Origin of the sequence: Demequina sp., from assembly GCF_049841215.1 — a bacterium.
Lineage (GTDB): Bacteria > Actinomycetota > Actinomycetes > Actinomycetales > Demequinaceae > Demequina.
Map to the genome: position 1 here is coordinate 228,481 of NZ_JASGEO010000005.1, position 56,847 is coordinate 285,327.

The 56,847-nt window shown below is 66.8% G+C and carries 57 protein-coding genes and 4 tRNA genes (2 of these 61 cut by a window edge); 18 read left to right on the forward strand and 43 right to left on the reverse strand.

Annotated features, from left to right (window positions below):
• The 13 genes from ruvA to thrS all read right to left on the reverse strand — a co-directional run.
• Nucleotides 1–439 carry the 5' portion of a Holliday junction branch migration protein RuvA gene (ruvA, locus tag QM618_RS01920; protein WP_428094164.1) on the reverse strand. 149 nt of this gene lie to the left of the window's left edge, so the window shows 439 of its 588 coding nt (coding positions 1–439); it begins with the start codon at nt 437–439; its stop codon lies off the left edge, out of view.
• 70 nt (nt 440–509) lie between these two features.
• On the reverse strand, nt 510–1,076 hold the full coding sequence (gene ruvC / locus QM618_RS01925; protein ID WP_428094167.1) for a crossover junction endodeoxyribonuclease RuvC: 567 nt from the start codon (nt 1,074–1,076) through the stop codon (nt 510–512).
• Between the two features lie 5 nt (nt 1,077–1,081).
• Nucleotides 1,082–1,837, reverse strand: coding sequence for a YebC/PmpR family DNA-binding transcriptional regulator (locus QM618_RS01930; protein WP_428094170.1), 756 nt, complete (start codon nt 1,835–1,837; stop codon nt 1,082–1,084).
• A 204-nt stretch (nt 1,838–2,041) separates the two neighbouring features.
• Complete coding sequence (locus QM618_RS01935) at nt 2,042–2,410, reverse strand: hypothetical protein (protein ID WP_428094173.1); 369 nt, start codon at nt 2,408–2,410, stop codon at nt 2,042–2,044.
• 2 nt (nt 2,411–2,412) lie between these two features.
• Entirely contained in the window at nt 2,413–3,018 is a 606-nt protein-coding gene (locus QM618_RS01940; RefSeq protein ID WP_428094177.1) for a hypothetical protein, read from the reverse strand.
• 233 nt (nt 3,019–3,251) lie between these two features.
• The gene (gene pdxT, locus QM618_RS01945; protein ID WP_428094180.1) at nt 3,252–3,860 is read right to left on the reverse strand and encodes a pyridoxal 5'-phosphate synthase glutaminase subunit PdxT; all 609 of its coding nucleotides are present in this window, start codon (nt 3,858–3,860) and stop codon (nt 3,252–3,254) included.
• Nucleotides 3,857–4,411, reverse strand: a complete 555-nt coding sequence (locus tag QM618_RS01950) for an NUDIX hydrolase (RefSeq protein WP_428094185.1) — start codon at nt 4,409–4,411, stop codon at nt 3,857–3,859. Before QM618_RS01950 ends, pdxT begins: the two co-directional genes overlap by 4 nt.
• Nucleotides 4,392–5,300, reverse strand: coding sequence for a pyridoxal 5'-phosphate synthase lyase subunit PdxS (pdxS, locus tag QM618_RS01955; protein WP_428094188.1), 909 nt, complete (start codon nt 5,298–5,300; stop codon nt 4,392–4,394). The genes QM618_RS01950 and pdxS overlap by 20 nt, the downstream gene beginning before the upstream one ends.
• The gene (locus QM618_RS01960; protein WP_428094191.1) at nt 5,297–6,445 is read right to left on the reverse strand and encodes a glycosyltransferase family 4 protein; all 1,149 of its coding nucleotides are present in this window, start codon (nt 6,443–6,445) and stop codon (nt 5,297–5,299) included. The genes pdxS and QM618_RS01960 overlap by 4 nt, the downstream gene beginning before the upstream one ends.
• Nucleotides 6,442–7,350, reverse strand: coding sequence for a phosphatidylinositol mannoside acyltransferase (locus tag QM618_RS01965; protein ID WP_428094194.1), 909 nt, complete (start codon nt 7,348–7,350; stop codon nt 6,442–6,444). Before QM618_RS01965 ends, QM618_RS01960 begins: the two co-directional genes overlap by 4 nt.
• Nucleotides 7,347–7,988 carry a phosphatidylinositol phosphate synthase gene (gene pgsA / locus QM618_RS01970; protein WP_428094492.1) on the reverse strand — a complete coding sequence of 214 codons (642 nt, stop codon included), beginning with the start codon at nt 7,986–7,988 and terminating at the stop codon, nt 7,347–7,349. The genes QM618_RS01965 and pgsA overlap by 4 nt, the downstream gene beginning before the upstream one ends.
• Before the next feature lie 24 nt (nt 7,989–8,012).
• Nucleotides 8,013–8,564 carry an HIT family protein gene (locus QM618_RS01975; protein ID WP_428094197.1) on the reverse strand — a complete coding sequence of 184 codons (552 nt, stop codon included), beginning with the start codon at nt 8,562–8,564 and terminating at the stop codon, nt 8,013–8,015.
• A gap of 3 nt (nt 8,565–8,567) precedes the next feature.
• Nucleotides 8,568–10,559, reverse strand: a complete 1,992-nt coding sequence (gene thrS, locus QM618_RS01980) for a threonine--tRNA ligase (protein WP_428094201.1) — start codon at nt 10,557–10,559, stop codon at nt 8,568–8,570.
• A 108-nt stretch (nt 10,560–10,667) separates the two neighbouring features.
• Between thrS and QM618_RS01985 the strand changes: the two genes are divergently transcribed.
• Together QM618_RS01985 and QM618_RS01990 are read left to right on the forward strand one after the other, a co-directional pair.
• Nucleotides 10,668–12,107, forward strand: coding sequence for a sensor histidine kinase (locus QM618_RS01985; RefSeq protein ID WP_428094205.1), 1,440 nt, complete (start codon nt 10,668–10,670; stop codon nt 12,105–12,107).
• Nucleotides 12,104–12,766, forward strand: a complete 663-nt coding sequence (locus QM618_RS01990; RefSeq protein ID WP_428094208.1) for a response regulator transcription factor — start codon at nt 12,104–12,106, stop codon at nt 12,764–12,766. The genes QM618_RS01985 and QM618_RS01990 overlap by 4 nt, the downstream gene beginning before the upstream one ends.
• Before the next feature lie 69 nt (nt 12,767–12,835).
• Here QM618_RS01990 and QM618_RS01995 read toward each other — a convergent pair whose 3' ends face one another.
• The 7 genes from QM618_RS01995 to QM618_RS02025 all read right to left on the reverse strand — a co-directional run bounded on the left by QM618_RS01995 (nt 12,836) and on the right by QM618_RS02025 (nt 17,823).
• On the reverse strand, nt 12,836–13,252 hold the full coding sequence (locus QM618_RS01995; protein WP_428094211.1) for a hypothetical protein: 417 nt from the start codon (nt 13,250–13,252) through the stop codon (nt 12,836–12,838).
• A 5-nt stretch (nt 13,253–13,257) separates the two neighbouring features.
• Nucleotides 13,258–14,472, reverse strand: a complete 1,215-nt coding sequence (locus tag QM618_RS02000; RefSeq protein WP_428094214.1) for a phosphotransferase — start codon at nt 14,470–14,472, stop codon at nt 13,258–13,260.
• Nucleotides 14,473–14,544: 72 nt separating this feature from the next.
• Entirely contained in the window at nt 14,545–14,709 is a 165-nt protein-coding gene (locus QM618_RS02005; RefSeq protein WP_428094217.1) for a hypothetical protein, read from the reverse strand.
• Nucleotides 14,710–14,775: 66 nt separating this feature from the next.
• On the reverse strand, nt 14,776–15,690 hold the full coding sequence (locus QM618_RS02010) for a pseudouridine synthase (protein ID WP_428094220.1): 915 nt from the start codon (nt 15,688–15,690) through the stop codon (nt 14,776–14,778).
• A 70-nt stretch (nt 15,691–15,760) separates the two neighbouring features.
• A tRNA-Val gene (locus QM618_RS02015) sits at nt 15,761–15,832 on the reverse strand.
• A gap of 48 nt (nt 15,833–15,880) precedes the next feature.
• The gene (locus QM618_RS02020) at nt 15,881–16,753 is read right to left on the reverse strand and encodes an aminotransferase class IV (RefSeq protein ID WP_428094223.1); all 873 of its coding nucleotides are present in this window, start codon (nt 16,751–16,753) and stop codon (nt 15,881–15,883) included.
• Nucleotides 16,750–17,823, reverse strand: coding sequence for a chorismate-binding protein (locus tag QM618_RS02025; RefSeq protein WP_428094226.1), 1,074 nt, complete (start codon nt 17,821–17,823; stop codon nt 16,750–16,752). The genes QM618_RS02020 and QM618_RS02025 overlap by 4 nt, the downstream gene beginning before the upstream one ends.
• Before the next feature lie 102 nt (nt 17,824–17,925).
• On the opposite strand from QM618_RS02025, the gene QM618_RS02030 reads away from it, so the two are divergent.
• The 3 genes from QM618_RS02030 (at nt 17,926) to QM618_RS02040 (ending at nt 18,188) form a co-directional block, all read left to right on the forward strand.
• A tRNA-Gly gene (locus tag QM618_RS02030) sits at nt 17,926–17,998 on the forward strand.
• 35 nt (nt 17,999–18,033) lie between these two features.
• Nucleotides 18,034–18,104, forward strand: a tRNA-Cys gene (locus QM618_RS02035).
• Between the two features lie 9 nt (nt 18,105–18,113).
• Nucleotides 18,114–18,188: transfer RNA gene (locus QM618_RS02040), tRNA-Val, on the forward strand.
• Between the two features lie 82 nt (nt 18,189–18,270).
• Here the strand turns inward: QM618_RS02040 and QM618_RS02045 are convergent.
• Entirely contained in the window at nt 18,271–19,233 is a 963-nt protein-coding gene (locus tag QM618_RS02045) for an endonuclease/exonuclease/phosphatase family protein (RefSeq protein ID WP_428094229.1), read from the reverse strand.
• A gap of 30 nt (nt 19,234–19,263) precedes the next feature.
• On the opposite strand from QM618_RS02045, the gene treY reads away from it, so the two are divergent.
• From treY to QM618_RS02060, 3 genes are read left to right on the forward strand one after another with little or no spacing between them, the layout of a single operon-like run.
• Nucleotides 19,264–21,768, forward strand: coding sequence for a malto-oligosyltrehalose synthase (gene treY / locus QM618_RS02050; RefSeq protein WP_428094232.1), 2,505 nt, complete (start codon nt 19,264–19,266; stop codon nt 21,766–21,768).
• Nucleotides 21,765–23,453: a malto-oligosyltrehalose trehalohydrolase gene (treZ, locus tag QM618_RS02055; protein ID WP_428094236.1), complete on the forward strand. Its 1,689-nt coding sequence runs from the start codon at nt 21,765–21,767 to the stop codon at nt 23,451–23,453. Before treY ends, treZ begins: the two co-directional genes overlap by 4 nt.
• Before the next feature lie 24 nt (nt 23,454–23,477).
• Nucleotides 23,478–24,332: a polyphosphate kinase 2 family protein gene (locus tag QM618_RS02060; protein ID WP_428094240.1), complete on the forward strand. Its 855-nt coding sequence runs from the start codon at nt 23,478–23,480 to the stop codon at nt 24,330–24,332.
• On the opposite strand, the gene zapE is transcribed toward QM618_RS02060, so the two are convergent.
• On the reverse strand, nt 24,333–25,304 hold the full coding sequence (gene zapE / locus QM618_RS02065; RefSeq protein ID WP_428094243.1) for a cell division protein ZapE: 972 nt from the start codon (nt 25,302–25,304) through the stop codon (nt 24,333–24,335).
• A 39-nt stretch (nt 25,305–25,343) separates the two neighbouring features.
• On the opposite strand from zapE, the gene QM618_RS02070 reads away from it, so the two are divergent.
• Nucleotides 25,344–26,057: a dihydrofolate reductase family protein gene (locus tag QM618_RS02070; protein ID WP_428094247.1), complete on the forward strand. Its 714-nt coding sequence runs from the start codon at nt 25,344–25,346 to the stop codon at nt 26,055–26,057.
• Here QM618_RS02070 and QM618_RS02075 read toward each other — a convergent pair.
• A complete protein-coding gene (locus tag QM618_RS02075) occupies nt 26,054–27,778 on the reverse strand; it encodes a collagen-binding domain-containing protein (RefSeq protein ID WP_428094250.1) in 1,725 nt (574 codons plus the stop codon). The two genes, QM618_RS02070 and QM618_RS02075, sit on opposite strands and share 4 nt — an antisense overlap.
• Before the next feature lie 186 nt (nt 27,779–27,964).
• A complete protein-coding gene (gene gndA, locus QM618_RS02080; protein ID WP_428094253.1) occupies nt 27,965–29,398 on the reverse strand; it encodes an NADP-dependent phosphogluconate dehydrogenase in 1,434 nt (477 codons plus the stop codon).
• Nucleotides 29,399–29,500: 102 nt separating this feature from the next.
• On the opposite strand from gndA, the gene QM618_RS02085 reads away from it, so the two are divergent.
• Both QM618_RS02085 and QM618_RS02090 read left to right on the forward strand, forming a co-directional pair.
• Nucleotides 29,501–30,049: a DUF3000 domain-containing protein gene (locus QM618_RS02085; RefSeq protein WP_428094256.1), complete on the forward strand. Its 549-nt coding sequence runs from the start codon at nt 29,501–29,503 to the stop codon at nt 30,047–30,049.
• A complete protein-coding gene (locus QM618_RS02090) occupies nt 30,046–31,302 on the forward strand; it encodes an HRDC domain-containing protein (protein ID WP_428094259.1) in 1,257 nt (418 codons plus the stop codon). The genes QM618_RS02085 and QM618_RS02090 overlap by 4 nt, the downstream gene beginning before the upstream one ends.
• Nucleotides 31,303–31,461: 159 nt before the next feature.
• Here the strand turns inward: QM618_RS02090 and dxs are convergent, their stop codons facing one another.
• From dxs to QM618_RS02110, 4 genes are all read right to left on the reverse strand, one after another.
• A complete protein-coding gene (gene dxs, locus QM618_RS02095) occupies nt 31,462–33,327 on the reverse strand; it encodes a 1-deoxy-D-xylulose-5-phosphate synthase (RefSeq protein WP_428094262.1) in 1,866 nt (621 codons plus the stop codon).
• A 67-nt stretch (nt 33,328–33,394) separates the two neighbouring features.
• Entirely contained in the window at nt 33,395–36,091 is a 2,697-nt protein-coding gene (acnA, locus tag QM618_RS02100; RefSeq protein ID WP_428094265.1) for an aconitate hydratase AcnA, read from the reverse strand.
• A 78-nt stretch (nt 36,092–36,169) separates the two neighbouring features.
• Nucleotides 36,170–37,375, reverse strand: coding sequence for a class I SAM-dependent RNA methyltransferase (locus QM618_RS02105; RefSeq protein WP_428094268.1), 1,206 nt, complete (start codon nt 37,373–37,375; stop codon nt 36,170–36,172).
• Complete coding sequence (locus tag QM618_RS02110) at nt 37,368–39,254, reverse strand: APC family permease (RefSeq protein ID WP_428094271.1); 1,887 nt, start codon at nt 39,252–39,254, stop codon at nt 37,368–37,370. Before QM618_RS02110 ends, QM618_RS02105 begins: the two co-directional genes overlap by 8 nt.
• A 41-nt stretch (nt 39,255–39,295) precedes the next feature.
• Here QM618_RS02110 and QM618_RS02115 point away from each other — a divergent pair, with 41 nt between their 5' ends.
• Both QM618_RS02115 and QM618_RS02120 read left to right on the forward strand, forming a co-directional pair.
• Nucleotides 39,296–39,961, forward strand: a complete 666-nt coding sequence (locus QM618_RS02115) for a potassium channel family protein (protein ID WP_428094274.1) — start codon at nt 39,296–39,298, stop codon at nt 39,959–39,961.
• Nucleotides 39,958–40,617, forward strand: coding sequence for a potassium channel family protein (locus tag QM618_RS02120; RefSeq protein ID WP_428094277.1), 660 nt, complete (start codon nt 39,958–39,960; stop codon nt 40,615–40,617). The genes QM618_RS02115 and QM618_RS02120 overlap by 4 nt, the downstream gene beginning before the upstream one ends.
• Here the strand turns inward: QM618_RS02120 and QM618_RS02125 are convergent.
• From QM618_RS02125 to QM618_RS02150, 6 genes are all read right to left on the reverse strand, one after another.
• Nucleotides 40,565–41,224: a DUF3159 domain-containing protein gene (locus QM618_RS02125; RefSeq protein ID WP_428094281.1), complete on the reverse strand. Its 660-nt coding sequence runs from the start codon at nt 41,222–41,224 to the stop codon at nt 40,565–40,567. The genes QM618_RS02120 and QM618_RS02125 overlap by 53 nt on opposite strands.
• Nucleotides 41,221–41,499, reverse strand: coding sequence for an OB-fold nucleic acid binding domain-containing protein (locus tag QM618_RS02130; protein ID WP_428094284.1), 279 nt, complete (start codon nt 41,497–41,499; stop codon nt 41,221–41,223). The genes QM618_RS02125 and QM618_RS02130 overlap by 4 nt, the downstream gene beginning before the upstream one ends.
• Nucleotides 41,496–42,155 carry a DUF3710 domain-containing protein gene (locus QM618_RS02135; protein ID WP_428094288.1) on the reverse strand — a complete coding sequence of 220 codons (660 nt, stop codon included), beginning with the start codon at nt 42,153–42,155 and terminating at the stop codon, nt 41,496–41,498. The genes QM618_RS02130 and QM618_RS02135 overlap by 4 nt, the downstream gene beginning before the upstream one ends.
• Nucleotides 42,152–42,601: a dUTP diphosphatase gene (gene dut / locus QM618_RS02140; RefSeq protein WP_428094292.1), complete on the reverse strand. Its 450-nt coding sequence runs from the start codon at nt 42,599–42,601 to the stop codon at nt 42,152–42,154. The genes QM618_RS02135 and dut overlap by 4 nt, the downstream gene beginning before the upstream one ends.
• Nucleotides 42,602–42,606: 5 nt before the next feature.
• Nucleotides 42,607–42,906 (reverse strand): DUF4193 domain-containing protein, encoded by a 300-nt coding sequence (locus QM618_RS02145; protein ID WP_428094295.1) that lies wholly within the window; start codon nt 42,904–42,906, stop codon nt 42,607–42,609.
• Between the two features lie 146 nt (nt 42,907–43,052).
• On the reverse strand, nt 43,053–43,877 hold the full coding sequence (locus tag QM618_RS02150) for an inositol monophosphatase family protein (protein WP_428094298.1): 825 nt from the start codon (nt 43,875–43,877) through the stop codon (nt 43,053–43,055).
• Between the two features lie 68 nt (nt 43,878–43,945).
• On the opposite strand from QM618_RS02150, the gene sepH reads away from it, so the two are divergent.
• The gene (sepH, locus tag QM618_RS02155) at nt 43,946–44,974 is read left to right on the forward strand and encodes a septation protein SepH (protein WP_428094301.1); all 1,029 of its coding nucleotides are present in this window, start codon (nt 43,946–43,948) and stop codon (nt 44,972–44,974) included.
• A 2-nt stretch (nt 44,975–44,976) separates the two neighbouring features.
• Here sepH and QM618_RS02160 read toward each other — a convergent pair whose 3' ends face one another.
• Both QM618_RS02160 and QM618_RS02165 read right to left on the reverse strand, forming a co-directional pair.
• Nucleotides 44,977–46,134 (reverse strand): alkaline phosphatase family protein, encoded by a 1,158-nt coding sequence (locus tag QM618_RS02160; RefSeq protein WP_428094304.1) that lies wholly within the window; start codon nt 46,132–46,134, stop codon nt 44,977–44,979.
• Nucleotides 46,131–46,697, reverse strand: coding sequence for a DUF5998 family protein (locus QM618_RS02165; RefSeq protein ID WP_428094308.1), 567 nt, complete (start codon nt 46,695–46,697; stop codon nt 46,131–46,133). Before QM618_RS02165 ends, QM618_RS02160 begins: the two co-directional genes overlap by 4 nt.
• A 125-nt stretch (nt 46,698–46,822) precedes the next feature.
• On the opposite strand from QM618_RS02165, the gene QM618_RS02170 reads away from it, so the two are divergent.
• Both QM618_RS02170 and QM618_RS02175 read left to right on the forward strand, forming a co-directional pair.
• Nucleotides 46,823–49,255: a DNA gyrase/topoisomerase IV subunit A gene (locus QM618_RS02170; protein ID WP_428094312.1), complete on the forward strand. Its 2,433-nt coding sequence runs from the start codon at nt 46,823–46,825 to the stop codon at nt 49,253–49,255.
• A complete protein-coding gene (locus QM618_RS02175; protein ID WP_428094315.1) occupies nt 49,252–49,665 on the forward strand; it encodes a GNAT family N-acetyltransferase in 414 nt (137 codons plus the stop codon). The genes QM618_RS02170 and QM618_RS02175 overlap by 4 nt, the downstream gene beginning before the upstream one ends.
• Before the next feature lies 1 nt (nt 49,666).
• Here the strand turns inward: QM618_RS02175 and QM618_RS02180 are convergent, their stop codons facing one another.
• The 4 genes from QM618_RS02180 to QM618_RS02195 form a co-directional block, all read right to left on the reverse strand.
• Nucleotides 49,667–50,956 (reverse strand): threonine/serine ThrE exporter family protein, encoded by a 1,290-nt coding sequence (locus tag QM618_RS02180; protein WP_428094318.1) that lies wholly within the window; start codon nt 50,954–50,956, stop codon nt 49,667–49,669.
• Nucleotides 50,957–51,010: 54 nt separating this feature from the next.
• Entirely contained in the window at nt 51,011–51,391 is a 381-nt protein-coding gene (locus QM618_RS02185; RefSeq protein WP_428094321.1) for a hypothetical protein, read from the reverse strand.
• A 4-nt stretch (nt 51,392–51,395) separates the two neighbouring features.
• Nucleotides 51,396–51,779: a hypothetical protein gene (locus tag QM618_RS02190; RefSeq protein WP_428094324.1), complete on the reverse strand. Its 384-nt coding sequence runs from the start codon at nt 51,777–51,779 to the stop codon at nt 51,396–51,398.
• 118 nt (nt 51,780–51,897) lie between these two features.
• Nucleotides 51,898–53,994: a DNA gyrase/topoisomerase IV subunit B gene (locus tag QM618_RS02195; RefSeq protein WP_428094327.1), complete on the reverse strand. Its 2,097-nt coding sequence runs from the start codon at nt 53,992–53,994 to the stop codon at nt 51,898–51,900.
• 103 nt (nt 53,995–54,097) lie between these two features.
• Here QM618_RS02195 and QM618_RS02200 point away from each other — a divergent pair, with 103 nt between their 5' ends.
• Entirely contained in the window at nt 54,098–54,856 is a 759-nt protein-coding gene (locus QM618_RS02200; RefSeq protein WP_428094330.1) for a tryptophan-rich sensory protein, read from the forward strand.
• Nucleotides 54,857–54,905: 49 nt separating this feature from the next.
• On the opposite strand, the gene QM618_RS02205 is transcribed toward QM618_RS02200, so the two are convergent.
• Genes QM618_RS02205 through QM618_RS02215 form a run of 3 tightly spaced genes read right to left on the reverse strand, consistent with a single transcriptional unit; the run spans nt 54,906 to nt 56,409 of the window.
• Complete coding sequence (locus QM618_RS02205) at nt 54,906–55,580, reverse strand: hypothetical protein (RefSeq protein ID WP_428094333.1); 675 nt, start codon at nt 55,578–55,580, stop codon at nt 54,906–54,908.
• Between the two features lie 3 nt (nt 55,581–55,583).
• Nucleotides 55,584–56,066, reverse strand: coding sequence for a GNAT family N-acetyltransferase (locus QM618_RS02210; RefSeq protein ID WP_428094336.1), 483 nt, complete (start codon nt 56,064–56,066; stop codon nt 55,584–55,586).
• Nucleotide 56,067: 1 nt separating this feature from the next.
• Entirely contained in the window at nt 56,068–56,409 is a 342-nt protein-coding gene (locus QM618_RS02215) for a hypothetical protein (protein WP_428094340.1), read from the reverse strand.
• A gap of 167 nt (nt 56,410–56,576) precedes the next feature.
• On the opposite strand from QM618_RS02215, the gene QM618_RS02220 reads away from it, so the two are divergent.
• On the forward strand, nt 56,577–56,847 hold the 5' portion of the coding sequence (locus QM618_RS02220) for an EamA family transporter (RefSeq protein WP_428094345.1). The gene runs 692 nt beyond the window's last position; 271 of the gene's 963 nt are visible here — the first part of the coding sequence; its start codon is at nt 56,577–56,579; the stop codon falls past the right edge of the window.

A 56,847-nucleotide genomic window follows, 5' to 3' on the forward strand; every position in this document is an offset into this window, starting at 1 on the left:
GGCCGCGAGCGTCGCCCGCGGACGTGGGGGCCGTCGCGTCGATCACAAGCTTGCCACCAAGCTCCAGCAACAGCCTGGACGCAACCTTCGCGCCAACCCCGGGCACCCGCTCGAGGGCACTCCTGTCCCCCGCCGCCACCGCCGCCGCGAGCTGATCTGGCGCGTGCACCGCGAGCATCGCAAGCGCGAGCTTGGGGCCAACACCCTGCACGGATTGCAGGGTCTCGAAGGCGTCACGCTCGCTCGCCGTGGCGAAGCCGAACAGTGTGAGTGAATCCTCTCGAACAACCAACTGCGTGTGGAGCGTCACTTGTTGGCCGGTGCGGATTCCCGCGAGAGTCGCGGGGGTGCACAGAACGAGCATGCCGACGCCATTGACGTCGATAACGGCGCTCGTGGCGCCAACATGCGCCACGGATCCGGTGAGTTGCGCGATCACGCGATGGTCCCCATTGCCGCCAAGCCTTTCGAACGTATGTACGAATACCGTAGGGGCTTGCGGTGACAGTTCAGCGGCGGCGCGCCGTCTGGCGGCTCGCCGCCTGGCCGTTCGCCGCCTTCTCTGCGGCCGCCCAGCGCTCTTGCGCGGCCGTGGCCGCGCCCTGCGCCTTGCCACGCCAACCATGGGTGATGGCAATCGCGAGGGCGTCCGCAGCGTCGGCCGGCTTGGGGGGATCGGTGAGCCCAAGGATGCGCGCAACCATGAAGCCCACTTGGGGCTTTGCGGCGCGGCCTTCGCCGGTGACCGCCGCCTTGACCTCGCTTGGCGTGTAGAGGCTGAGCGGAAGGCCCGCGCGCTCCGCGGCGAGCATGACCACGCCTGAGGCCTGAGCCGTACCCATCACCGTGCGCACATTGTGTTGGGCGAATACCCGTTCCATGGCAACCGCGTCCGGTGTGAATTCCGCGAGCAGCGCGTCAACGGCGTCCGCAATCGACGCGAGGCGGGCGGGCGTCTCCCAGGTGCTTGGCGTGGCGGCAACGCTCACGCTTACCAAGTTGACCCGTCGGCCCTCAATGTCGACGATTCCCAGGCCGCAGCGTGTGAGGCCGGGGTCAACGCCGAGGACGCGCACGCGGTTTACGCTTCGGCGGCCTCGAGCACCTCGTCGGAGGCGTCGAAGTTGGCCCACACGTTCTGGACGTCGTCGCTGTCCTCGAGCGCGTCGATGAGCCTGAGCACCTTGCGGGCTCCCTCGACGTCCACCTCGATCTTCACCGACGGAAGGAAGGTTGCCTCCGCCTGCTCGTAGTCGATTCCGGCCTCTTGGAGCGCGGTGCGGACGGCGACAAAGTCGGTGGCCTCGGAGATGATCTCGAAGTAGTCGCCGAGGTCGTTGATCTCCTCAGCACCGGCGTCGAGGGCGGCCTCCATGAGGTCGTCCTCGGTGACGCCGCCCGCCTTGTCGACGATGACCTGGCCCTTGCGGCTGAAGAGATAGCTCACGGAGCCGGGGTCCGCGAGTGAGCCGCCGTTGCGCGTAAGGCCAACGCGAACCTCGCCCGCGGCGCGGTTGCGGTTGTCGGTGAGGCACTCGATGAGAACCGCCACGCCGTTGGGGCCATAGCCCTCGTACATGATGGTTTCGTAGTCGGCGCCGCCGCCCTCTGCGCCACTGCCGCGCTTGACCGCGCGGTCAATGTTGTCGTTCGGAACCGAAGACTTCTTGGCCTTCTGCACCGCGTCAAACAGCGTCGGGTTGCCAGCGAGGTCCCCACCGCCCGTGCGCGCAGCAACCTCGATGTTCTTGATCAACTTGGCGAACAACTTGGCGCGCTTGGCGTCAACGACGGCCTTCTTGTGCTTGGTGGTTGCCCATTTGGAATGCCCGGACACGATGCTCCTTGGTTTCTTGACTGGCGACCAGTCTAGACGCGCCACCCAATCACCCCTCCACACACGGCGAATACCTCTCCACACAACGCCGCGATTATCGGGACGATCACACTGATTCTGGGCTGTTCCACCCCACTTTGTGTGGAGGGGTGATCGCGGCGTGTGGAGGGGTGATCGCGGTGTGTGGAGGGGTGATCGGGTGCGTCAGGAGATTGCGAGGATGAGCGCTCGGCCGCCTACTCCGATCGCGGCGGCTACGAGGAAACTCGTGAGAGTGCCGATGATGAAGCGTTCTGCGACTCCGCCGCGCAGGTCATCGTCTGTTTCGCGCAGCTCTGGGTAGCGGCCAAGGCCCTTCACGGCGATCACCACGGCGATGACCTCGGGCATGCCAACCAGGATGCCGCCTGTGATGAGCACCCGCTCAAGAACGCCAATCCACGTGCCACCACGCAACACACCCGGCGTAGGAGCAGGGCTGATGCGCTGGAACACCCATTTCACGAGCGCCCAGCCGACCACCGCGGATAGTGCCAGCGCAGCAAGCGAGATGACGATCACAACAGCCCACATGGTTACCTCCCCGCCGCGTCGATGAGCCTGATCGCAACGGGCCGTGCACGGCGCTCTTCGTCGATCATCGCGGACGCGACGCGCTGGCTCACCGCTTGGTCAGAGACACCGAGCTTGGCCGCCACCTCGCGCTGGGTGACACCGTCCTCGAGGAGGTCCGCGACCTCCCATCCCGCGTCGGAGCGCCTCCGCACGAGCGCTCCCAACAGTTGCGCCACCGCCGTCGCCGCTTCCGAAGCGCCCGCATGTGAGCCCACCACGACGAGTGGCACCGGCTCCGACTTGAGCTTCGCCTGCTCCACCGCCTTGCGCGCGGCCACGAACGCCGCGCCGGAACTTGCGCGCGCGCTCTCACCCAAGGGTTCGTCAACCGCCCCAGCCCCCACGCCTACCGACCAATCCATCGCGCGTAGCAACGTCAGCGAGAGGTCGAGCGCAGCGTCGGCGCTGGTAAGGACCGTTTGCACCTCGTCGCCCACCGTGCGCTCTAGCGGTAGCGCGACGTGCCCAGCCCAGCGCCGGAACCAGGGACGCAAGCGTTCCGCGAGCTCGTCGACGTGTTCACCCGTGCGGGTGCTGGCGCGCTGATCTGCCGTGATCACGAACATGCATCAAGGCTAGAACCTAGATTCAAGCAAATCAAGGAACCTCGCACTGCAAGTTCTCCAACAACTGTTCGGCGTGTCGCCCGGCGTGTCGGGCCCCAGGAGGCTCTCCCACCGGCGCGTCGCGCGTGTCGTTGTTGGAGAGCTTGCAGGTGGGCCGACGCTTGAGCCCGGACGGTGCGCGCGTTGCCCGACGCTGTGGCTGGCTGGGCGGGCAACCCCGGTACGTCCCGCGCCTACGCGCGGGACGCCAGTTCGGCGAGCAGGCGGTGCACCCGGTCGTCTGGCACCGCGCCAGGAGCGTGAATCTCCGGGTGGAAGCTCGTGGCGAGCGCGTTGCCGTGGCGCACCGCGACGGGGTGAGGAGAACCGTCCGGCCCGGTCGCCGTCGCAAGCACCTCTACGGACTCGTCCCACGCCTCAACCCACGGAGCACGGATAAACGTGGCGTGCATGAGCGAGCCGTCCGGCTGCCATGTGAGCTCCACCTCAGCGGAGTCCACTTGCCGCCCAAACGCGTTTCGCCGCACCGTCATGGGGATCGCCGCAAGGCTCTGCTGATCGTGAATGCCGCCAATGATGTCGGTGGCAAGCATGATCATTCCCGCGCACGAGCCCAACACGGGCATGCCGCCGGCAATGCGCTCGCGCAGCGGCGAAAACAGCCCAAAGGCGCGCAGCAACTTGTCGATAGTGGTGGACTCGCCACCAGGGATGATGAGCCCATCCACAGCTTCCAACTCCGCGAGACGCCGCACTCGCGGAGCGTCAACGCCAACCCGCTCCAGCGCAAAGACGTGCTCACGCACGTCGCCCTGCAACGCCAGCACACCTATGGAGGTCATTCGGGTTGCACCCCCAGATTTCGCGGGACGCCATCCCACGAGACGAACCAGTCCCACGGCTCACGCAGCACGTCGGGGAACACCTCGCGCGGCTCGGCGGCAACCTCAGCATGCGAGAGCCACGTCACCTCGTCGAGCGCCTCGTGCTCGTCTGCGGTGAACTCCACTCCGGCACGCGGCCGACGTTCCGCATCAGCAAGCAGGCCAACAAAGATTTGCTCGTGCTGGGTATAGGGGCGGCTCGCAAAGTCGAAGACGGCGGTGCGCAGCCACACCGGCCCTACAAGCTCACCGGGCTCGAGCACGTACCCGGTCTCCTCGGCCAACTCGCGCACCGCGGCCTCGCGCGGGGACTCCCCCGCCTCGATGCCGCCACCTGGCGTGAACCAAAAGGAGCGCTCGGGCTGATGCGGATCGTGCCCACGCACCAAGAGCAGCCGCCCGGAACCGTCGAGCAAGAGCACCCGCGCACCAAGGCGCTCGATGCGGTCGGCAACCTCCGGAGAAGAGGTGCCCACAGCGTCGGGCCTGCTACCAGCCGCGTTCGGCAAGGCGGTGCGGCTCCGGCACATCGTCAACGTTGATGCCAACCATCGCCTCGCCGAGCCCACGAGAGACGTCCGCGATCACCGCGGGGTCGTCGTAGAACGTGGTGGCCTTGACGATCGCGGCGGCACGCTCCGCGGGGTTTCCGGACTTGAAGATGCCGGAGCCAACGAACACGCCCTCGGCGCCAAGCTGCATCATCATCGCCGCATCCGCGGGCGTGGCGATGCCGCCAGCGGTGAACAGCACCACGGGAAGCTTGCCGGTCTCCGCGATCTCCTGCACCAGCTGCAACGGAGCCTGCAGTTCCTTGGCGGCTACGTAAAGCTCGTCCTTGGGCAGCGCCGTCAGCGCGGCAATCTGCTGGCGAATCTGGCGCATGTGCGTGGTGGCGTTGGAGACGTCGCCGGTGCCGGCCTCGCCCTTGGAGCGGATCATCGCCGCGCCCTCGGAGATGCGGCGCAGCGCCTCGCCAAGGTTGGTGGCGCCGCACACGAACGGAACCGTGAACTGCCACTTGTCGATGTGATGGGTGTAGTCGGCGGGTGTGAGCACCTCGGACTCGTCCACGTAGTCCACGCCCAGGCTCTGCAACACCTGCGCCTCAACGAAGTGGCCGATGCGCGCCTTGGCCATCACGGGGATGGAGACGGTGTCGATGATGCCCTGAATGAGGTCGGGGTCGCTCATGCGGGCCACGCCACCCTGGGCGCGAATGTCGGCGGGGACGCGCTCGAGCGCCATAACGGCCACAGCGCCCGCGTCCTCCGCGATGCGCGCCTGCTCTGGCGTCACGACGTCCATGATCACGCCGCCCTTGAGCATCTCGGCCATGCCTCGCTTGACCAGATCGGTGCCGACCTGCGCGGACTGGGGGGTGACGTCGCTGCTCATGACTCTTCCTTGGGTGGGTGGGGATGGAACTCGGCATCCATCCTAATGGCGTCGCGGTACGTGGCCTCTACACGGGGCGCCACGTTGGACCAGTCGAATGCCGCGGCCACCTTGCGGCCACGCACCGAGAGCTCGGCCCTGGCGTCCGGGTGCTCGAGCAGGCCACGTACGGTGCGGGCAAGGTCTGCACTATCGCCGACGGCGTGGAGGGCTACCGCGTATCCCCCGCCTTTCGCCGTGGCCACGTCTTTGAAGGCCGTGAGGTCGCTCGCGACGACGGCCGCCCCGGAGGCCATTGCCTCGACCAGGACGATGCCGAAGGATTCGCCGCCGAGGTTGGGGGCGCAGTACACGTCAACGGAGCTCATGAAGCTGGCCTTCTGCGCCTCGTCGAGCTCGCCGATCACCTCGGCCCCTGCTCGTGCGGCCCGCGCCGCGATGCGATCGCTGAAGCGGCCCGCAACCAAGAAGCGCGCGTTCGGAATCGACTCCCGCACCGCGGGAATCATCGCCAAGAAGTCGTCGAGCCCCTTGCGCGGCTCATCCATGCGGCCCAAGATTCCCACCGTGGGAGCGTCCGCCGTGCCTTGCCACCGCTGGGATGGCACAGCTGACACAAAGGCGCTGGTATCCACCCCATTGGGAATGATGTGCGTGGCCTCGATGCGCAAGTGCTCGCGGATCGTCGCGGCCGCCGAAGGAGACACCGCAATCCGCGCATCGAGTTCCTCGTATCCCGGCTTGATCCACGGCTTGGCAATGCGCATGATCTGCGAGTCGTCGTTCGAGGTGTGGAACGTCGCCACCGTTGGGCCCACGCGGGCCCACATCGCGATGAGGCTCAGCGACGGCGCACCGGGCTCGTGCAGGTGCACCACGTCGAACTCACCCTCACCAAGCCACAACCGCACGCGCGCAGCGGCGACCATGCCAAACGTGAGCCTGGCCGTAGACCCGTTGTAGCGAATCGGCACGGACCGCCCCGCAGAGAACACGTACGGCGGAATGTCCGTGTCCTCACCGGCAGGCGCGAGCACGGACACGTGGTGGCCGCGCGCAATGAGCGCCTCCGCGAGGTCAAGCACGTGCAGCTGAACACCGCCAGGGCGATCCAGCGAGTACGGGCAGACAATCCCGATCCTCACGTCGCCTCCTCGACAGCGTCCATCCACCCAAAGCGCTGCAGCATGTGCCAATCCTGGGGGTGCTCCGCGATCCCCTGTGCCAGCCACGCCGTCCAGGCTTGGGACAACTCAGCCACAGCGTCGGGCCCATCAAAATCACGCGGCTGCAAAACGGGGCCAAAATGCATGACGTATCCCCAGCGCGAGCGCGCGGACCGACGGCGTGCTCCCCTCAGGCGCTCGGAATAGACCATGAGCGGCAACAGCGGGCGGTTGGCGGCCTTGGCGACGGCAGCGGCGCCCGGTGCCACTTTGACGCGCTGCCCCCACATCGTGACCTCGATGCCAGAGCCGCTCAGGTCGCGATCAGAGACGAGAGCGATGATGCGCGGCTGAGATCCCTTGGCCTCGCGGAGCAGTTCTCGGAATGTTGCCGAACCCTCGTGGCCGTAGATCCGGATGCCGATGCGATTGCGGAGCGCGACAAACTCATCGAACACCTCACGCGGCTTAAGCACTTCGGCGACTGAGGTCACGGGCAGGATCGCGCGTGTGGACGTGTAGCCCACCATGTCCCAATTGCCGCAATGGCCGAGCGCAATGACGGTTCCGCCGCCCTCGTGGATGGCCGGAATGGCGGGCTCAGGGTTGAGGATGCGCACGCGCGCGTCGGCTTGCGAGGGCGTGATGCGCGGCATCTCGAGCACCTCGGCGTAGTACCGCGCGGAGGTGATGAGTCCTTGCCGCGACAGCCGTGAGAGCTCCCGCCCCGAAAGTCCCGTGACGCGGTGCAGGTTGGCCTCGAGGCGTTGACGGCTGCGCCCATTGCGCAGCCACCCCACATTGGCGCCCGCCCACGCCCCCGCGCGCACCACCGAGCGCGGCAGGTACCGGGAGACCCGCATCGCCAGCAGCAGCGAGTTCATGCGTGCGGCTCACGCTCCACTGGGCGATCGAGGTCCTTGTTCCATTCGGGGTCGCGGCGAGCTGCGGAGACCACCTTGAAGATGCGTTGCACCACGGTGATGGTGCCCAGCAACGCGAGCACCCACAGGGTCCAGGTAAGCACCGCGAGCGGAAGCCCGAGTCCCACGAGTCCCGTGGCGACCAGGCCAATAACGAGGCGATCGGACCTCTCGGCGAGCCCGCCCTTGGCATCCACACCGATGGACTCCGCGCGGGCGCGCGAATACGGCACCAGGCCGCCAACGACGAGGCACACAAGCGCCGCGGTGGCCGTCAGCCGGTTCTCATCCATGAACGCGAACACCAGCGCACCGAAAATGGCCGCGTCGGCCACGCGATCCATCGTGGAGTCGAGGAACGCGCCTAGGCGCGAGGACTTGTTGCCGAGACGCGCCATGGTGCCGTCGAGCATGTCGGTGAGCACAAAGAACGTGATCACCATGACCCCCCAGAACAGCGCCATCTCGTTGTCGCCGTACTTGGGGAAGAAGAACAGCGCTCCAAACATCACGCCGGCCGTGCCGACGAGCGTCATGACGTTGGGATGCACCCCAAGGGCCAGCAGCCCGCGCGCAGGTGCCTTCCAGATGGCGCCCATCACGGGACGCAGCCAACCCAACACCTAGTCGCTCTCTTTCCAGGCGGCGCTCACGCGCGCCCACGTGTCATCAAGCAGCTCAGGAAGCGCCTTGGTCTTGGCGATGATGGGCAGGAAGTTCGAGTCCCCCACCCACCGCGGGACCACGTGCTGGTGCAGGTGCTCAGAGATGCCCGCGCCGCCCGTCACTCCCTGATTCATCCCAATGTTGAAGCCCTTGGTGCCGCTCACGGACTGCAACACGCGCATCGCCTTCTGCGTCAGCACGCCCATCTCATCGCGTTCGGCGTCCGTGGCCTCGGTGTACCACCCGATGTGCCGGTAGGGGCAGACCATGAGGTGACCGGGGTTGTACGGGTACAGGTTGAGCACCACGTAACACGTGGTGCCGCGGTGCACCACAAGGTGGGCGCGATCGTCGTCGGAGACCTTCTTGCACAGCGGGCACTCATGCTCGCCCTCCATGGGAGGCCGCGACGACGCATTGCGCACGTACGCCATGCGGTGCGGGGTCCACAAGCGTTCGAACCCGTCCGGCTCGCCGCCCGTGAACTCCGAATCGACAACCTCTGGCACGGACTACACCTGGGCCTTGGTGCGCACGGCCTCGACAATCCTCGCCACGGCATCCGCCACCGGCACCGCGTTGTCTTGGCTGCCGTCACGGAAGCGGAAAGACACTGCACCCGCCTCGGCGTCCTCGCCACCTGCGATAAGCGTGAAAGGCACCTTCTCCTTTGACGCGTTGCGGATCTTCTTGGGGAAGCGCTCGTCACTCGCGTCCAGTTCAACCCGCACACCCTGGGCGCGGAGTTGGGAGGCAACGTCCGCGAGGTAGTCGTTGAACGGCTCCGCCACGGGGATCAGCTTTACCTGTACGGGCGCTAGCCACACTGGGAACGCGCCCGCATAGTGCTCGGTGAGGATCGCGAAGAAACGCTCGATGGACCCGAACAGCGCGCGGTGAATCATCACGGGACGCTGGCGCGTGCCGTCGGCTGCCATGTACTCGAGTCCGAAGCGCTCTGGCAGGTTGAAGTCCAACTGGATGGTCGACAACTGCCATGTACGGCCAATGGCGTCTCGCGCCTGTACGGAGATTTTTGGTCCGTAGAACGCCGCACCACCGGGATCGGGAACAAGATCAAGGCCCGACGCTACGGCGACTTCGCGCAGCGTTTCAGTTGCCTCTTCCCATGCCTCGTCGCTTCCCACGGACTTCTCCGGGTTGCGGGTGGAGAGCTCGAGGTAGAAGTCCTCGAGGCCGTAGTCCTTGAGCAGGTCGAGCACGAAGGTGAGCAGCGAGGTGAGCTCGTCGCGCATCTGCTCCTTGGTGCAGTAGATGTGAGCGTCGTCCTGGGTGAAGCCACGCGCCCGGGTCATGCCGTGCACCACGCCGGACTTCTCGTAGCGGTACACCGACCCGAACTCGAACAGGCGCAGCGGGAGCTCGCGATATGAGCGCCCTCGCGCATCAAAGATCAGATTGTGCATGGGGCAGTTCATGGGCTTGAGGTAGTAGTCCTGGCCCTGCTTGGTGATGTTGCCCTCCGCGTCACGCTCCTCGTCGAGGTGCATGGGCGGGTACATTCCCTCCGCGTACCAGTCGAGGTGGCCCGAGATTTCGAAGAGGCGTCCCTTGGTGGCGTGAGGCGTGTTAACGAACTCGTAGCCACCCTCGACGTGACGCTGGCGAGAGTACTGCTCCATCTCCATGCGGATGATTCCGCCCTTGGGGTGGAACACCGGAAGACCAGAGCCAATCGCGTCGGGGAACGAGAACAGATCAAGCTCGCTGCCGAGCCTGCGGTGGTCACGGCGCTCGGCCTCGGCGAGGCGCTCCTTGTATGCCACAAGCTCGTCCTTCGAGGGCCACGCGGTGCCGTAGACGCGCTGCAGCTGTGGGTTCTTCTCCGAGCCCTTCCAGTAGGCGGCAGCGGAGCGCATGAGCGACCAGCCGATGCCAAGCACCTTGGTGGACGGCACGTGCGGGCCGCGGCACAGGTCCTTCCAGGCCACCTCTCCCCCACGTCGGACGTTGTCGTAGATGGTGATGTCGCCATCGCCAATCTCTACGGACGCGCCCTCTGCCCCCTCAGTGGATTGTGAGAGCAGCTCGCACTTGTACGGCTCGTGGGCCAGTTCGGCAAGCGCCTCTTCGCGGGTGACCTCGCGGCGAACGAACGCCTGGCCTTCCCGCTGGATGCGCTGCATCGCCTTCTCAAGGTTCTTGAGGTCCTCCGGGGTGAACGGGGTCTCGACGTCGAAGTCGTAGTAGAAGCCGTTCTCGATGGGAGGGCCCACTCCCAACTTGGCAGAGGGGTTGATCTGCTGGACCGCTTGCGCCAAGACGTGGGCCGTCGAGTGGCGGAGCACCATGAGGCCGTCTGGCTCCGAAATGGTGACGGCCTCCACCGAAGCCTCCTCGGGCAGAACCCGAGCCAAATCCCACAGATCGCCGTTCACCCGCGCAACCACAACGTCGGGCCTGTCAGCGAAAAGGTCGGCGGCCGTCGTGCCCTGCTCAACCGATCGCTCGACTCCGTCGACGGTCAGGACTACTGCAGGCACTTTCGGCTCCTTAGGGTTTGGCCGCGCAGACGCGCGATTGCACAACTGATGCTACCGACATCGGGTGTCGGCCCTGCGCCGGTGCCATCTGGGCACGTACCCTTGGGGATGATGTCGCGCGAGAGTTCAGCCCGTATGGGTGTGCCCATTCGCGTGCGTGTTGTGCTCACGCTGGTGCTGCTGACTGCGGCCGCGCTGGTCGTGGCAGGGATCACGGCGGCCGCGCTGCAAGCCGTGCAAGTCACCAACAGCATCGACGACGACCTCCTTTCAAGCGCCGCCGAGTTTGAGCGCCTCGCCGCCGAAGGCACCAACCCAGACACGGGCAAGGCCTTCTCCACTCCCGAGGAGCTCCTACGCGCCTCGATGGAGCGCGTGGTCACTCAAGGCAATGAGGGGTTGCTTGGGTTCGTTGATGGAAAGCTGTCTTTCCGTTCTCGCGACGCCGCCGTGGCCCTCGACAGCGACAAGCAGCTACTCGAGGCGTTGGAGCCGCTCACCACGCACGCCGAATCGACCCTTACGGACATCACCACCGACACCACCACCTATCGCGTGCTCGTCATTCCCGTGAGCGTGGCAGGCTCGGCGGGCACAACGGCTACCGCCGCTCAGGTGGTGGGCTACGACAAGTCCGCGGAGCTCGAGGGCTTCCAGCGCGTATTTCGCACCTACATCTTCGTGGCGGTAGCCGCAGTGGCGCTCATCGCCGCCTTTGGGTGGCTCATTGGCGGGCGCATCCTGGGACCTGTGCGCACCCTTGCGGATGCCGCGGACCGGATCGGCGACGCCGGCAGCTCGGAGCGCATCCCCGAGCAGGGCAGGGACGAACTCACCCAGATGACACGCTCCGTGAACTCGATGCTTGACCGCCTCGACGACTCTGCGGCCGCGCAACGCGCGCTTCTCGACGACGTGAGCCACGAGCTGCGAACGCCGGTGACGGTCATCCGTGGCCACCTTGAAGTGATGGGGCCGGAAGACGTGGAGGAGACCCGCGCCATCGCGCTTGACGAGCTGGACAGGATGAGCAGGCTCATCGACGATCTGCTCACCCTCGCGGTCACGGACCAGCCGGACTTCGTGCGCCTTGATCCCTGCGACGTTGGGCCGCTCACCGATGATGTGGCCGAGAAGGCACGGGCGCTCGGCGACCGCGAGTGGCGCGTGGCCGAGCGCACGGACGCGCAAGTGCTGGGCGACGCGCAACGGCTGACGCAGGCGTGGCTTCAGCTCGCCGCGAATGCGGTGAAGTTCTCGTCCGCCGGCTCGATTGTCACGCTTGGCTCACGCGCAACGGCCGACGCTGTGGTGCTGTGGGTAGCGGACCAAGGCGTTGGCATCGCAAAAGAAGAACAAGACCGCATCTTCGATCGCTTCGAGCGCTCTGGCCAGCGCCTCGAGGGTGCGGGGCTTGGGTTGCCGATCGTGTCCGCGATCGCGGCAGCACACCACGGAACGGTAACCGTGGACTCGTCCCCTGGAGAGGGAGCCACATTCGAGATCTCGCTTCCCCGTTGGGCCGCAGAACAGGAGCCGGAGCAGTGACAACCATCCTCATCGTCGAGGACGAGCAGCGCATCGCCTCGTTTGTCGAGAAGGGCCTTCGTGCGGAGGGGTTCACCACGCTGTGGGCGCCGACGGGCGCGGACGGCATCTTCCACGCCACGGAAGGCGACGCTGACCTCATCGTGCTCGACCTCGGCTTGCCGGACATCGACGGGCTTGACGCTCTCGCCTCAATGCGCGGACAAGGCGTCACCACGCCGGTCATCGTGCTGACGGCGAGGACCACACCGTCGGCCACTCTCGCGAGTCTCGAGGGCGGAGCCGACGACTACATGCCAAAGCCCTTCCGCTTTGAGGAGCTGCTCGCGCGGATTCGGCTGCGCTTACGGGCAGCGGCTCCCGTGGAACAGTCCGCGCACATCCTCACCCACGGCGACATTGCGCTCGACCTCAAAGAGCGCACCATCAGGGCGAACGGCGTCACGAGCGTGCTCACTGCCAGGGAGTTTGCGCTCGCGGAGACCTTCCTGCGCAACCCTGGCGCGGTGCTGAGCCGCGCCCAGTTGCTCTCGCGCGTGTGGGGGTATGACTTTGACCCCAACTCGAACGTGGTGGACGTGTACGTCCGTTATCTGCGCAAGAAGATCGGCACGGATCGGCTCGAGACGGTGCGCGGCATGGGGTATCGCCTCACGTAACGGCCCGCACACACAGCAACGGGCGGCAGGGCCGCCACGATGTGGCCCTGCCGCCCGTTTCTAGGGGTGCTAGTTCGCGCTAGCCGCAGACTTTGGCGTCACGGGAGACGCCGTGCTCACCGGAGACTTGGGGGTCACGGGTGACTTGGTGCTGACCGGCGACTTGGGGGTCACGGGTGACTTGGTGCTGACCGGGGACTTCGGCGTAGCCGTGGTCTGAACGCTCACCGGGGTCTTTGCCGTGGCCGTGGTCTGCGGCGTCGCCGCACTCGCCGTGGTGATCGCGGACTTAGGCGTGATGGTGCTGACGCCCACCACAAGAGAGGTCACGGACGCGCTCGGCGTGGGCTTGGCCGAGACCTCCACTCCCACAGACTTGGTGTCGTTGGTACGCCCGAGGACGCCAGCGTCGGCCACCGCGGCGCCAGCGCTCACCGCCATCAAACCGAGGGTTCCGGTGAGGACCCAAATCGTCTTCGTTTCCATCGTCATCATCCTTTTCTCTGTGACTGCCCCGCCAGTACGGGCATACGTTCATCGTTGCGAGCGCCGCTGAGGAGACGAGGAGAGGCAGGTGAGAGACCTCTCATCGACGCGCTCGCGAACTCGTCTGCGGCGTCCATCCAGCGGCGCGCGGCGGCCGTGTCTTCCGTGGTGGCCGCCAGCGACAACAGGACGGCGGCGGCGCGCGCGTATCCCGACTCGTTGCCCGCGCGGGCGAAAGCGACCTGTGCGTAGTCCCACGCGTAGGCGCCGAGCGCCGGCAGCGGTCCGTCTCCCATGCGGCTGGACGCCACGAGGTGCGCCACGAGGCACGCGTGGTCGTCCACACGGTATCCCGGCCCCACGGTGTCGGCGTCGATGAGGCATGACACTTCTCCCGTTGCCAGGTCCAGCCACACGTTCGCGGCATTCACGTCTCCGTGGGTGGGCACGACCGGTCCAGGAGCGGGAGCGGCCTGCACGGCGTCCAGCACACGCTCCACAATCCGTGCATCCAGGCCCACGAGCACTGCCTGTGCGGCGTAATCCGCACGGCGATCAGTCCAGCTTGGGCGCGGCTTGAGCGTCATTGCGCTGTCGGCAATGGCGTCGAGCGCGCGGTCCACCATCCGCACAAGATCTGCGGCCGCAGGCAAGCGCCCGGCGTGTGCCAGCTCGTCGAGAGGCTCTCCATGCGCGGCCGGCATGGACAGCACCCCACTGCCGTGGTCCGTGACGGGCACCGTGGCCGTCCCGAGCGCAAGTGACGCCGCGAGATTGCGCTCGGCCGCGGCCGGGCGCACCACCTTCACGTATCTCGTTGAGCCATCGAGGTGGGCGCGCAACACGGCCCTGCGCATAGGGCGGTAGGCAAGGAAGTCCACGTCACGCACAGGCTCGCCCAGCAGTTCACTCAACGCTTCCGGCGTGCTTGCAGCCGCGAGCCCAGGAAGCGCTGGATCGGCAGGGTGCGCCCACATGGCGTATCGCACGCCGTTGCCCGACGCTACGGTGACCTCAGCGCTCGGCTCAAGTTCAGCGTCGGTCACCACCAGGTAGTGCTCGCCACGATCCGTGTGCGCGACCACTCCCAGAGAGGTTTCCGCACCGGGCCTGCGATGCACCGCGTCAACGTGGAGGCTGATCACCTCCGCACCGGAGGCGGCGAGCGCCTCACGGACGCACTCGTGCCAGCCTTCGAGGGGCGCGCCAGCGGTCTTCACGACGCCAGCATGGTGCGCGCGGTTGGTAAGGACCGTGAGGGCTAGATGAGAAAGTTCTCATCTAGCCCAGGACTACTTGTCGTTGTGGTCCTTGAGGAAGTCAGCAGCCATGTCGACCTTGTCGTCCATGTTGTCCGGCGTCTTGCCCTTGAGCTGTTCCGCGTATTCGTCGATCTGCTCGTCAGAAACATTGCCCAGCATCTCCTGGGCCTTCTTCATCATGTCGTTGGTGTCCATGACTCCTCCTCAGTCGACGTCGTCGGTGACGCCACTTGCGACGATATCTCGCGTCCGCGCGGCGCGCTAGGCGAGGGGAAACGAGCGCTCGCTGCGGAAGCGCCGCTCCGTGCCGTCCACCGGGTCCGTGAACGCCAGCTCGCCCGCGAGAAGCTGCAGCGGGGTGCTGAAGTCGTCGATCGCGATGTCAAGAACGTCCGGGTAGAGGGGGTCGTTGATGATCGGTATCCCCAATCCCGCCATGTGCACGCGCAGCTGATGCGTGCGGCCCGTCGCCGGCGTCAGTCGGTAGACGCCGTTCTCCCCCACCCGGTCAACCAACTCAACGAGCGTCTGTGCGTTCACGGGAGCGGCGGGAATCACCTCTGCACGCACCACTCCACGCTCCTTGCGAATGTGGTTGTGAACCTCGAGCGGAAAGGCGAGATCGTCCCGCACGGGCGCGAGCGCCCAGTAGGTCTTGTGTACGGCCCGACGCTCAAAGAGGCCTTGGTACGCGCCTCGCCATTGCGCCTGGGTGGTGAGCATGAGCACGCCAGAGGTGCCGCGGTCCAGCCGGTGAACCGGCGCCAGTTCCGGGAGCCCAAGGGAGTCACGAAGGCGCACCACAACGCTCTGCATCACGTGGCGGCCTCGCGGAATTGTCGAGAGAAAGGGCGGCTTGTCCACCACCACCAGCCGCTCGTCGCGGTGGAGAATGGCGATCTCGCCGGGCACGTGAGGCTCGTCTCGCAGATCGCGGTGGAACCACACGAACTGTTGCTGCGCGTAGGGGTCGTCGGCACGAATCGGCTGCCCCGCGTCGTTCACGAAGCACTCCCTCGCGAACATGTCGTCCACGTCCACGTAGTCCGGGAGCTTGTGACGGAGCCACTCGCCCATCGTGTGCCACGGCGCCGGTTGGGCGGGGTCGCGATCGGGGGTGCGAACCCGGGCGGCCGTTAGCCCGTGGCGCGCTGGCAACGGCGATTGAGGGGGCACGCCACGATGCTACGGGGAAAGCAGAAGGGCCGGCTGCCAGGAAATCCTGCCAAACCGACCCCTCATCCAGTGGGCGATACTGGGATCGAACCAGTGACCTCTTCCGTGTCAGGGAAGCGCGCTACCGCTGCGCCAATCGCCCAAGAGCAGGCTCTATGTTAGCGGATACTTTGGGGCCCGGCCGACGCTGTTACAGGTCTCGCGGTGGCGCTGGGTCAGGATCGTTGCTGGCACGGCGATCGAACTCCTCCGCCAAGCGGGAAAGCAAGGGGCCGGCTTTCAGGTCTTTTCCGTCGAGCGCGGCGAGAGGCTGCACGTGGCGCGTGGACGAGGTTACGGCCGCAAACGCGTCTCCCGCGGCCACCTCGTCGAGCACGGCCATCTCCAGTTCTCCAGGGGCGGCAACCCGCACGGGTAGGCCCGCGTGGGCCCCCCACTCGAGGGCAAGGCCGCGCGTGATGCCAGGAAGGCAGCCGGAGGCGAGCGGCGGGGTCAGCAGCTCTCCCCCGCGCTCGATGAAGACATTTGAGCCCGTGCCTTCGCACAGGTGGCCGTGCGTGTTGGCGATGAGCGCCTCGTCGGCGCCCTTGGCACGCGCGAACTGCACCATCACTACGTTCTCGCCATACGACGTGCTCTTCACGCCAGCAATCGGCGAGCGCTCGTTGCGCTTCCATGGGGCGCGCACCGCACGGCACTCCTTGATAGGCGGCGAGTCGGCGGCGACCACCACCACGGTAGGAGCAGCGTTCCCGCGGATCGAGCTGTGGGGGCCCGAGCCGGACGACACCGTGACCCGCACGCGCGTCATGGCCTCCCCGCCCTCCGCGAGCACCGCCAGGACGCCCTTGCGGACGTGCGCGGTATCGAGGCCGGTTAGTCCCATGCGGGATGCTGAGTACTCCAACCGCAGAAGGTGCCGCGTCAGCGCGAACGCGACGCCGTCCACCGCCTCCATCGTCTCGAAGACGCCGTCGCCAACGGTGAAGCCGTGGTCAAGTGGGGAGATCGCGTGATCCTCAGCGCCGCGGAGGGTGCCATTCACCCAGACGACGTCGCTCATGGGGACATTCTGTCGGCCGATGCGAGCGTTATCAACCGCCGTGCCTTGAGTTCGGTCTCTTCCCACTCCGCATATGGGTCAGATCCCCACGTAATGCCGGCCCCGGTACCAAAGCTCAGGGTGCCGCCGTGGGCATCGTCCCACCAAAACGTGCGAATTCCCACCGCGAGCTCGGCCCGCTTGGAGTCCGCGTCGACCCACCCGATTGCTCCGCAGTATGGCCCCCGGGGCGCGGTCTCTTCGCGCGCAATAACCGACAGCGCAGACGCCTTGGGCGCGCCGGAAACGGACCCTGGCGGGAAGGTGCCAGCGAACAGCTCGCCCCACATCTGGTCCGTCCAGTTGTGCTCGTCGGACAGGGTGGCGCTCACCGTCGACTGCAGGTGCGTGAGGCCCGGGTGTTCGTGAAGCGCAAGAAACTCCGGCACCGTCACCGTTCCCGGCTGCGCCACGTGCGACAGGTCGTTGCGAATGAGGTCCGTGATCATGACGTTCTCCGCCTCATCCTTGGCGAGCATGGGCTCTCCAGGGGCTGCGGTGCCCTTGATAGGGCTCGATGTCACGGTGGCGCCCTCGATGCTCAGGTAGCGCTCTGGACTCGCGGAGACAATCCACGCGCCCGGCGCCCCCTCGCGCGCGGGAATCACAATTCGTGCGGCGTATCGTGCAGGATTGCCGCGGGCCAGACGCTCGGACAACGCCACGGCGTCAGGGCCGTAGGGGCCAGCTGGCAGAGGCGCGCTCAGCACGCGGCACAGATTGACCTGGTAGACGTCGCCTTGGCGAATGTCGTCCCGCACCCGCCCAACCCCTGCAACGTACTCAGCCTTGGTGAGCGACGATTTCCAGGCCTCATGCGCTGGCCCTTCCCAGCGTCGGGCCGTGCGGGGTTCAGCGAGCGCCTCATGCCAACTCACGTCGGCGAAGCGCCAGGCGTCCAGCCGGCCCTCGAACGTGGCGACAACCACCCAGAAGCCGCCTTGAGACAATCGATGCCCATCAACCGACGCGTCGATGTGCTCCACGCAACGGTGCGCACCGACGGTCCTGAAGGCAGCGTGCGCGTCCACGCGCCACACGCTACCGGGCGCCACGCCGCACGCCCCCACCGGATTGGTTTTTGCGCGCGGCATCCGCTAAAGTCATAACCCGTTGCCAGCGATGGTGACAGTGCGGACGTGGCTCAGTTGGTAGAGCATCACCTTGCCAAGGTGAGGGTCGCGGGTTCGAGTCCCGTCGTCCGCTCGGAAGGCCGATGCCTACGGGGTGTTGGTACCTACGGTGGGTTGGCCGAGAGGCGAGGCAGCGGCCTGCAAAGCCGTATACACGGGTTCGAATCCCGTACCCACCTCGCTAGTACGGGCGATTGGCGCAGGGGTAGCGCGCTTCCTTCACACGGAAGAGGTCACTGGTTCGATCCCAGTATCGCCCACCAGAACAGCGGTCCCACTGGGGCCGCTTTCGTTGTTTGTGGGCTCCGTTGTGCCCGACGGCGTGGCCGGGTTCGGCGGGAACGCCTAGTTAGTCCGCTCGCCGTATTCGACGACGATTGCGCGGTGGTCGGCACCGTCGATCGTCACGGTCTTGAACTCGCGAGCCCGCAGGTCCGTGTCACGCACCATCACGTGGTCGATAGCGACGAGCGGGAACGGCGTGCGGCCCTCGGGGAACGTGGGCTGGAAGCCAGCGCCGGCCTGATCAGCTGCATCGGCGTAGTCGAGTCCCTCGATGGTGCGGAACTGTGCGTGATCACGCGTGGTGTTGAAGTCTCCAATGACCATCGTTGGGCCAATTGCCGCGGAGAGCACGAAGGTGAGGCGAGACAGGTCGTCCGCCCACGCCTTGTGCTCGGTCACTCCGGGAGCCGCGGGATGCACCGCGTACACCGTCATGGTCTCGGAAGGGGTCTCGACCTTCGCCTGAATCGCGTTGGCGACCATCCCGTCGAGCGGAGAGCCGTCCATGGGATAGCGGGACCACAACCCGATGCCCTTGAAGCCGTCTTCTGGCCGCACGTACGAACTTGGCAGCTCGCTGTCGAGGCCCGCGTCACGCAGCGCCTGCACCTGGTCCTCGGTGAGCTCCTGCACAGCAAGCACATCTATCTCGCGGGCCTTCACCATCGCAACGATGTCGCCGGCGTCCGCCTCGCCAAACGTCGCGTTTATCGACGCCACCTTGAGCGCGGGAGTACCGCCGCCCTCGAATGTGTACAGCGGCATGATCCACCACGCACACAGCGCGGCGAAGCCCGCCGTGATAGCCGCAAGCGTCAGTGAGCGGGCTAGCAAGGCCAGCAAGAACGGCACGACGCACGCGAACGTCACCCACGGCATGAAGGCGACAACAATCGCCAACGGACCCGCCTGCAGGCGGAACGCCCTCGCAATGACAGCCACCGCGATAGGCGCAAGCATCACCACCGTGAGCCACCACAGCACCCTGCGCATGGCGAAAGTGTGCCAGACGTCGTCTGACATGATGGGAGGAACCCTCCGAAAGTGACAAATATGGCAGACGACCGCGCGTACCGATTGGGACACAGGCCCAACGCGCCTGTGCCCACGGCCACGTATCGCTTGCAGCTCACCAAGGACTTCACACTGTCCGACGCTGCGGACAGGTTGGATTACTTCGCCGCCTTGGGCGTGTCTCACCTCTACCTCAGTCCCCTGCTTGGTGCGGCGCCAGGGTCCACGCACTACTACGACGTCGTTGACCACTCCCGCATCGATGACTCGATTGGCGGGGAAGCCGCGCTGAGAGATCTGGCGTGGCGCGCAGGCGAGAAAGGCATCGGCCTCGTAGCGGACCTCGTCCCCAACCACATGGCGGTGCCCACACCCGTCTTTCACAACCGCGCGCTGTGGTCGCTGTTAAGTGCCGGCGACGCGTCCCCCTACAAGCACTGGTTCGACGTGGACTGGTCGCGCGGCGCGCCCGTCCTCATGCCGGTGCTCGGCGAACGCATCGGCACGGTGCTTGCCGCGGGGCACCTGACGCTCGACTCGATGGTGGTGCCCGGCTTCGAGGATCACGGCGCCGTTCCGGTGCTCCGCTACTTCGACCACGTGTTTCCCGTGCGTGCGGGGACGGAGAACCTCCCGCTCGATCGCCTCGTCGAGGAGCAGTACTACCGGCTTGCGTACTGGCGGGTCGCGAACGAGGAGCTCAATTACCGCCGCTTCTTCGACGTCGGATCGCTTGTGGCGGTGCGCGTCGAGGATCCGGATGTCTTCGACGCGACGCATCACCTCATCGTGTCGCTCGTGGCAGACGGCACGTTGCAGGGCCTCCGCGTGGACCACCCCGACGGTCTCGCGGACCCCGCGGGCTACATCAACCAACTCTCGGACGCTACAAACGGCGCGTGGATCGTTGTCGAAAAGATCCTCGAGGGCGAGGAACGCCTGCCCACGTCATGGAAAACCGCAGGAACCACGGGATACGACGCCGCGTGGCGCATCGGTGCGGCTCTTCGTGACCCAAGCGGAGCGTCGGGCCTTGCGGCAACCATGCACCGCGTTGCTGGGGACGCGATGGGCGGCCTGCCCGGCATCATCGACGAGGCGAAGCGAGAAATCGTGGAGCTCACCCTGGCAGCGGAGATGCGCAGGCTCGCGTCGCTCGCGCACGGCATCTGCACCACCGACGTGCGCCTGCGGGACCACACGTGGAGTGCGCTGTACGACTGCCTCACCACGCTCATCGTGACGTTCGACCGCTATCGCGCGTACGTGGTGCCCGGCTCTGCCCCAAAACCCATGTCTCTCGAGGCGATCGCCGCGGCGGCGGAGCGAGCCCGCGAGCGCCTCGATCCCGAGCGCCATGAGACGCTCGACGTGGTGGTCGACCTCTTGCGCGGCGCAGAGGTAGGAAGCGCGGGCCGCCGCGAGGATGCGGACCGCGCGGAGCTCATCACGCGATTCCAGCAGGCATGTGGCGCGGTCATGGCGAAGGGCATCGAGGACACCGCGTATTACCGCTGGACGCACCTGCTGGCGCTGTGCGAGGTGGGCTCCCCCGCCGCCCACTTCAACCTGCCGCCCGCGTCGCTGCACGCGTGGGCCGCGGAACGCCAAACCACCTACCCGCACGCGATGACGTGCCTCACGACGCACGACACGAAACGCTCGGAGGACGTGCGTGCGCGGCTCGGCGTGCTCGCTGAATATGCGAGTGATTGGGAAGAGCTCGTGACACGGCTGCAGACGATCACGATGCCCACACGGCCGCTGGAACTGGACGGCCGCACCGAGAACCTGTGGTGGCAAACGCTGGTTGGGACGTCGGACGCGGACGCACTGATGGAATGGGACCGGCTCGAGGGCTACCTGATCAAGGCGATGCGCGAGGCCAAGACCCACACCACGTGGACGTCTCACAACGCCCACTACGAGAATCAGGTGCTGTGGTTTGCCCAGGCCTCGCACGCCGATCCTGCTGTGCGTGAGAGCGTGCTCGCGTGGCACGCCGCGCGCGCTCAGGCGGAGCGTGCCGCGATCCTCTCGCAGAAACTGCTTTCGCTCACCCTGCCGGGCGTGCCAGACGTCTACCAGGGCACAGAGGTGGTGGCCCCTTCCCTCGTGGACCCCGACAACCGCCGGCCCGTTGACTACGAGGACCTCGCCGCGCGGCTCACTCGGCTGCGCCGCAGGGCCAAGCCACGCACCCTTGGCGACGAGAAGCTGCTCGTCACGGCTCGCGCGCTCGCGGTGCGCCGAGGACACCCGGAGGCGTTCATCGGCACGAGCGCGGGCTATCACCCGCTCGCCTCTTCGTCGGGGCACGCCATTGTCTTTGCCCGCACGGCGCACGACGAGGATCGCGTCATCACGATCGCCACCCGCGTGGCCGGGGAACTCGAACGCCTTGGGAACTGGCACGAGCACACCGTGCAGTTGCCGGAGGGCTCATGGAAGGACGTCCTCACGGGCGTTACGTGCGATGGCGGCAGCGCTCCACTTGCCCGCGTTCTCGCCACCTTCCCGGTGGCGCTGTTGGTGAGGGCATGAGGGCCGACGTCTGGGCCCCGTTTGCCGCACACGTCGCGTGCCGTACGGGTGGGCAGGACCTCCCGCTCGTACGCGCCGAAGACGGTTGGTGGCGTGGCCCGGCTCTCGCGAACGGGCAGGACTACGCCTTCGTGGTCGACGGCAACGGCCCCTTCCCCGACCCGCGCTCCCCGCGACAGCCGCACGGCGTGCACGGTCCGTCCCAGGCCTTCGACGCCTCCGCCTTCGCGTGGAGTGACTCCGCGTGGTCGGGGCGCGACGCGCGCGGAGCCGTGTTCTACGAACTCCACGTTGGCACCTTCACCCCACGAGGCACCTTGGACGCCGCCGCCGCGGACCTGACGCGCCTCGCCGCCGTAGGGATCGAGGTGGTGGAGCTCATGCCGATCGCGCCGATGCCCGGCGAGCGCGGCTGGGGATACGACGGCGTGTCGCTCTTCGCGGTCTACGAGCAGTACGGCGGCCCCGCCGCGCTCCAGCGCTTTGTCGACGCCGCGCATGGCCTTGGCATCGCCGTGGCGCTCGACGTGGTCTACAACCACTTTGGTCCTGACGGAAACTACGTGGCGGCGTTCGGTCCATACCTCACGAGCGCGCACCACACCCCCTGGGGCGACGCAATCAACCTTGATCAGCCCCACAGCGACGAGGTGCGGCGGTTCTTTGCCGACAACGCCCTGCGGTGGTTCCGCGACTTTCACGTGGATGTGTTGCGGCTCGATGCGGTGCACGCGCTCAAGGACACCTCCGCGCGCCACTTCCTTGCACAACTGAGCGACGAGGTAACGGCCCTCGCAACGGAGCTCGGCCGGCCGCTGTCCCTCGTTGCGGAGAGCGACCTCAACGAGCCGTCGATGGTGCTTCCCACCGACCAAGGCGGCCTTGGCCAGACCGCGCAATGGGCCGACGACGTTCACCACGCCGTGCGCGCCTACCTCACGGGAGACAGCACGGGCTACTACGGCGACTTCGGCTCGATCGAGACGCTCAACAAGGCATTCCAGCACGTCTTCGTCCACGACGGTGGCTGGTCCAGTTTCCGCGGCGCCGCGTGGGGAACGCCCGTCCCGGATTCGCTCGACCGCCGCAAGTTCGTTGTCTTCGCCTCCAACCATGACCAAGTGGGCAATCGCGCCATCGGGGACAGGCCGTCCACCCTGCTCTCCCCTGGCGCGCACGCCACGTCACTTGCGCTCGTGCTCCTGTCGCCCTTCACTCCGCTCCTGTTCCAGGGCGAGGAGTACGGCGAGACGCGGCCCTTCCTGTTCTTCTCCCACCACGACGAGCCTCTCGGCACCGCCGTCTCGGAGGGCAGGGTCGCCGAGTTCGCCCGCCACGGCTGGCCGCCGAATGTGCCCATTCCCGATCCCCAGGCTGAGGCGACGTTTCGCGCCTCGGTGATCGACCCGTCGGGCGGGAGCGCGAGCATCCGCGCGTGGGTACGGGACGTCATGGCCACGCGGCCGCTCACCCTGGCGCCCGACGCGTGGGAGCGCCACCCCGTGAGCGTGACGGAAAAAGCTCCGCGACAGCTCACCATGACAGGTCCCGTGCGCATCCACGCGAATCTCAGCGCAGAGCCGGTAGCGTTTGAAGGGCGGCCGTTGGCCGTGTTTGGCGATGTCGCCATAGCGGGCGAGGGCTTCACTCTCCAGCCCGACGCTGTGGCCCTGGTACGCGCATAAGCGCAGGTAGGAGCGGGTTGGGTCATGACGAAGAAGTGGGACGTATTCCCCTCCACCACCTTGAAGGTTGGTCAAGACTTCCGGCTCGCGGGCTTTGACACGGCGGCAACGCCAGGCTTCTCTGGCAACGAAAAGGACGCCCTGAAGATCATGGACAAGCACGCGAAGGCGCTGTCCGAGCTCCAAGAGAAGCTGTTCGCAGACGGCCGCACTGGCGGCACCACGTCGGTCTTGTTGGTGCTGCAAGGCATGGATACTGCTGGCAAGGGCGGGATCGTGCGGCACGTGGTGGGCATGGTCGATCCCCAGGGCGTGCAGCACCGCGCCTTCGGCAAGCCCACGGACGAGGAACTCTCGCACCACTATCTGTGGCGCATCCGCAACGCTCTGCCCGCGCCGGGCAAGATTGGCGTGTTCGACCGCTCCCATTACGAGGACGTGCTCGTGGTGCGCGTGCACGACCTTGTGCCGGGGGCACCGTGGGCCGAGCGCTACGCCGAAATCAACGCGTTCGAGGCGGAGGTCGCGGCCGCGGGCACGCGCATCATCAAGTGCGCCATGTTGATCTCCCCTGACGAGCAGAAGCGCCGCCTGGCGGAGCGGCTCGAGCGCGCGGACAAGTACTGGAAGTTCAACCCTGGAGACATCGACGAGCGGGCCTATTGGAATGAATATCAGGCTGCTTACCAGGCGATGTTCGATGGAACGAGCACTGACGTGGCGCCGTGGTACGCGGTCCCTGCGGACAACAAGTGGTTCGCAAGGCTCGTGGTTGGTTCGCTGCTATTCGAGGCACTCAGCTCGCTCAACCTTGGGTGGCCGGCTGCGGATTTCGACGTTGCCGAACAACAACGCCGGTTGGCCGAACTCGAGATCTAGTCAGTCGGTTCCCGCGGTCATCGCGTGCAGCCGTGACAGCGCTCGCAGATACTTCTTGCGATACCCGCCCTCGAGCATGTCGTGCGCAAACACCTCGCTCCATGGCGCTCCAGACGCCACCACGCGGACGTTCGCGTCGTAGAGCCTGTCGACGAGCATGACAAGCCTGAGGGCTTGATTCTGGTCGCCAAGTGCGGCCACATCGCGGAGCCCGAGTGTCTCGACACCGTCGATGTACGCCGCGTACCGGCTGGGGTGCACGTGCGCAAGATCGGCGATCAGCTCGCCCCACGCCTCCACCACCCCTGCGGGTTGGTTCGCGACGGCCGCCACCTCGGCGTGCGGCGATGGGGAAACGTCACCGAGCGCATCGCGATGCCGGTAGTCGGGCCCGTCGATGGTCACCACCGAGAACCGCGAGGAGAGCGCCTGTATCTCCCTGCGGAAGTCCTCTGCCGCGAAGCGGCCCTCGCCCAAGGCGCCTGGAGGGGTGTTGGACGTTGCCGCTATCGCAACCCCAGCGTCGGCCAGTTCGCGCATGAGGCGCGCCATGAGAAGCGTGTCGCCAGGATCGTCGAGCTCAAACTCGTCGATGCAGACCAGCCGGAACGCGCTGAGCGCTTCACGAGCGGGAGCGAAGCCGAGCGCTCCAACGAGGCTCGTGTACTCGAGGAAGGTGCCGAACGCGGCGCCGGCTCCCACCTCGTGCGCCATCGCGGTCAGCAGGTGCGTCTTGCCCACGCCAAACCCGCCGTCCAGATACAGTCCCTTGCCTCCGCTCGCCTTTTTACGGCCCGACGCTCCGCGTGCGAAGTCTCGCGCCGCGCCTAGGGCGGTGGCTTGGGAGGGATAGGAGGAATCCGGCACATACGATGCGAACGTCGCGTGCTCGAAGTGCGGGGGCGGCGTGAGGCTCGCTATCAGTTCCGCTGGCTGCGGGGTGGGCCGGCGGCCAACGAGGCGTGTGTGCACGATGGCCTAGCCTAATTGGGCATCGGCAAGGAGGAGATCATGGAGCCCGGCAGCCTGGTAGCGCCCGACGGTTCGGTGCTGACCCCCGAACGTGCCGAGACTGCCCTGCGCGCCCTGTACGCCGTGCCGACGCCCTGGGTGAGGGTGTCGATGATTCAGTCGGTCGATGGCCGCGCGGCGGGTGCGGACGGCAGCTCGCGCTCACTGAACGGCGAGGAGGACCTGCGGATTCTGCGCGTGGCACGGTCCTGGGCCGATGTGGTGCTCGTTGGCGCGGAAACGGCGCGTGCCGAGGAGTACGGCGACGTGCGGTTGCGCCCCGAGTTTGTGCGAGCACGTGCGGGAGTCTTCCGCAGGCCGCTTCCCGATCTCGCAATCGTGACGCGCTCGGGCGACGTACCCGAGGACCTGGATCCCGAGCGGACGTGGCTCGTCACGTGCGAAGACGCTCCCGCCGCGGAACTGGCCGAGGAATGGGGCGACAGGGTGATCGTCGCCGGAGACCGAGACGTGGACCCTTCGCTGATGCTCTCCGGGCTGGCACGACGCGGTCTGACGCGCGTGTTGTGCGAGGGCGGGCCGCAACTCGCGTCGCTGTTGCTCGACGCGGACGCGGTTGACGACTACTGCCTCACCACGTCGCCTGCACGTGGGGGCGCGGACGCACCCGCGGTTCCTCCGGTCCCGGCGGGGTGGGCGCTCGCGCACACCCTCGCCGGGAATGACTTCCGGATGGAGCGCTGGACGCGCTAGACCCTGCGTCGCCTCGCGGCGCCGACGAGGAACGCACCCGCGACAACCGCCGCACACGCGATCCAGCCGAGCGCGATGTCGTCGAATCCGGTGGCGGACAGCGAACCCTCGCCATCCTCACCGTCGCCAGACCCACTTCCCGTGCCCGACCCCGTGCCCGGAGCCTTGCCCGGCCCGCTTCCGGTGCCGTTCGTCTCAGTGACCGTCGAGGACGGGTCTGGTGAGGCCGAAGGAGCACCGGTGGGCGCCGCAGAGGCGGTCGCAGTGGGCGATGCCGAGGCGGACGCGCTTGGCGAGGTGGAGGGCGACACCGATGCCGAAGGCGAGGCGCTAGGTGAGGCAGACGCACTTGCCGACGCGCTTGGCGAGGCCGAGGCCGACACGGATGGTGACGCGGACGCACTAGGCGAGGTGGAAGGCGACACCGATGCCGAAGGCGAGGTGCTCGGCGAGACAGAAGCGCTTGGCGACGTCGACGGCGAAGCGCTTGGCGACGTCGACGGCGAGACAGAAGCGCTTGGCGACGTCGACGGCGACACCGATGCGGAAGGCGATGCGGAGGTGCTCGCGGACGGCGTGGCCGACGGGCTCGCACTAGGCGACTCGGATGCTCCCCCAATCTCGCACGTCACCGCACCCTTGAACATGTACGCGTGGAGTTCGCCAGCCCCCTGGGGCGCCGTGAAGTTGCGGGCGATCACCTGGCCGTCAAGCGGGCCGAAGTAGGCCGTGAGGTCGGCGTTGGGAGCGTAGACCGAGCCATCGATGCGGGTTGAAGCACCCGAGCGGTCGGTGAGCGTCACGGCACCGCTGAGCGCGGAGAGGTCCCACATGACGTAGTTCGCGAACTCGCCCGCGTTGCCGAAGACGCTTCCGCGCACGGTGGTGGTGCCCGCAGGTACACGCACGATGACGGGCGAGGTCGCGGACGGTCGCGTGGCGCCGTCGTACACGATCTGCGAGGCGTAATTGCCCCAGAAGAACAGGTCCTCGTAGTCCACGATGTTGACCTTGTTCGCGGCGAGCGCGAGCTTGGCCTTGCCGCCGTCCTCGGTCACGGTGACCTGGTGGGTATGCGAGGCGCTCGGGTTGGCGAGGCACTGCGTGACAGCATTGGCGCCTACGCCCTGCTCAACGTACTCAGCTACCGAGTCTCCTTGAGCGGTGAACTTGGCAACGCCGTCGGCCGCCCACACGTGATTCTTGCCCTCGATGACGGGGCCGTTTGACTCCGAACCCGAGATCGAGGTGGCGCGGTACTGCACGTAGCCGCCGCGCTCGGTGAACTGCAGCACCGGGTTGACGATCTTCGCGTAGCCCTTGGCAACACCGGTGGGGGCGCCTGCACCAGACACGTCGACGATGCCCGAGTTGGTGGAGAAGGCGCCAATCAGGAGGCGCGTGGCGTCGCCGTCGACGACGGGAGGCGTGTAGGCAGCAGTGCCAGCCACGTAGTGCACGATGGGGAATCGACTGCCGGGCGAGACTGCGCGCAACGTGCCTCCCACGGCCAGTGCGCCCTCCACCTCGGAGTTGAAGAGGTTAGCGTCCTCAATGGCGTAGACCGAAAAGCCACCCGCGTCATCGAAGGGGTTGACCGCGGTCTCTGCGGCACCGGCGGATGAGCCAAGCACGGTGGTTGCGGCAATGGTGCCGAGCACTGCGACCGCGGCAATCAGGCCGCCGGCAAATGGGCGCGCGTCAGTAGACGACGTTTTCATGTGATGCTCCCTCAGCTTCACGTGGAGATGCCAGGCGCGCAAAATACGCGGTGGCATCAAAACGATTCGCGGGGAGCCTAACCCATGGATGTGCGACTACGCCAGGCGACGCGCGGAGTCAGTGACCCGCGTGACGCGATGAACGTCAAAACGCGCCAAATGTCCAATTTAACAGGGACTTTGGTCCTAGGCGTCGACCTCTGAACGGTTACCAGACCACAGCGTGTGGAACGTGCCATCTGCGTCGACGCGCTTGTAGGTGTGCGCCCCAAAGAAGTCACGCTGGCCCTGGATGAGGGCTGCGGGAAGACGCTCTGCGCGCAGCGAGTCGTAGTACGACAGCGACGAACCGAAGGCCGGGACGGGCACACCGGACAGCGCGGCCTGCGAAACCACGCGACGCCACGCGGCCACGCCCTTGCCCACCTCATCGGCGAAGTACGGGTCAACGAGCAGTGAGGCGAGCGCGGCGTCCCGCTCGTATGCCTCGGTGATGCGGTTGAGGAAGCGTGCACGAATGATGCAGCCGCCCCGCCAGATGCGCGCCATGGCACCGCGGTCGATGTTCCAGTCGTACTCGTCAGAGGCCGCCTGAATCTGGTCGAACCCCTGAGCGTAGGCAACCACCTTTGACGCGTAGAGGGCCAACCGCACATCCTCGATGAACGCGCCCTTGTCCGTGATGTCCCATGCCTGCGTGTCAGCGGCAAGCACTCCCCGTGCTGCGTCACGCTGGGCAACCTGCGACGAAATGGCACGCGCAAACGTGGCCTCCGCGATGCCGGTGACGGGAACGCCAAGGTCGAGTGCGTTCTGCACCGTCCACCGGCCCGTGCCCTTCTGCCCTGCCTGGTCCACGATGACATCGACGAGAGCCTTGCCCGTCTTGGGGTCAACCTGGGCCAGCACCTCAGCGGTGATCTCGATCAGGAAGGACTCGAGGTCTCCCTTGTTCCACTCTGCGAAGATCTCCGCGATCTCTGCGGGCGTCAGGTCGAGACCAGCGCGCAACAGGTCGTACGCCTCGCCGATGAGCTGCATGTCTGCGTACTCGATGCCGTTGTGGACCATCTTCACGAAGTGACCGGCGCCGTCCGGACCCACGTGCGTGCAGCACGGAACGCCGTCCACCTTGGCGGAGATCTTCTCGAGGATGGGCCCAAGCGTCTTGTAGGACTCCGCGGGGCCGCCGGGCATGATCGAGGGGCCAAGCAGTGCGCCCTCTTCGCCCCCGGAGACACCAGAGCCCACAAAGTGGATGCCCTGCTCGCGCAGCGCAGCCTCGCGGCGGCGCGTGTCCGGGTAGTGGGCGTTGCCCGCGTCCACGATGATGTCGCCCTGCTCGAGCAGCGGCACGAGTGAGTCGATCACCGCGTCCGTCGGCCCGCCAGCCTGCACCATGATGACGATCGTGCGCGGCTTCGCAAGCGCACCCACAAAGTCCTCAAGGGTCTCGCAGCCAACGAACTCGCCCTCGTCGCCGTGGTCCGCGATCAGCGAGTGCATCTTCTCTGCGGAGCGGTTGTGCACCGCCACCGTGAAGCCGTTGCGGGCGAAGTTTCGGGCGAGATTGCGGCCCATGACCGCGAGTCCGGTGACACCAATCTGAGCGTGCGACATGACCATCCTTGAACGGGTTTTCGGGGATACCCCCCAAGCCTAGGGGAGGCGACGCCGCGTGGCGTACCCGGCCCCAGCGTCGGGCCGTCATACGCTCGCATCATGGCGCCCGACGCAAGCGAAGCGCCTCCCGAGTTCCAGGAGGCTCTGCGCTCGCTTGCCCAGGCACGTACCAGGCGCGACGTCACGTTGGTCGAAACGCCCGCCCCCCACCGCATCGCCCCGTACGCGATCGCCATCAACGGCGAGATCGGCGACGCGAGCGGGCGATTTGTGCTGCTTCACGACCCCGACGGCCAGCCCGCGTGGGACGGAACGTTCCGGGTAGTGGCGCTCGTCAAGGCCACAACGGAGCCCGAAGTAGGCGCGGACGACATGTGGGCGGACGTCGCCTGGTCATGGCTCGCCGACGCTCTCGATGGTCTGGCGCACCACAGTTCCGGGGGTACCGTCACCAAGACGGTGTCGCGTTCGTTTGGCGTGCTCGCGGAGCGGCCGGACGAGGTGACCGTGGAGATGCGGGTGTCGTGGACCCCGGAAGGGACGGACATGGAGCCGCACATCATCGCGTGGACGGAGCTCATGGCGTTCAGCGCCGGGATCCCGCCTGCTCCAGAGGGAGTCTCCGTGCTCCATGGGCGGCGCGCGTGACGGACACTTCCGAGGATGCCGTCGTCCCCGAGCGCACGCTCACTCCCCTTTCCGAACCCGCTGGCGGAGTACCCGACGTCATTGACACGCCCCACGCACTGGCTGAGGCGGCCGCGAGGTTCGCCGCTGCCTCTGGACCCGTTGCCGCGGACGCGGAGCGCGCGTCCGGATTCCGATACGGCCAGGCCACATACCTGGCACAGTTCAAGCGCGAAGGCGCTGGTATTGCACTGATTGACACCGCGGCCCTTCCTGACCTGCGCGCATTCGGCGAGGCGATGGGCGACGCCGAATGGGTGTTCCATGCCGCGTCTCAAGACCTGCCGGGTATGCGCGATCTTGGCCTCGCGCCCGCGTCGATCTTCGACACCGAGCTCGCCGCTCGCCTGCTCGGGTGGCCCAAAGTGGGGCTTGCTGCGGTGGTGGAGCAAGAGCTTGGACTCGTGCTCGCGAAGGAGCACTCGGCGCAGGACTGGTCGACGCGCCCGTTGCCGCACGCGTGGCTCGCGTACGCGGCTCTCGACGTGGAAGTGCTGCTCGAGCTTCGCGAGAGCATCGGCGCTCACCTTGATGCCGCAGGAAAGGCCGAGTGGGCGCGCCAAGAGTTCGAGGCCGTGCGGCTCACTCCCCCGGCGGAGCCGCGCGTCGACCCGTGGCGGCGCACCGCCGGCACTCACCTGTTGCGCGACTCTCGCGCGCTCGCCATCGTCAAGTCGCTGTGGGAGGCGCGAGATGCCGAGGCGCAATCTCGCGATGTCTCGCCGGGCCGCGTGCTTCGCGACGCTGCCATCACCGCCGCTGCCCAAGCAAAGCCGGCGTCACTCGACGCGCTCCTCGCGATCCCCGAATGGCAATCTCGCGGCACGAAGAAGCGAGCGGCGTTCTGGTACCCGGCCATAGCGTCGGCCCTTGCCTTGCCCGAGGACCAGCTGCCGCCCCGCCGCGGGCCTGTTGGCGACGGCCCTCCGCAGCCGCGCATGTGGAAGGACAAGCGCCCGGAGGCAGCCGAACGTCTCGATGCTGCGCGAGCGGGCATGAACCTCCTGGTGCAGACGCTCTCCATCCCCGCGGAGAATCTGCTGCAGCCGGATGCGATGCGCCGTGCGTGTTGGGAGTACGCGGGAGGTGGCGAGCCGTGGGTGCGCCAGTTCCTCGCTGGCCGCGGTGCGCGCCAGTGGCAGATTGATCTGTGTGCGCCGATCATGGCTGCCGCGTTCGACGCCCCACCCCAGGAGCCGCAAATCACCGAGTAATACCGGCATCACCCCGCAAGCGCTCCAACAAGCCTTCGGCGTGTCGCCCGGCGTGTCGCGCTTCCGGAGGTTCTCCAAGCGGCGTGTACTGCGTGTCGTTGTTGGAGAGCTTGCGCTGGGGGGCTGGCTGGGATGCCCGACGGCGGGGCTGGGTTGGGCTCAGGCGTTGAGGGCGGCGGTGGCTGAGTCCGCGATTGCTGCCGCGTCGAGACCCACCTCGCCGATGATCTGCGCGCGGGACGCGTGATCGAGGAAGCGGCGCGGCACGCCGAAGTGACGGAACTCCGCCTCCACCCCAGCTTCGCGAGCGTACGAGGCCCACTCTTCGCCAATACCGGCATCTACCAGGCCGTCTTCGATAGTGATCACCAGTCGCGCGCCCTCGATCAGACCAACGAGGCCCTCGGGAACCGGGTGTACCCAGGTGGCTGTGGCAGCGAGCGTCTCGAAGCCCTCGGCGGCAAGCTTGCCAGCCACGTCAACGGCGGTGGCCGCCATGGGGCCAAGACCAAGCACCACCGCATCGCGCTGGGAGCCGTGCTCTGCGAGCACGTCGAGCCCGCCCTCGCGCCGGATGGCGGGCACGGGGTCGCCAAGCGCGCCCTTGGGGTAGCGCACCACCGTTGGTGCATCCGCAACGCCGATGGCCTCGCGGAACGCCGTCCGCAGGGTGGGCTCGTCCCGCGGTGCCGCGAGGCGCAGCCCGGGCACGTGGCGAAGCAGCGCCATGTCCCACATGCCGTTGTGGCTCGCGCCATCGTCGCCCGTGATGCCGGCCCTGTCGAGCATGAAGGTCACGCCCGCGCGGTGCAGCGCCACGTCCATCAACACCTGGTCAAACGCCCTGTTGAGGAAGGTCGCGTAGACGGCCACCACCGGGTGAAGGCCCGCGAACGCGAGGCCCGCCGCCGAAGTCACCGCGTGTTGCTCGGCGATTCCCACATCGATGACTCGCTCGGGGAAAGCTTGCGCGAACGGCCCAAATCCCACGGGCTCGAGCATCGCGGCGGTGATGGCCACGAGATCAGCGCGCTCCTCCCCCGCGGAGACCATCTCATCCGCAAACACGCTGGTCCAGCCAAAGCGAGAGGGCTCGATGGGCAGGCCGGTCTCCGGGTGAATCTTGCCCACGGCGTGGAACCGGTCCGCGTCATCCTGCTCAGCGGGACTGTAGCCGCGGCCCTTCTCGGTCAGAACGTGGACGATGACAGGCCCGCCGAACAGCTTCGCCTGCTGTAGCGCGCCCTCCACTTGCGCAAGGTTGTGGCCGTCCACCGGTCCCATGTACTTGAGGCCGAGGTCCGCGAATACACCGTCGGGGCCAATGAGTCCCTTGAGCGCCTTCTTGCCGTGCATCACTGTCTCGTACGTGAATCCCCTGAACTTGCCGCGATCCTTAAACGTGCGCTTCCCCCAGCCAAGGAACTGTTCGTAGCGAGGATCCGTGCGGATAGTGTCGAGCCTGCGCGCAAGGCCACCAATCGTCGGCGCGTAGGAGCGCCCGTTGTCGTTGATAACGATGACCACGCGATCGTCCGTTGCGGCAAGCGAGTTGAGCGCCTCCCACGCCATGCCACCCGTGAGCGCTCCGTCGCCGATCACCGCAACCGTGTGGCGATCCGTTTCGCCGCGCAGCGTGCGGCCGCGACCGATGCCCGCGGCCCATGACAGCGCCGTGGACGCGTGCGAGTTCTCCACGACGTCGTGTTCGCTCTCCGAGCGCGCGGGGTATCCGGAGAGCCCTCCGCGAGAACGCAGCGACGAGAAGTCGCTGCGGCCCGTGATGAGCTTGTGCACGTACGCCTGGTGGCCGGTGTCGAACACGATGGTGTCGCGCGGGGACTCGAACACCCGGTGCAGGCCAAGGGTCAACTCCACCACGCCAAGGTTGGGACCCAAGTGGCCGCCCGTGCGCGAGACGGAGTCAACCAAGTAGTCGCGAATCTCCGCCGCGAGCGTCTCGCATTCATCCAGCGAGAGCGCCCTCACGTCATCCGGGGACTTGATGCGCTCGAGCAAACCCACTCCTTCGTAACGGCCACCTACCACCTTAACTGGCGGCGTTCTTAGGTGAGCACAGCGTCGGGCCGTATTAGGCGACGAGAGACCTGAGCACGTACTGAAGAATGCCGCCGTTGCGGAAGTAATCCGCCTCGCCAGGGGTGTCGATGCGCACCGTCGCGGTGAACTCCACGACGGAGCCGTCGGCCTTGGTGGCGCGCACAGGCAGCGTCTTGCGGTGCTCGCCGTCGCTGAAGCTTGAGACGCCCTCGATGTCGAAGGTCTCTGTGCCGTCGAGGCCGAGCGACGCGGCGCTCTCCCCTGCCGGGAACTGCAGCGGCAGCACGCCCATGCCGATGAGGTTGGACCGGTGGATGCGCTCGAAGCTCTCGGTGATGACCGCGCGCACGCCGAGCAGGCTCGTGCCCTTCGCCGCCCAGTCGCGAGACGAGCCGGAACCGTACTCCTTGCCACCAAGGATCACGAGCGGGATGCCCGCCTCTTGGTACGCGACGGAGGCGTCGTAGATCGACGTCACCTCGCCCGTGAGCAGGTTGCGCGTGAAGCCACCTTCGATGCCCGCGCCATCGTTCTCGTCGGCGAGCAACTGGTTGCGCAAGCGAATGTTCGCGAAAGTGCCGCGAATCATCACCTCGTGGTTGCCTCGGCGCGAGCCGTACGAATTGAAGTCGCGGCGCTCCACGCCGTGCTCGGCGAGGTAGCGGCCCGCAGGGCTGTCGGGCTTGATAGAGCCGGCGGGCGAGATGTGGTCTGTCGTGACCGAGTCGCCGAGCAGCGCGAGCACCCGGGCACCGCTGATCTCGCGGACGCGCTCCGGAGCCAGGCCCATACCCTCGAAGTACGGGGGCTTGCGCACGTAGGTGGATGCGTCGTCCCACTCAAACGTCTTGCCGTCAGGGGTGTCGAGTCCTCGCCAGCGCTCGTCGCCGGCGAAGACCTCCGCGTAGTTGGACTCGAACATCTCCTCGGTGATGGCGGATCGCACGATCGCCTCCACCTCGGTGGGGTCGGGCCAGATGTCCTTGAGGTAGACGTCGTTGCCCTCGGAGTCCTTGCCAAGCGGCTCGGTGGCGAAGTCGTGAGCCATGGTTCCCGCCAGCGCGTAGGCGATGACGAGCGGCGGCGACGCCAAGTAGTTCATCTTCACGTCGGGGTTGATGCGGCCCTCGAAGTTGCGGTTGCCGGACAGCACAGACACCACGGTGAGGTCGTGGCCGTTGACGGCGGCGCTGACCGGCTCCGGCAGCGGTCCCGAGTTGCCGATGCACGTGGTGCAGCCGTAGCCAACGAGGTGGAAGCCCAGAGCCTCGAGGTCCGGCCACAGGCCGGCCTTCTCGTAGTAGTCCGTGACCACCTGGGATCCAGGCGCCATCGACGTCTTGACCCAGGGCTTCGACGTGAGTCCGCGGGCGTTGGCATTGCGCGCAAGCAGCGCCGCGGCGAGCATCACCGAAGGGTTGGACGTGTTGGTGCACGAGGTGATCGAGGCGATCACCACGTCTCCGTCCTTGAGCGGCACCTCCGCGCCGTCTTCGCCCACATAAGAAGCATCGCGAGCGTCTCCCGCCCGCACCTGCGAGATCGCCTTCTCGAAGGCCGGCTTGGACTCCGTGAGTGCTACGCGGTCCTGCGGGCGCTTAGGCCCCGCGATCGATGGCACCACGGTGGCGAGATCCAGCTCGAGGTACTCGCTGAAACGCGGCTCAATGTAACCAGGGGCCGAAGGATCGTGCCACAGGCCCTGAGCGCGAGAGTATGCCTCGACAAGCGCCACCTGGTGCGGCGTGCGTCCCGTGAGACGCAAGTAGTCGATGGTGACGTCGTCGATCGGGAAGATGGCCGCCGTGGAGCCAAACTCCGGCGACATGTTGCCGATCGTGGCGCGGTTGGCGAGCGGCACGGCGCCAACGCCGTTGCCGTAGAACTCCACGAACTTGCCCACCACGCCGTGCTGGCGAAGCATCTCGGTGATCGTCAGCACCACGTCGGTTGCCGTGGCGCCCGCGGGAATCGAACCTGTGAGCTTGAATCCAACGACGCGCGGAATGAGCATCGACACGGGCTGGCCAAGCATCGCGGCCTCCGCCTCGATGCCGCCAACGCCCCAGCCAAGCACGCCAAGGCCGTTGATCATCGTGGTGTGCGAATCGGTTCCCACGCACGAATCCGGGTAGGCCTGAGTCACATCCCCCACGGTCTTGGTCATCACGGTCCGTGCGAGGTACTCGAGGTTCACCTGGTGCACGATTCCCGTGCCCGGCGGCACCACCTTGAAGTTGTCGAACGCGGTCTGGCCCCAGCGCAAGAACTGGTAGCGCTCGCGATTGCGCTCATACTCAAGATCGGTGTTGAGCTGCAGCGCGTCACGGCGGCCAAAAACGTCGATGACAACCGAGTGGTCGATGACCATCTCCGCGGGAGCAAGCGGGTTGATCACGGACGGGTCGCCGCCAAGTTCGGCAACGGCTTCACGCATCGTGGCAAGGTCCACAACACATGGCACGCCCGTGAAGTCCTGCATGACCACGCGTGCGGGCGTGAACTGAATCTCGGTGTCCGGCTCCGCGTCGGCGTCCCACTCGGCGAGGGCACGCACGTGGTCGGCGGTGATGTTGGCACCGTCCTCGGTGCGAAGCAGCGCCTCGGCCAGGATCTTGAGCGAGTACGGGAGCTTCTCGAGGCCCGGAACGGCGTCCAGTCGGTAGATCTCGTAGGTGTGGCCCTCGACCTCGAGGGTGGCCTTCGCCCCCAGGGAATTCACGCTCATGGATGGCTCCTCTTCGCTTATGGATTCCCATTCTATCGGCCACGACGCACCGCGAAACCGGCACGAAACAGGGCGGCGTTACCGTTCAAAGACGGCGAGGGTTTCCACGTGGTGCGTCATCGGGAATAGATCCCACGCCTCCGCGCTCGTCAGGCGATAGCCCAACTCGGCCAGCAGCTTCGTGTCTCGTGCGAGCGCCACGGGATCGCACGCCACGTACACCACTCGGCTGGGCACCAACGCGGCGAGTGCCGCGAGGGTTTCGCGGCCGGCTCCCGATCGCGGCGGGTCAAGAACAACAACGGCCTGCCCGACGGCGTGGTCGCCTAGTCCTTGCCGTAGCGACTTGCGCACATCGCCGTGGAGGACGCTCACGTGATCGGTGGCGCTGACGTTGCGGCGCGCGGCGCGCACAGCGTCCGCGTCCGACTCCACGGACACGACCCGCTCAAAGGAGTCCGCGAGCGCGGTCGTGAGCAGGCCCGCGCCCGAGTACAACTCGAGCGCAACCGCGCCCGTTCCGGCGAGTTCGGAAACCCTCCTCGCGAGCAACGATGGCGCCTCGACGTGCACCTGCCAAAACCCGGTGGCGTCCACCACAAGGTGGTGTTCCGCCTTCCCAACGCGCACCACCTCCTTGACGCGCCGCGGCGCGTTGTGCCTGGTATCGCGCCTGCCGTTGTGCCACCGCGCGCCATCGACGGCCACGAACACCTCGGATTCGCTGGGGTCTACCACGTGAACACGGCCTCCCGCGGGGAATCGCTGCCCCAGCAGGGCGGCCTCCGCGGCGGAAGTTGCGAGCGGCATCGCGGTGAGGGCTCGGGACTCGTGCGAGCGGAACAACCGCATTGCGGCGCGCCCCTCGGCGTCCGCGATTGCTGCGACGCGCGTGCGGTAGTGCAGACCTGCGCGGCCCACGTCGCCATGTGCCTCAGCCACCTCGCCGGGAAACTCCTGCCCGGCGAATCGCGTGAACGCGTCTCGCAACACGGCGAGCTTCCATTCTCTCTGGGCCGGAAGTGATACATGACCGAGCTCGGCACCTCCCACTCCCCCAGGGCCAGCTTCTGGCCAGGGGTGAGCGACGCGATCCGGGGAGGCCTCGAGGATGGTGACGGCATCCGCCCTCCAGAAGGCAGCGTCGGGCTGTGCCTCGGTGAGCCGCACCTCGACCGTCTCCCCAGGCAGCGCGTGCCTCACGAACACCACCCTGCCGTCGTGACGCGCTACGCAATGCCCACCGTGAGCCACGGGCCCAACGGTGAGGCGTACGTCAGGCACTGGGGTGCCCGGAATCGAAGCTCACCACTTGATCAGCCGCAGATTCGAGGTGCCACGGCACGGCCGCCACCACCACGCCGGGCGTGCGCAGCAGGAGCGACCTCAACCGCGACGTAGATCGGTTGTGAAGGAACTGCTCCCACCAGCGGCCAACGATGTATTCGGGCACGTACATGACCACCACGTCACGAGGGCTCTCGCGATGCACGGACTTCACGTACTCCATGACCGGGCCCACGATGTCGCGATACGGAGAGTCGAGGATCACGAGCGGAACGCCAATGTTGAGCTCGGTCCAGCGTCGCTGCAGCTCGCGCGCCGCGGGCGCCTCGATCTTCACGCCGATGGCCGTGAGCGTGGTGTGCCTGCTCGCCTTGGCGTAGGCAATCGCGCGCAGCGCGGGACGGTGCAGCTGTGCCACGAGCACCACACCGTGGGTGGCCGAGGGAAGCGCAGAGGCGGGATCGTGAGGCTGCACGCGCAACTCTTGGCGCACCTTCGCGTAGTGCACCTGAATGGCACGCATGCCGATCACGAGGATGACCATGAGGCCAATCGCGATCCAGGCCCCGTTGAAGAAGTTGAAGACCGCGACGATGAGCCACACGGCAGCGGCGGCGATCGCGGCGACCATGTGAAGCGCGCGCAACGCCGTGAGGCGGAAGAGCTCTCGAGGCTCGGTCTCGAGCGCGATCTTCGCGGTCATGAGGCGCACCATCGCCACTTGGCTCAGCACGATCGACGTGAACACCCCAATGACGTACATGTGGATGAGCTGTTGCAGGTCCGCTCTCGCGGCGAGCACCACCACGGCGGAGGCAATGGCGATCGTCAGCACACCGCCGCGATAGACGAGGCGGTCATTCCTCATGGCGAGCTGCCGCGGCAAGTAGCTGTCGGAGGCGAGCAGCGACGACAGCCCCGCGAAACGACGGAACACCGCCGACGCCGCCGCGTACAGAATCGCGATGGCCGCCGCGCCAATGATCCACGTGGGCCACGAGGCGGAGAACATCTTGTCCGAGACCTGCAGCACCGCCGGGCCGTCCACCCACCCGGAGATGGAGAAGTGCCACACGAGCCAGCTCACGGTGAAGAACGCAAGCGCGGAGATCGTCACGGCAATCATGAGCGTTCGCCCCGCGCGCACTCCCTGGGGGGCGGCGTGGAACGGACCGGACGCCGCGAGAGACTCGATTCCGGTCATCATCACCGAGCCGGACGCGATGGCGCCAGCGAAGGCGATCACCACGGTCCAGGCGGAGCTGTGGTCAACCGGCGCAGGCTCCGGCAGCGCGGGACCGAGGATGCCGCTGAACACGAGCAGGCCCACAATGACGACCAAGAAGGCTACGGTGACCACAACGAGAAGCCGCGCTCGCGTGCGCACGCCCCTCAGGCTCAGCAACGTCATCACGAGGATCGCGAGCAGCGCGAGCACCGTCTCCTGGAATCGGGTGATGGGCAGCAGGTAGTGCGCAAATTGCGCCAACGCGGCAACGGACACGGCCACCGTGAAGAGATAGTCGACGAGTAGAGATGCTCCCGTGACGAGCCCCGCGGTGGCGCCCAGCTTCTCACGCACGAGGCCGTAGTCGGCTCGCTCGTCGTGGCGCTGCCGCACGTTGTCGCGATACGCGAAGCCGAGCAACAGCATCAGGAGAACTACTCCGCCGGCCATCCACGGTCCCGCCGAGGTGAGCCCTCCTCCGCGCAGCGCCTCGATCACGGCGTCTGGCGCGTATGCGACGCTCGACAGCATGCCGATGCCAAAGATCGCGAAGGCCACACGCGTGCGGACGGCGACGGGCCGCTCGGACTCCGTGGCAATCGGCGCCCCAAGAATCGCGGTCTTGACCCGGTTCAGAAACGTCCGCACGTCGCACCATCCTAGGTGGAAGGGGTATAGCGTGGGGCCTTGTGCACATCGTGATCATGGGATGCGGCCGCACCGGCGCAACCCTGGCCGGGCAGTTCGAGGCACGTGGCCACACGGTTGCGATCATCGACCTCGTTGCGGACGCGTTCCGTCGCCTACCCAGCGGTTTTGAGGGATTGCGCATCACCGGCGTGGGTTTCGACAGGGAGACCTTGCAGGCGGCAGGCGTGGAGAACGCCTACGCCTTCGCGGCCGTCTCCGACGGCGACAACTCCAACATCCTCGCGGCTCGCGTGGTGCGCGAAACATATGGCGTCGAGAACGTCGTGGCTCGCATCGCCGATCCTGGCCGTGCAGAGGTCTACCGCCGTCTTGGGATCCCGACGGTGGCGCCAGTTCCGTGGACAAGCCAGCAAATCGTGGCGCGGCTTTTGCCCGGCGACCTGGGCGCACTCTACGAGGACACCTCCACCGGGGTTGCCATGCGTAGGTTGAAGTTCAATGACGGCTGGATTGGGAGATCGGTGGTGTCGCTCGAGGCCGCGACGGGAACGCGGGCCGCATACCTCGTGAGGTTTGGCGAGGCGCTGCTGCCTCAGCCAGACACGCTCATCCAAGATGGCGACGATGTCTTCGCCATCGTGCCGGAAAGCGCCGCAAGCGGCGTCGAAAGAGTGCTGTCCAAGCCACCTAAGGCGGCGTCATGAAGGTGATGATCGCAGGTGCCGGGTCCGTGGGCAGGTCGATCGCTCGCGATCTCCTTGAACACGGCCACGAGGTGCTGCTCATGGACAGCTCCCCCACCGCCATGCGCGTGTCGCAGGTCCCTGAGGCCGAGTGGATGCTCGCCGACGCGTGTGAGATCTCGGCGCTTCGGGAAGCAGGCATCGAGGAGATGGACGTGGTGGTTGCCGCCACGGGAGACGACAAGGCCAATCTCGTCGTCTCGTTCCTCGCGAAGACCGAGTTCGCCGTTCCCCGCACCGTTGCACGCGTCAACAATCCGCGCAACGAGTGGCTCTACGACGCGCAGTGGGGCGTCGACGTCGCCGTCTCGACCCCGCGCATCATGACCGCCATGGTGGAAGAGGCCGTGGCGATCGGCGACCTTGTCAAGGTCTTCACCTTTCACCAGTCCGGCGCGTCTATCGTCGAGGTCACGCTTCCGGCGGACTCCCCCAAGGTGGGTGTGCTGTTGCGGGACATTCAGTGGCCGCTCGATGTGGTGCTCACCTGCATCATTCGCGGCGACAGAACCATCGCACCAAGCCCAGATGACACCATCGAGGCACATGACGAACTGCTGTTCGTTATGGCTGCTGAGGCGGATCCTGAGGCTCTGGCTTCCGTCCTACGTTCCTGACGATGAGCCACGTGACCCACAGGGTCAGCGCGAACAGCGGCGTGCCCATGACAAGCTTGACCGTCCCAAGGACGGCGGCCTGATCGGCAAGATACAGCGGCACCTGCACCAGCAGACGAAGCCCAAACATGATGGCGAGCACAGCCGTGCCCAGTTGCGCCCTGCGCATTGCGCCCGGCTGTGAGCGCCACGCGGAGCCCGTGCCGTGCACAAGCCCCATCACGATGCCGGCAACGGGCCACCTCACCGCCATCGAGATCAGCAGCCCCACAAGGTACAAGGCGTTGGTGATCAAGCCCCAGCCATAGAAACTGGTCGCGTTGCCCGTACGCCAGGCCCAAATCGCGCCAATGGCCACGCCCACCACTCCGGACAGCGCCTGGGTGAGAGGTGCGCGCTGAATGAGGCGGATCGTGACGAGGATCGCCACCACCGCGAGCGCCGCGATCGTGGGCGCCTGCCACGTCTTGGTGAACGTCACCACCGCCACGTAGACGATGCCGGGCAGCGCCGTCTCGATGAGCCCGCGCCAGCCGCCGATGGCTTCGGTGAACGAGAACTCCTCGCCGCCAAGCAGCTTGGCGGCGCGCGCCTGTGGCTCGCTCACGACGGGGCCAGGAGCTCGTAGCGGGGATTGAACATGCGCGGCAGCGCCTTCGCCGCACACACCGTGCCCTCAAGGCTGATGCGAGCGCCGGGTTCGATTCCGGGGATGGAGCGGCGGCCCATGAATACCGCGTCGATGCGCCCCGTGCCGTCGTCCAGCTGCACGCAGAACTGCGGCGGCGCGTCGTGCGGCTCAACACGGATGGCCACGACGCGGCCGGCGACGTTCGCCGACAATCTCGGCACGGCGTCGGCGATGCGAACGGTCGAGTTCACGCCTCGTCTGCCTCGGGCTCGTCAGCGGCAGCGTCGTCAGCGGCAACTTCGCCAGCGGGCGCCCTCAGCGCGAGCACGGAGCCAGCCGGCGCATCAGCCGCACCCTCCATGGCGGACCGATCCACCGCACACAGCGAAATGAATGCGTCCACTCGCGCAACGACGTCGTCATGCGTGACCGAAGGCCCAGACGACACCGCGCGAATCATCCAGTCATCGCCCTCGATGCCTTGGAAGCGCATGGTTGCGTCCACGAGCACGCCCTCGGTGGTGCGGCCCGTGAGCACGCCGATGACCTCGGTGCCGTAGCGACCCTCAATGACCTGCTGGTACCCAGGGCGGTTGCGCAGGTTCGCGAGCAGCGCCTGGCGGGTATCGGTCCACAGGCTCACACCGCGCTGCTTGGCGATCACCTGCAGCTGCAGCGCGCAGTCGGCGATGCGAATGGTGACGGCGCCGATTTCGTCAAACTTGGGGTCAATCTCGAGGCGCGCCTTGAGACCGGGGCGGGCGGGAAGCCTCAGCACGCCAAAGTCGTAGAACTCGGCGTCTGCCGGAGCGTCCGCAACATCCCACGGGCCGTTCGCAGAGGTGAGGTCGCCAAGCCCGTCGTCCACAGCGTCGGCCGTTGCCTGCTCAACGTCCTCTTCGCTCATGCTCCGCTCACTCCCGTCGATCCGAAGCCGCCTTCGCCCCTGTGGGAGCCGGGCAACGTCTCCACAGTAACGAACGCCGCGCGCTCGACGCGCTGAATCACGAGCTGAGCGATGCGGTCGCCTTTGGCGAGCCTCACCGTGTGCTCGGGATCGGTGTTGAGCAGCGTCACCGAGATCTCGCCGCGATAGCCGGCATCAACCGTGCCGGGCGCGTTGACGATGGTGACGCCTTGTTTTGCCGCGAGCCCGGAGCGGGGGTGCACGAGCGCCACATAGCCCGCGGGGAGAGCAATGCACACGCCCGTTGGCACGGTTTGGCGCTGGCCGGGTGCCAACTCCACGTCGATTCGCGTGGTGATGTCCGCTCCTGCGTCACCTGGGTGCGCGTACGAGGGAACCGGAACGTCCGGTGAAGTGGTGCTGATGAGCACCTCAACATCGCTCATGCGAGCTAGGCCGCGCACTCCGAGCAGATGGGCTGATCCTTGCGGAACGTCGCCAGCTGGCTGCGGTGGTGCACCAGGAAGCAGGACATGCACGTGAATTCGTCCTGCTGCGGGGGAAGAACCCGTACGGAGAGCTCCTCGCCGGACAGGTCGGCACCGGGGAGCTCAAAGCCCTCGGCGGCGTCGGCCTCGTCCTCGTCCACAACACCAGACGACTTGTCGGCGCGGCGCGCCTTCAACTCCTCAATGGAGTCGGCTGAAATCTCGTCGTCGGTCTTGCGAGGAGCGTCGTAATCCGTTGCCATGCGGCGTGAATCCCTTCACCTTGGTTGCGTGAGTGTTCAATGCGCTGAGTGCCCGGTTTGTTCCCTGGGGCCAACGAATTGTGCCCCACTTGGGCAATATTTGCTAGCCCACCTTCGGAGTGTCGCGGGCCGTGTTCGCCCGACGCTTACTTCAGGGCGGCGAATGGGTCACGGGCGCCTGCGGCTTCCAAGGCGTCGCGCACCTGCGGCCACGAGTCCGGATGGGCCGCGATCGTGAGGTGCTCATCCGGCGGGCCAGCGTCGATGCCCGCCACCATCACCCCTGCTTCTTGTGCGATCAGAGCGCCCGCTGCAAGGTCCCAGGCGTTGAGCCCGTGCTCGTAGTACGCGTCGAGTTTCCCCGCGGCAACATGGCACAGGTCGATGGCGGCGGCGCCCATGCGGCGGATATCGCGCACTTGCGGAAGCATTCGCGCCACGATCTGGCCCTGGATGGCCCTGCGCTCCGCGATGTACTGAAATCCCGTGCCAAGCAAGGTGGACTCGAGCGGAGCGCTCTCCGTGCGCTCCAACCGTTCTCCGTCACACCACGCGCCCAGGCCGGCGCCAGCGGACCACAACCGGCCAGAGCCGTCGTACACGGCACCGGCGAGGGCCGTCCACTCGTGGGTGCGCGCGGGTCCGCTCACCGCAGCCACCGATACGCCAAAGGTGGGCAGTCCGTAGAGGTAGTTGACCGTGCCATCGATGGGATCGAGCACCCATGTGATTCCCGAGGTGCCGGGAGTGTCGTCGCCCTCTTCGCCGAGTATCGCGTCGTCCGGTCGCAACTGCGCGATGCGTGCCCGCAAGAGCGACTCTGCAGCGAGATCCATCTGGGTCACGATGTCCACGCCAGAAGACTTGGTCGCGGTGACCTTGGCGGAATCCACGCGCTTCGTGATCAGCTCGCCTGCCTCCGTTGCCAATGTCCTGGCGATCTTGAGAAGTTCGTGCGGCTCGTTGGTCATGCGTCCATCCTGGCGCATGCGGCGTGCCGTGCCGAGCGAAGCGTGAGCGACCGTGGCACGCTGACAACATGACGCGCGTGAACCTCGTGGGCCCCGCCGAGGACGGCCTGCACATCGTCGTGGAGACCGACGGCGGCGAGCAGTACACCCTTGCCATCACCGATGAACTGCGGCATGCGGTCCGCTACGCGCGACCCAAGCCCGCATACGACGCAGCGGACGACTCCTCGGACCAGTTGTCGCCCAAGGAGATTCAGCAGCGGATCCGCGCTGGACTCACGGCCGCAGAGCTTTCGGAGCTCACCGGTGCGCCGCTCGAGACTCTCGAGAAATTTGAGCCGCCGGTGATTGCCGAGCGCACCTACGTGGCTGAGCTGGCGCGCACCACCCGCATTGGCAGGGACCCGAGCGCCCCCGTTCTTGGCGAGTTGGTCATCGACCGCCTTGCGGGCCGCGGAGTGGACCCTGACGACGTGCTGTGGGATGCATGGCGTGAAGTGGACGAGCCGTGGCAAGTGGCCGTGGACTTCCCCGCCGGCGGCCGCACCGTGCGCGCCCAGTGGACGTTTGACCACTCGTCGCGGACGCTCACCGCGGAAGATGACGAGGCCCGCTGGCTCACGGAGACCGAGCTCCTCGACGTGCCCATTCCCCGCAGGCACCTCGCCGCGGTCCCCCAATCCGCCGACGACTCAGCGCCCCTCCCGGAGCACCGGCCCGCAATGCCCGTCAGCGCGGAGCCGGAGCCGGAGCCTGAAGAAATCGTCGACGAGGTGGACCCCACCGAGGCGCTGCTCGATGACCTCGACGCCCGGCGTGGCAGCCGCGAGGCTCCCGCAGACGTCGAGGACGACGACTCGGACGACGAGCTTTTCGAGGGCTTCGGGCCGGCCAACCAGCGCACCGCGGAGGTGGGATTTGGGCAGAGCATGCCGCACCCAGCAGGCTCCGCGCTGAGGGGCGAGCCGGAGGCCAAAGCCGAGGAAGCGTCGGACAATCCGCCAACTGAGGAACTGGAGAAGCCCACCCGCAAGGGCAGGGCGTCCGTTCCCAGCTGGGATGAGATCGTCTTTGGCGCCCGCCACGACCAAGGCTGAAACTAAGCCACGATCAACAGCGGCACATAGAGTTCATCTGGCGTGAGCGAACCATGCATTCCCGCGAGTTGGAGGGATGCCGCGGTCTGGGTGCGCGAGTCGACGACCGTTGCGCAGCCCGTCATCGCCACCACCACGTCGCCGATGCGCGCTGTCACGTGCGGCGCGACGTCGCCAAAGACTCCAGCCCCGATCCACTGATCGCGAGTGCCGACCACCGCGTGGTCGCCAAGTTCGGCTTCCCATCGCGCCGCAACCTCGGCGGCGTCGATGCCGGGCGCTACGTGCACGTGCAGGGCTCGCGGCTCCCCAGCAACGATTTCGACGCCGTGCGATAGGGCTGGGTTGGTGGCAACATTCCACCTGGGAGCGCCCACAACATCGACCATTCCGTGATCGGCGGTGACGAGCATGACGGCCCCGTCGGGAATGCCGCGGGCGAGGCGCGCTAGCTGGCCGTCCGCCTCTTCTAGCGCCGCTACCCACTCGTTGGATTGCCAGCCGTGTGCGTGGCCAGCGGCGTCGATCTCGCTCCAGTAGAGATAGGTCATCCCGGGGCGCGCAGCTGCAGAGATCGCCGCGTCAACTCCGTCGTGGAGATGGGGCACGCCCACAAAGGTGCCGCCCTCGAGCACGGCGCGGGTGAGCCCAGAGCCGTGGAACCGCGGCTTGCCCAGGGTCGTAACCTCTACCCCAGCCTTGGTCGCAGCGCCCATAAGGCGCGGCTCGCGCTGCCACTCGTCCGGCGACGGCGCTCCTTCCCAGCTGACAAGGTTCGCCAGCTCTCCCGTTTGGGGGTTCCGCACCGTGTAGCCGGTCATGCCCGTGCGGCCCGCCGCCTTGCCGGTGCCAAGGAGTGCCAAAGAGGTGGCGGTGGTGGTGGGGAACGCCGCGCTCAGAATCGCGGATTCGGCGCCCCTCAGGAAAGGCGCATGACCCTTGCGAGCGTCGAGCTGGTAGTGGCCGAGCCCGTCGAGCAGCACCACGATGACGTGCCGCGCGTCGGGCACCGGTATCTGCACGCGCGCGGCCGTGGCGTTTGCCTCCGGAATGTGGACACCAAGCGCGTCGAGGGCCGCCGGGATCAGCAGACCAAGGTGCGCTCCGTCCAGTTGCGGAGAGACGAGCCCCGCGTCCTCCAGATGCGCGGGGTCTGTCAAGGACGGGCCCCCACCGCGGTCTGCAGTACCGCGGCAAAGTCAACGAGGGCGCGCACGGTGTCTTCGCCATCGGCGATGACGCTCACGCGCACAAGCGAGTCGTCGCCCACGATGGCTCCCGAGTAGCCGTGATCCGCCTCGCAGCTCTCGTCCCCGCAGCTCGCCGGCTCGAGCTCGATGCGCGAGTGGATTCGCCAGCCGACGGCCAGCACCAGTTCGCTTGGAAGGTCGCCATCGCGGAAGTCCTCCGGGTGGTGTACCACATGCGTGAGGGCCATGTTCTGGATTGAGACAAGGGTGGCCGATTCCACGGTTGCGGACGCCTCATGCATGGACTGGTCAACGTGCCCTGCTCCATCGTCAACGTGGAGCCGCAAGAGTCGCCTGTCGGTGATCACGAGCACCGTCATGTGGCGGCGAACCTCATCCGCATCGAACGTGGTTTCCGCGTGCACAAAGTGCGCGCGCACGGACTCGTCACCTATAGCGGTGCGGAGAACGTGAGAGACCAACGCCGGGTAGTAGCCTGCCGTCGCCACGGCCTGTTCCAGGGTGCCTTGCATGGGTCACATTCTCCCACGCACTGCCCAACCCAGCCGCAGACTGTGGCGACGTCGACAGCGCGCCTTGGCCCCAGCGTCGGACCGCTGGGAGACAATACGGGCAGTCAATACCCCTTAGGAGCCTCATGAGTGACGGCCAGATCGTCGATATCGACGTCGCCGCCGAGATGGAGACGTCGTTCCTCGAGTACGCGTACTCCGTGATTTATGCCCGCGCACTGCCGGACGCCCGCGATGGGCTCAAGCCGGTGCAGCGCCGCATCGTCTACACGATGGGCGACATGGGCCTGCGGCCTGAGCGCCCCTATGTGAAGTCCTCGCGCGTGGTTGGCGAGGTCATGGGCAAGCTCCATCCGCACGGAGACCAGGCCATTTACGACGCGCTGGTGCGCATGGCGCAGTCGTTCTCGCTGCGGCTGCCGCTCGTGGATGGGCACGGCAACTTTGGGTCCCTGGACGACGGACCTGCCGCCTCGCGCTACACGGAGGCGCGCCTGGCGCCCGCCGCGATGGCGATGATCGGAGACCTTGACGAGGACGTTGTTGACCTCGTTCCGAACTACGACAACAAGCTCAGCCAGCCCTCGGTGCTGCCCGCGGCGATTCCTAACCTGCTGGTCAACGGCGCCACAGGCATCGCAGTGGGCATGGCCACCAACATGGCGCCGCACAACCTTGTGGAGGTCATTTCCGCGGCGCGGCACTTGCTCATGAACCCCTCTGCCGGGCTCGATGAACTGATGCGCTTTGTGCCGGGGCCGGATTTGCCTTCCGGCGGCAAAATCGTTGGCCTTGAGGGCGTGCGTGAGGCCTACGAGACGGGTCGCGGACGGTTCGTCACGCGGGCAACGGCGCGGGTGGAGAAGGTAACGGCCCGACGCGAGGGCCTGGTGGTCACGGAACTCCCCTTCGGCGTGGGGCCAGAAAAGGTCATCGAGAAGATCAAGGAGTCCGTCTCCGCGAAGAAGCTCGAGGGCGTCTCCGCGGTTGCCGACCTCACGGATCGCCACCATGGATTGCGCCTCGTCATCGAGGTCAAGAACGGCTTCAACCCTGACGCGGTCCTTGAGCAGCTGTACCGCTTGACGCCGCTCGAGGAGAGCTTCGCGATCAACAACGTGGCGCTCGTGGACGGCGAGCCACGCACCATGGGCCTGCGCGAACTGCTGTCCGTGTGGGTGGCGCACCGTGTTGAGGTGGTACGGCGCCGCTCCGCCTTCCGCTTGCAGGCCAGGCGCGATCGGTTGCACCTGGTAGACGGCCTGTTGGTGGCCATCCTCGACATCGACGATGTCATTCAGATCATCCGTTCGTCCGAGGACGCGTCGGAGGCGCGGCAGCGACTGCAGACGGCCTTCGACCTTTCTGAGATCCAAGCCGAATACATCCTCGAACTGCGGCTGCGGCGACTCACGCGTTTCTCCAGGCTGGAGCTGGAAAACGAGAAGGCGCAACTGCTCGCGGAGATCGCGGAGCTTGAGGAGATCCTCGCGTCTCGCGACGCCCTCAACTTTGTGGTGGCGCGTGAAATGGATGCGGTCGCCGCCGCGCACGGCACTCCGCGCCGCACCATCCTGCTTGCCGATGGCGGCTCTGCGGTGACGGCGGCCGTTGGCGCGCGCTCGTCCTCGAAGGCGCCCGCGATGTCCATGGAGATCGAGGACACGCCATGCTTTGCACTCATGTCCGTGACCGGGCTGGTGGCCCGCACCGCGGATGACACGGCTCCCGCGCGCGACGGGCGTCGCTCCGCTCACGACGTGCTGCGCTCCGTGGTTGCCGCATCCGCGCGTGCCGATGTTGGCGTGGTGACCTCCGCAGGCCGTGTGCTGCGCCTCTCGCTGCTTGACGTGCCCGCGCTTGCTCCCACGAGCGAGCCGCCGTCCCTGGGTGGCGGCTCCCCGCTCGCCGAGCTCGTCCAACTCGAGCGTGGTGAGGACGCCATCGCCCTGGTGCCGCTCGACTCCCCCGATCCCATCGCGCTCGGCACGGCTGCCGGCGTGGTCAAGCGCGTGACGCCGGGTGACGTGCCCGCGAAGGACGCGTGGGAGATCATCTCGCTCAAGGACGGCGACCGCGTGATCGGCGCCGGTATCGCCCCGGACGGCGTCGAGCTGGTCTTCGTCGCCGACGACTCGAGCCTGCTGCACTTCGAGGCGACTCAAGGTTCCGCGCGCCCGCAGGGGCGCGCGGGCGGCGGTATCGCGGGCATCAAACTCAGCCCTGGCGCCAAGGCGATCTTCTTTGGTGTGGTGACCACGCCGTCGGACGCCGTTGTTGCCACTATTGCCGGCCCGGCGGACGCCCTGCCCGGCACCACCCCTGGTGCGGCCAAGTGGACGCCGTTCAGCGAGTACCCGGCAAAGGGACGCGCCACGGGAGGTGTGCGCTCACAGCGGTTCCTCAAGGGCGAGGACCTGCTCTTGCACGCGTGGGTTGGTGAGGCGCCGGCGCGTGCCACCTCGAGCGCTGGCCAGGCCGTTGACTTGCCGGCCGAGCCCGGCCGACGGGATGGCTCCGGCACCGCTCTCGCCGCACCTGTGCTTGGGCTTGGGTGAGCTTCGAGTATCGCCTTGACGCGCGGCCTAGCGCCGCGGAGTACATCGCGCTGCTTGCCGACGCAGGGCTAGCTCACCGCCGCCCCGTCGACAAGCCTGACGTGATCCAGGCGGCAATCGACGGCGCTCAGGTGATGGTGACCGCGTGGGATGGTTACTGCCTAGTTGGGGCGCTGCGCGCCATCACGGACTTCCATCTGCACTGCTACGTGGGCGAGATTGCGGTCGCCTCTACTGCGCAGCGCGCAGGCGTGGGGCTGGCGATGCAACGGCTCTTGCGTGACCAGTTAGGCCCCGAGTGCAAGATCAAGCTCTCATCCACCGAGGATGCGGCCACCTACTACCCACGCATCGGCTACACGCCCATCAAGCGCGCATGGGAATTGCTGCCCGGCACGGACCTCGGGTGACCTACTCGTTGCCGAACGCCCATTTCTTGTCCGTCACAAGCTTCGCGGCAACGAGCCCCACCATGATGGACAGCACCACGAGCACCACCAGCAAGATTCCCGCGGTCGCGTCGGCGTAGTCGCCCTGGTTCAGCGACACGAGCGCCTCGTGCGCTGCTACCCCAGGAATCATCACGAGCACTGACGGCACGGACAGCGTGATCACGGGCCACCGACCACCCCGTGCGGCGAAGGCAGCGAGGCAACCAACGGCAAGGCACGCCAAAGCCGTGGCCCCCTGCAGAGGCATCCCAGCGTCGGCCGCCCAGAGGCGAGCCGTATTGGCCACCATGCCAATGACCGCTGCCGTTCCTGCCAACCGCCACGGGCTGTTGAACATGAGCGCAAACCCGGCGACGCCTATCCCACTGGCGACCGCCCACAAGGCGAGGTGTGCGGCAAGCGGCATGTCAGCGTCGGCCCGTGGCGCGGTATCAAGGTTCGCCACAGCGGAGACGCCCCACACGCTCACCCCCGCGGCCATGGTGAGCATGGTGCCGTAGGCGATGCGCTCGATGCCGGCACGGAGATCGAACTTGGCCATGTCGAGCGCGCCCGTGATAAGCGCGAATCCGGGCAGCAGGAAAAGCACGGAAGAGATGTATCCGGCCGCGTGTGTCTCCAGCCCCTCCCCCGTGGTGTTGACGATCGCGATCCCGCCGAGGTACGCAAGCGACGCCACTGCCGCCGCAGCCATCACCGTGCCAAAGGCGTTGAAGTGCCGGTGCGCCATGACGCGCCTGCTGAGCTGGCCAAGCAGGGCCGCAATGAACACCACGAGCACCTCCCAGGGCAGCGCGTGGTTGAGCACCGCGAAGGCCGCGCACGCGATTCCCGCGGCGCCGGCGTTGAGCCAGCCCGCGTAGAGCGGTGGCCGACGCTCGATCTCGTCGAGCGCGGCGTGCACCTCGCGGGCGGTAATGCGCTGTGGGAGGTCTCTGCGGAAGCGGTCGAGGCGCGCGATCCGGTCCGTATTGACCGCAAACACGCGGTTCTCCGCCACCTCCGTGCGGAAGATGCGGCCGCGGTGACTCGTGGCGGCGATATCCGTGAAAGAGACGTGATACCTGGGGCGATCGATGCCGAGCGAGGTCGCTACGGCGCTCATCGCCTCCTTAACGCGATAACTCGCCGTCCCCGCGGACAGCATCAACAGGCCCGTTCGCACCACCGCGCCGGATTGCTCGATCAGCTGGACGGGCTCGAGCGCTTCCTCGAGTTCGCGGGTGGTGGGGTGCGGCTCGTCGGTCACGTCACCATCCTGCCGCACACTGCCCGACGGCGTGGCTGGCTTACGTCCCGATGCTCACTTCTTTGAGGCGAGGTTGTCGAGGAAGTAGTCGATGTTGCTCACCCACGTGGCCACTGCGGTGGAGCGCTTGCGCGCGCGGCTCTGCAGCACGATGGCGGCGACCATGGCGCCAATCGCCACAGCTCCCGCAGCCAGCACCCAGGCCGCCGCGTTAGGAACCGCCATGAGGATCATCATCGAGATAAGGGCGACGAACACCGCACCGTACGCGGCGCCCAACCACGGGTTCGACACGGGTGCTGCGATGACGCGCCGCAGGCTGGCGAGGTCATCCGCATCTGTGGCCGCGCGCAAGACCTCCCTGTCGGCATCATTGAGCGGGCGGATCGTGCGTCCAACGACCACCGTGGTGGCAAGATGGGAGACGGCGCTCACCGGTTTAGCCGCGCGCGGCGAGCTGTGCCAGGCGGAAGTCCACCTCGGCGAGCCACTTGTCCGCTTCCCGCGCCCGAGACGTAGTCGAGACGGCCTGGATGATGGCGGCGACCACCACGATGCCAATCACAACGAAGATCACCACGGCCAGCCCCGCTGTTCCCTCACCGCTCACGGTCACCGAGAAGTTGATCGCGCTCAAGGCCACGAGGATCATCGCGAACACCCAGATTCCGCGCCCGTGAGTGTCGTCGCTGAGCTTCGCTCGTAACTCGAGCAACGCATCCGGGTCTTCACACGATCGCACCGCGTCTCTGCCCTGGCGCGTCAGCCGCACGAGTCCATTTGTGGTGTAGGCGTGCTCAACGAGTGTTTCAAGAAGTGCCACGGTCGCCCCCTCTGTGCCGTCAGTGTGGTCAACCAGAAGGTACTCCGGTCGCAGGCGTCGCGTCCAGACGCGTACCCGCGCGTGCCGCGATTCCGTCGAGTTCTTGCGCCGGAGGGCCCTATGCGTCGATGCGATTGACGTCGAGGTTGGCTGCACCAGCCACGATGAAGTCGCGCCGCGGCGCCACCTCATTGCCCATGAGCAGCTCAAAGACACGTTCGGCCGCCTCGGCATCCGCGGAGGTGATGCGGCGCAGGGTGCGGTGCTCAGGGTCCATGGTGGTCTCCGCGAGCTGATCCGCATCCATCTCGCCGAGTCCCTTGTAGCGCTGGATGTCGTCCTTGTACTTGCGGCCGGAACGGCGCAGGCCAGCGAGGGTCTCGTCCAGCTCGCGATCCGAATACGTGTAGATATATTCGCGCTCCTTGCGTGGACTTCCCATAACCTCCACGCGGTGCAGCGGCGGCACCGCCGCGTACACGCGCCCGGCGTCCACGAGTGGCCGCATGTACCGGAAGAACAGCGTGAGCAGCAGGGTGCGAATGTGGGCGCCATCGACGTCAGCGTCCGTCATGAGGATGACCTTGCCGTAGCGCGCGCTTTCAAGATCAAACGTGCGGCCAGAGCCGGCTCCGATCACCTGAATGATCGCGGCACACTCGGCGTTGTGCAGCATGTCTGTGAGAGACGCGCGCTGCACGTTGAGGATCTTTCCGCGAATCGGCAGGAGTGCCTGGAAGTCGCTGCGTCTAGCAAGCTTTGCGGTGCCGAGCGCCGAGTCGCCCTCAACGATGAACAGTTCAGACTGCTCCACGTCGTTGGAGCGGCAGTCCGCGAGCTTCGCGGGCAAAGACGAGGTCTCGAGCGCATTCTTGCGGCGCGAGATCTCCTTCTGCTTGCGGGCGGACACGCGAGCGCGCATCTCGTTGACGATCTTCTCCAGCACGATTGACGCCTGCGCCTTGGTGTCGCGCTTGGTCGAGTTCAGCAGGGCGCCCAACTCGGCCTCGACAACTCGCGACACGATCGCGCGCACCGGACCAGTTCCGAGCACCTCCTTGGTCTGCCCCTCAAACTGCGGCTCAGCGATGCGTACGGTGACGACCGCGGTGAGGCCCGCCAGGATGTCGTCCTTCTCGATGCGCTCGGCGCCATCCTTTGCGGTGATCTTGAGGCGCCGCGCGTTGGCATCGATGGTCTTGCGCAGCACCTTCACGAGGCCCTGCTCAAAGCCGGAAAGGTGCGTGCCGCCCTTTGGCGTGGAAATGATGTTCACGAAGCTGCGCACATCGGTCTCGTAGCCCGTTCCCCACCGCAGCGCCACATCCACTTGTGCGGTGCGCTGCACCTCCTCGGAGACCAGCTGCCCGTTCGGCTTTAGCACGGGCACGGTCTCCGTATACTCGCCAGAGCCCGTGAGTTCCCACGTGTCCGTTACGGCAGCGTCGCGAGCAATGAAGTCCACGAAGTCTCGCGAGCCGCCCTCGTAGTGAAAGCGCTCCTCAACGGGCTCAACTCCGCGCTCATCGCGCACCACGAGCGTGAGGCCGGGAACCAGGAAGGCCGTCTGCCGCGCCCTGGTGACCAGCTCGTCGTACTGGAACGCCGCATTCTTGGAGAAGATCTGGCGATCCGCCCAATAGCGCGTGCGCGTGCCCGTAACGCCGCGCCCAACCTTGCCCACTGTTGCCAGTTCACTGCGCGTGACAAACGGAGTAAACGTAGCGTCGGGCATAGGGCCCGACGCTGGGTCGGCAAAGACGCCAGGCTCACCTCTGCGGAAGGCCATGTGGTGCGTGGCTCCGCCACGATCCACCCATACGTCGAGGCGCTCGCTGAGAGCGTTGACAACCGATGCGCCAACACCGTGCAGGCCGCCAGACGCGGCGTAGGAGCCGCCGCCGAACTTGCCGCCCGCGTGGAGCTTGGTCATGACCACCTCGACGCCCGTGAGGCCGGTCTTGGGTTCCACGTCCACCGGGATGCCGCGGCCGCGGTCACGGACCTCCACGGAATCATCGGGGTACAGGACCACCTCGATCTGCGATCCGAACCCGCCGAGCGCCTCGTCCACCGAGTTGTCAATGATCTCCCACAGACAATGCATGAGGCCGCGCGAGTCCGTGGTGCCGATATACATGCCGGGGCGTTTACGGACAGCCTCGAGCCCCTCGAGGACGGACAGGTGGCGGGCGGAGTACTGCTCTTGGGTCACGCGGTGAGTCTAGGCGGCTCCACTGACGTCACCGCGAACCCACGCGGGCGCTCGATGAAATGCCTGGCAGGAGGCTCGCGTTGCACCCCGTGGAGGTAGTGATATGGCATCGGACAGGGTCCGGCAGGTACTCGTAGCGGTTGGTGCGGCGCTCGCGATTGCGGGGGCCGCGTGGGGATCAGGGGCGTTTGGCGGCACGCCGATCGAGGACGCCGCTGGTGGCGCCCTGGCGCCCGACGCCACCCTCCTGGCGCCGGGCTCAACCGCGTTCTCGATCTGGTCGGTGATCTACGCGTTCCTGGTGCTGTTCGCGGTGGTGCAGGCGCTACCGTCTCGTGCAGCTGAGCCGCGTTACCGCGCCGTCTCCTGGTGGGTGTTGGCGTCTATGGTCCTCAACGCCGCGTGGATCGCGGTGGTCCAGGCGGGATGGCTGTGGCTGTCCGTGGTGGTACTTGGCGCAATCGTCGTGGTGCTCGTTCTCGTGGCGCTGCGGCTGGATCGTTCGGAGCCCGCCGGGCCTCTCGACACCGCGGCGACGGAGGTCGCCGTTGGTCTGTATCTCGGTTGGACGTCGGTGGCGCTCGCCGCCAACCTCGCCGCGGCTCTCGATGGCGTCGGCACCGCCCTCGCCATCGTCCTCACCGCGGTGGTGACGCTTGCCGGCTCGGGCTTCGCGTGGTGGCTACTGCGGCGCGCGCTCGGGGCAAGCGTCGCTCTCGCGATGGCGTGGGGAGCGGCGTGGATCGGCTTTGCTCGCCTTGACGATCCGCGCAACCTCGCGGTTGTCACGGCGGCCATTGCTGGGGCAACCCTGCTCGCCGTGGTGGGAGTGGCGAGGGCCATCGGCCAACAGAATCGCTAATCCCGAGGCACGCCCGGCGGCACTGCGCTCGTTGGGTGCTTGAGACGGGCTACGGGGCGCGAGACGCCACGGGTCGCATAATCCCGTGGATCTCCTGCCAGCCCTTGTCGACAGCCTCCACGAGGCCGAGATGCCAGTCGGGCTTCCACGACGCCGCTTCGGCCTGTGATCGAGCACGGTCGAGCGCCAATGCGCACCGCTCGGAATCGCGGATGGCCACTGCTCCCCAAGTCGCGAACACTGCGTGGCCAACCGTCCCGCCGTGCGCATGGCAACGTGGGTCTACCGGGAGGGCGTCTGAGGCAAGGATGGTGTCGATGACCCACTCAGGGGTCGTAGGTCGATTCAGATACTCAAGCACAGGGCCCCCCACGATTTCGACCACGCGGGGGTCGAGGCTGCCTCCCGCGACGCGTGGCTGCCGGAACTCCTTCTTGACAGCGCCACCAATCGTCACGTTGATGGTCTGCCATCCCGCGACTTCGTCGGGCAGTCCCGCCCAGCCCAAGGTGAACACGATATCGAGGGTGCGCTCGTGCGCCGCGCGCCAACGCGCTGCGTAGAAAGAGACTTCGCGGCGTAAGAAGTCCTCGCGGTAGAAGTTATTGCCTTGCCGTTTGAAACCGCGTTCCTTGAGGACCTCGCGGTAAACAACATCGGCCGACTGCTTGATGGTCCACCTTTCGGGGCGTCGCCACGTATTCCAGCGCCTCGTGAGGTCCACGCGCTAGGCCTTGCCCTTCGCGTTAGGACCACGCAGAGCCTGCATCGCGATGTTGTCCGTCTTCACGAAGAAGCCGAGTTCGTCATAGAGATCGCGCCCCTTGTCGGTGGCGTGAAGCTCCACCACCTCGATCCCCCGCCGGTCGGTCTCTTCAAGCAGGGCGTTCATGATGGCGCGCGCGAATCCCTTGCGGTAGTGCTGGGGCGCCGTCGACACCCACTGCACGTACCCGGCGAGCGGAGAGAGCCGCCCGGGCCGCGGAAGTCGCGGGATGACGTTGACAAGGCCACACGAGGCGAGGCCGCCCTCGGGAGCGTCGATCACCACCCCGAAGAGGTCGTCGCCCGCGAGCCGTTCGGCAACAAGGCGCGTGGACTCTAGCGCCCACGTGGGCGTGGGCTTGGCTCCAACGGACTTATACATGAGCGCACCGAGGTGCACGATCTCTGCGGCGTCACTTGGCCGCGCTGGCCTTACCTCGGTCACATTAGTGCCAAGCGACCGCGACCACGATGTTGACGATGGTCAAGCCGAACACGGACCAGAACGCCCACGGCATGGGGTCCTCCTTGCGCGTGGCCTCGGCTATACCTAGCACGGCGAGGGTGATCAGGAGCTTCACAGCGATCTTCACGTGATCCGGATCGTGGTCGTTCGCGTAGGCGACACCAACCAGCGCGAGCCCGGTCACCAGCTGTGCGCGGGCGCCCCACACCATGACCGTCGTGATGCGCTTCGCCTCTGATCGAAGCTGCTCAAAGGCAGGGCCAACGATGGCCGCCGCTCCAAGAATGTGCAGCGTCAACAGCGTGTAGCGCAGAAAGTTCACGGGATCTCCTTCGTGGGTCACGTCGATGCTAGCGCGCCCTCCCCCTCAGTCCTGTCGGTACACCCACGTCGTACTGCGACTGCGCGCGGCATGGCATCGGCGCGCGACGCGACGCCGGTGTACCGACAGCGAGCGGGGTGGCGCGCGGCGCGCCCTAGGCTTAACTCGTGACCGCCACCCATAAGTCCCCTGTGCGCGGCACGGTGTTCGCACTCACGGGGGCCCTGCTATTCGGCATCAATGGATCCGTCGCGAAGGTGGTCATCGGCGCAGGAGTGACTGCGGCGCAACTGACCTTCCTACGAACGCTGTCCACCGCCGTGATCGCTGGCGTCATCCTGGTGTTCACGGCTCGCGAACAGTTCCGTATTACGGGCCGCGAGGCGCTTGGCCTGGCCGCGCTCGGTGTTGCAGGCGTCGCCATGATCCAGTGGCTCT

What these genes read in the sequence shown, in the direction of transcription:
- QM618_RS01935 (WP_428094173.1), bottom strand. Translation starts at nt 2,410, where the DNA reads ATGTGGGCTGTTGTGATCGTCATCTCGCTTGCTGCGCTGGCACTATCC.
- QM618_RS01940 (WP_428094177.1), bottom strand. Translation starts at nt 3,018, where the DNA reads ATGTTCGTGATCACGGCAGATCAGCGCGCCAGCACCCGCACGGGTGAA.
- pdxT (WP_428094180.1), bottom strand. Translation starts at nt 3,860, where the DNA reads ATGACCTCCATAGGTGTGCTGGCGTTGCAGGGCGACGTGCGTGAGCAC.
- pdxS (WP_428094188.1), bottom strand. Translation starts at nt 5,300, where the DNA reads ATGAGCAGCGACGTCACCCCCCAGTCCGCGCAGGTCGGCACCGATCTG.
- QM618_RS01965 (WP_428094194.1), bottom strand. Translation starts at nt 7,350, where the DNA reads ATGAACTCGCTGCTGCTGGCGATGCGGGTCTCCCGGTACCTGCCGCGC.
- pgsA (WP_428094492.1), bottom strand. Translation starts at nt 7,988, where the DNA reads ATGGGCGCCATCTGGAAGGCACCTGCGCGCGGGCTGCTGGCCCTTGGG.
- QM618_RS01985 (WP_428094205.1), top strand. Translation starts at nt 10,668, where the DNA reads ATGATGTCGCGCGAGAGTTCAGCCCGTATGGGTGTGCCCATTCGCGTG.
- QM618_RS01995 (WP_428094211.1), bottom strand. Translation starts at nt 13,252, where the DNA reads ATGGAAACGAAGACGATTTGGGTCCTCACCGGAACCCTCGGTTTGATG.
- QM618_RS02005 (WP_428094217.1), bottom strand. Translation starts at nt 14,709, where the DNA reads ATGGACACCAACGACATGATGAAGAAGGCCCAGGAGATGCTGGGCAAT.
- QM618_RS02020 (WP_428094223.1), bottom strand. Translation starts at nt 16,753, where the DNA reads ATGAGCGACGTCGTCTGGGTGAATGGCACCCTCCGCGGCGCTGAGGAT.
- QM618_RS02045 (WP_428094229.1), bottom strand. Translation starts at nt 19,233, where the DNA reads ATGTCAGACGACGTCTGGCACACTTTCGCCATGCGCAGGGTGCTGTGG.
- treY (WP_428094232.1), top strand. Translation starts at nt 19,264, where the DNA reads ATGGCAGACGACCGCGCGTACCGATTGGGACACAGGCCCAACGCGCCT.
- treZ (WP_428094236.1), top strand. Translation starts at nt 21,765, where the DNA reads ATGAGGGCCGACGTCTGGGCCCCGTTTGCCGCACACGTCGCGTGCCGT.
- QM618_RS02060 (WP_428094240.1), top strand. Translation starts at nt 23,478, where the DNA reads ATGACGAAGAAGTGGGACGTATTCCCCTCCACCACCTTGAAGGTTGGT.
- QM618_RS02070 (WP_428094247.1), top strand. Translation starts at nt 25,344, where the DNA reads ATGGAGCCCGGCAGCCTGGTAGCGCCCGACGGTTCGGTGCTGACCCCC.
- QM618_RS02075 (WP_428094250.1), bottom strand. Translation starts at nt 27,778, where the DNA reads ATGAAAACGTCGTCTACTGACGCGCGCCCATTTGCCGGCGGCCTGATT.
- gndA (WP_428094253.1), bottom strand. Translation starts at nt 29,398, where the DNA reads ATGTCGCACGCTCAGATTGGTGTCACCGGACTCGCGGTCATGGGCCGC.
- QM618_RS02085 (WP_428094256.1), top strand. Translation starts at nt 29,501, where the DNA reads ATGGCGCCCGACGCAAGCGAAGCGCCTCCCGAGTTCCAGGAGGCTCTG.
- acnA (WP_428094265.1), bottom strand. Translation starts at nt 36,091, where the DNA reads ATGAGCGTGAATTCCCTGGGGGCGAAGGCCACCCTCGAGGTCGAGGGC.
- QM618_RS02120 (WP_428094277.1), top strand. Translation starts at nt 39,958, where the DNA reads ATGAAGGTGATGATCGCAGGTGCCGGGTCCGTGGGCAGGTCGATCGCT.
- QM618_RS02135 (WP_428094288.1), bottom strand. Translation starts at nt 42,155, where the DNA reads ATGAGCGAAGAGGACGTTGAGCAGGCAACGGCCGACGCTGTGGACGAC.
- dut (WP_428094292.1), bottom strand. Translation starts at nt 42,601, where the DNA reads ATGAGCGATGTTGAGGTGCTCATCAGCACCACTTCACCGGACGTTCCG.
- QM618_RS02145 (WP_428094295.1), bottom strand. Translation starts at nt 42,906, where the DNA reads ATGGCAACGGATTACGACGCTCCTCGCAAGACCGACGACGAGATTTCA.
- QM618_RS02150 (WP_428094298.1), bottom strand. Translation starts at nt 43,877, where the DNA reads ATGACCAACGAGCCGCACGAACTTCTCAAGATCGCCAGGACATTGGCA.
- sepH (WP_428094301.1), top strand. Translation starts at nt 43,946, where the DNA reads ATGACGCGCGTGAACCTCGTGGGCCCCGCCGAGGACGGCCTGCACATC.
- QM618_RS02165 (WP_428094308.1), bottom strand. Translation starts at nt 46,697, where the DNA reads ATGCAAGGCACCCTGGAACAGGCCGTGGCGACGGCAGGCTACTACCCG.
- QM618_RS02170 (WP_428094312.1), top strand. Translation starts at nt 46,823, where the DNA reads ATGAGTGACGGCCAGATCGTCGATATCGACGTCGCCGCCGAGATGGAG.
- QM618_RS02200 (WP_428094330.1), top strand. Translation starts at nt 54,098, where the DNA reads ATGGCATCGGACAGGGTCCGGCAGGTACTCGTAGCGGTTGGTGCGGCG.